The sequence below is a fragment of the Pseudomonas sp. NPDC087814 genome (genome assembly GCF_044742865.1).
In the GTDB taxonomy this organism is placed as follows: Bacteria; Pseudomonadota; Gammaproteobacteria; order Pseudomonadales; family Pseudomonadaceae; genus Aquipseudomonas.
In genome coordinates, this window is sequence record NZ_JBIUVK010000012.1 from 1 (window position 1) to 56,908 (window position 56,908).

Consider the following 56,908-nt stretch of genomic DNA (forward strand, 5'->3'; position numbering starts at 1 on the left):
AACGCAGGCTTTGGAGCGTGGGTAACCCGGCAGGACGCCGGGTTAGCCGTCCTGGGCCAGGGATGGCCCATGACGGCGGCCCACGGTCCAAAGCCTGCGTGAGGGCACACCGAGCCTAGGCGAGGTGCCGAGTGGTGGGGAAAGAGCGTTTTGCTTACTTTTGCGCTGTTCAAAAGTGAGCCGCTGTAAGAGCGGAACCAATGGCGGCCATCACCCAAATAACGGATATACACCCACAACCAAGCGTAAATACCAACCCCACAACGTCAAAGTTTGTAATCAGTATCCGTACGCTCCAATTGCCGAATCAACGCATTCCAGTGCCGCGCCACCCCCGGCCCATCCCCGCTCTTGAACACTTCTGCCTGCTTCTCCACCTTGGCCACCACCTCCGCCGGCGGAAAGATCAACTCGGCATTCCCCCCCGCCTGCGCCGCAATCTGGATATTGCACGCCCGCTCCAGCCCCTGCAGCTGCTGGAACGCATGCTCCACACTCACCCCCGCCGTCAGCAATCCATGGTTGCGCAAGATCATCACACTCTTGTCCCCCAGGTCCGCCACCAACCGCTCACGCTCATCCAGGTCAAGGGCCACACCTTCATACCCGTGGTACGCAACGCGCCCGGAAAACCCGATGGAATGCTGGGAGATCGGCAACAACCCGCCCTTCTGCGCCGACACCGCAATACCGTCGCGCGTATGCGTATGCAGCACGGCCTGCAAATCGTGGCGAGCCCCATGGATAGCGCTGTGGATCACATAGCCCGCATAGTTGATCCCCAGGCCCGTAGGGTCATCGACAATCGTGCCGTCGATATCCACCTTGACCAGATTCGAAGCGCTGATCTCATCGAACAACAGCCCGTAGGCATTGATCAGGAAATGCTCCTCAGGCCCCGGAACCCGGGCGGAGAAGTGCGTGTAGATGTGGTCGGTCCACTTGTACAAGGCCGCCAGCCGATAGGCCGCCGCAAGTTTAACGCGCACCTCCCACTCTTCCGGGGTAACCCGCTGGCGGACGTTGTTCGAGACACTGGAGATCGAGGTGACGCTGCTCATGGCAAAACTTCCTGGATGGCCTTAAGGACTTCCAGGCAAGCCTAGGGGATGACCAAAAATAATAAAAAGTACATTTTAATCTAAGCTAATTATTATTTTTTTTCATATCACGTCGCATTGCGCACCTTGTGCAACGACGCCGCCACCAGCTTGCCAAACGCGTCCACCGGCCCTTGCAGGTTGCCCAGGAAATGCGGGTAGATCAGCCACAGGTCCATCACCGGCTTGAAATCCTTCAGTGGCATGGCCGCCAGTTGATCGCGATGGGCACTGCGCTCCAGCAGCGGGCGTGGCACCAGGCCGAGGCCCAGGCCGTCAGCCACCAGGCCCAGTTGCAGCTCGGTGCCGAAGGTCTCCAGGTTGACCCGCAACGCCAGGCCCTGGTCCGACAGGGTGCGTTGCAACCCGGCACGGAAACCGCAGCCATCCGGGTTCAGGATCCAGCCATTCTGGTACACGTCCGCCAGCTTGCAGGGCTTCTTCGGCAGTTGGGCCTTGGCACACACCACCACCAGTTCCATCTTGCCGATGGACTCGCCGACGATGTTGTCCGGGAAGATCTTGCCCGCCGGAAACAGCGCCGCCGCCGCGTCCAGTTCGCCGCGCTCGATCTTGCCCACCAGTTGGCTGCCCCAGCCGGTAGCCACCTGGGCCCGCAGCTCGGGGAATTCACTGCGCAGGTGCTTGAGGGCGTCCAGCAACACCACGTCGCCAATGGTCTGCGGCACCCCCAGGCGCAGCAGGCCGGTGGGCGGCGCGTCGGTGGCCACCAGTTCACGCAGGGCGTCCATTTCCCGAAGGATCGAACGGCACTGTTCATACACCCGCGTTCCGATCAAAGTAGGCTTGAGCGGCTTGGTGTTGCGGTCGAACAACTCCACCCCCAGCGCCTGCTCGAAGTTCTGCACGCGACGGGTAATGGCCGGCTGGGTCAGTTGCAGCGACTCGGCGGCATGGCTGATGGACTGGCAACGAATCACTTCGACAAAGGCATCGATATCGTCAATTTTCATTTGGGCCGCACATAGAGAACAGTCATTAAGATGTGTGAAAAGCATAGTTCCATAAACGGTGGCTGGATAGCCCAACCCCCGGATCGATAACGTCTAACGCTATTCAAACCGGTTCTAAATTACTTTCCGCTATAACCTAATCATTAAAAAATAGCATATTAACTATAAACATTATGCTTAGATAAACCCATCACCACGAACCACCCACGATGGAATTGTCATGACCCAGGCCCGACACCCGGAGAGACTCAGAGCATTCATTGGCGCCCTGGCGGAATTGATCGACGGCAACCCTCGCGAAGGCGACCTGCTGCACCGCGGCGGCAAGCTACTGGCGCAACTGGTCAGCCACGATGACTGGCTGCCGGACGAGTTTGCCCAACCCGACCCCGAGCGTTATCAGCAATTCCTGCTGCACGCCGATTCGCGCCAGCGCTTCAGCATCGTCAGCTTTGTGTGGGGGCCGGGGCAGACCACGCCGATCCATGACCATCGCGTGTGGGGGCTGATCGGCATGCTGCGCGGTTCCGAGTATTCCCAGGGCTTTGAGCGTAACGCCGAGGGCGCACTGGTCGCCGACGGCAAGCGCATCCAGCTGGAACCCGGCCAGGTGGAAGCCGTGTCGCCGAAGATCGGTGACATCCATCAAGTCAGCAATGCCTTCAGTGACCAGGTGTCCATCAGCATTCATGTGTATGGCGCCAACATCGGTGCGGTGCGCCGCGCCGTGTACCAGCCGGACGGCAGCGAGAAACTGTTTATCTCCGGTTATTCCAACGCTTTTCTCCCGAACATCTGGGATTTGTCCAAAGACGCCCTGTCCAAAGAGAGCCCTGCCCCATGACTCTATCGAACCGCAGCTTCGCCCAGATTCGCCAGGCCCTCCTGGACCGTGAAGAAGTCGCCCTTGTGGATGTGCGCGAGGAAGCGCCTTTCGCCGAATCCCACCCGCTGTTCGCCGCGAATATCCCGCTGTCAAAACTGGAACTGGAAGTGTATTCACGCATCCCACGCCGGGATACACAGGTGACGGTGTACGACAACGGTGAAGGCCTGGCACAGATCGCCGCCCAGCGCTTGCAGGCGCTCGGCTATACCGAGGTCAGCCTGCTGGAAGGCGGCCTGGACGGTTGGCGCAGCGCCGGTGGCGAGCTGTTTATCGACGTCAACGTGCCAAGCAAATCCTTTGGCGAGCTGGTGGAAAGCCAGCGCCACACACCGTCGCTGGCGGCTGAAGAAGTGCAGGCGTTGCTCGACAGCAACGCCGACGTGGTGGTGCTCGACGCCCGCCGCTTCGATGAATACCAGACCATGAGCATTCCCACCGGCATCAGCGTGCCCGGCGCCGAACTGGTGCTGCGCGCCCGTGAGCTGGCACCGGACCCGGCCACGCGCATTATCGTCAACTGCGCCGGGCGTACCCGCAGCATCATCGGCACCCAGTCGCTGATCAATGCCGGCATCGCCAACCCGGTGTCTGCCCTGCGCAACGGCACCATCGGCTGGACCCTGGCCGGGCAGAAGCTGCAACACGGCCAGGCTCGACGCTTCGCGCCGACCTCGGAAGAACACCGCCAGATCGCCGCCAGGGACGCCCGCCAAGTCGCCGACAAGGCCCGCGTAGGCCGCGCCACCCTCGCCGACCTGCAACGCTGGCAGCAGGAAGCGACGCGCACCACTTACCTGTTCGACGTACGCACCCCGGAAGAATTCGAAGCCGGCCACCTGCCCGGCTCGCGCTCCACACCGGGCGGCCAACTGGTGCAGGAAACCGATCACGTCGCCAGCGTACGCGGCGCCCGGCTGGTACTGGTGGATGACGACGGCGTGCGGGCCAATATGTCTGCGTCCTGGCTCGCACAACTGGGTTGGGAAGTGCATGTGCTGGATGACCTGCAACCTGCGCACTTCAGCGAACCGGGGGCCTGGGTTGCCCCCGTCCCGGCGCCGCAACAGGCCGAACTCATCAGCCCGCACACCCTCGCCGAATGGCAGGTTCATGGCGACACCGCAGTACTGGATTTCACCGCCAGCGCCAACTACGTCAAGCGCCACATTCCCGGTGCCTGGTGGGCGTTGCGCGGGCAGTTGCCCGAAGCCTTGCGCAAGGTGCCTGCTGCCGAACGCTACGTGTTGACCTGTGGCAGCAGCCAGCTGGCGCGCCTCGCGGTGGCGCAAGTCGAAGCGCTGACCGGCAAGCCCGTGTTCCTGCTGCAGGACGGCACTGCCAGCTGGATCGCCGCGCAACTGCCGCTGGAGGAAGGCGAGACCCGCCTCGCTTCACCGCGCATCGACCGCTACCGCCGCCCGTACGAAGGCACCGACAATCCGAAGGAAGCCATGCAGGCCTACCTCGACTGGGAGTTCGGCCTGGTGGACCAGCTGGCCCGCGACGGCACCCACGGGTTTTATGTGATCTGAACACCCCCAGGAGCGAGCCCGCTCGCTCCTCTTCCCACTGCCAGCCGACCCCTTCTCCAGGCGGAGGCGACTGAACGCAAGACCTAGCCTGGAGCCCGCCTGATGCGCTTTACCCTTGCCCTTTTACTGGCCGCCCTCACCCTGGGTGCGACTTGCCAGGCCGCCGACCTGCAGCCCCTGCGAGTGGCCAACCAGAAATCCACCATCAAGGCGCTGCTGGAAGTCGCCGGCGAAACCCGGGATGTGCCCTACGAAATCCAGTGGTCCGAGTTCCCCGCCGCCGCACCGCTGGGCGAAGCCCTCAACGCCGGGGCCGTGGACATCGGCGCGCTGGGGGATGCGCCCTACGTGTTCGCCCTCGGTGCCGGAGCACCGCTGAAGGTGGTGAGCATCATCCACGCCGAAGGCCGCAACACCACCGCGCTGATTGTTCCGAAAGATTCCCCGATCCACGATCTTGCCGACCTCAAGGGCAAGCGCATCGTCACCACCCGCGGCTCCATCGGGCACTTCCTGGCGATCAAGGCGCTGCGCAGCGCCGGCCTTTCCACCCACGACGTGCAGTTCATCTTCCTGCTGCCCAGCGAGTCACGGCTGGTGCTGGATAACGGCACCGCCGATGCCTGGTCGACCTGGGACCCCTACACCACCGTGGTCACCAGCCAGAGCCAGGCAAGGGTCCTTGCCAGCGGCAACAACCTGCTGAGCAATCACCTGTACCTCGCCGCCACCAGCAAGGCGATTGCCGACAAGCGCGTGCAGCTGGACGACTTCGTGGCCCGGGTCGACCGCGCCTACCGCTGGAGCAACGATCACCCGCAGGCGTTCGCCGCCGCCATGGCCAAAATCACCGGCTTGCCGCTGGAGGTGCACGTAGCCGTGGCCAACGCCACCCATATGCAACCGGTGGCGATTGACGACTCGGTGATCAGCGGCCTGCAAACCACCGCCGACATCTATCAGGACGAAGGCCTGCTGACCAAACACATCGACGTCTCCCAAGGCTTCGACAAAAGCTTCAACGCCAAACGTGCCCCGCTTACCCAGGCTTCCCGCTAAAAGGAGAGAGAACATGAGCAAACGCCAACTGAAACTCGGTGCCATGGTGCACGGCGTCGGTCACGGCTGGGGCGAATGGCGCCACCCGCAGGCGCAACCCAATGCCAGCGTCAACTTCGGGTTCTACAAGCATCAGACGCAACTGGCCGAAGGCGCGAAGTTCGACTTCGTGTTCATCGCCGACAGCCTGCATATCCATGAAAAATCCAGCCCGCACTACCTCAACCGTTTTGAACCGCTGACCATTCTTTCGGCCCTGGCGGCCCTGACCTCGAACATCGGCCTGGTGGCGACCGTCACCGTGAGCTACACCGAACCGTTCCAGGTGGCGCGCCAGTTCGCCTCCCTGGACCACATCAGCGGCGGCCGCGCCGGCTGGAACGTGGTCACTTCGTGGCTCAGCGGCACCGCCGACAACTTCGGCAAGGCCGAGCACCCGCCCCACGCCGTGCGCTACCGCATCGCCAGGGAGCACGTGAATGTGGTCAAGGGCCTGTGGGATTCCTGGGAAGACGATGCCTTTGCGTACAACAAGCAAAGCGGCGAATTTTTCACCCCTGGCAAGCTGCATGCACTGGAACACAAAGGCGAGTTTTTCTCGGTCAAGGGCCCGCTGAATATCGCCCGCTCGCGCCAGGGCCAGCCGGTGATTTTCCAGGCGGGCACTTCCGAGGACGGGCGCAATTTTGCCGCCGAAAACAGCGACGCGATTTTTGTCCATGCCGAGACCTTCGACGAAGCCAAAGCCTACGCCCAGGACTTGAAGAAACGCGCCCGCAGTTTTGGCCGTGATGCTGATCAGTTGTCGATCCTGCCGGGCATCCGGCCGATTGTTGGCCGCGACGAAGCCGAGGTGGAAAGCCGCTATCAGCAAGCTGTGGAGCTGGTGACCGTCGAGGACGCAATCGTCGCCCTGGGCCGCCCGTTCAACGACCACGATTTCAGCAAGTACCCGCTGGACGAACCCTTCCCGGAACTCGGCGACCTGGGCTCCAACAGCCAGAAAGGCGGCTCCGACCGCATCAAGCAACTGGCCCGCGATGAACGCCTGACCCTGCGGGAAGTGGCCCTGCGGTTCTCCCGGCCCAAGCGCGATTTTGTCGGTACCCCGGAGCAGGTCGCCGACGCGATCCAGACCTGGTTCGAAGCCGGCGCGGCCGACGGCTTCATCATCAATTCACTGCTGCCGGACGGCTTGCAGTACTTCACCGAGCTGGTAGTGCCGGTGCTGCAACAACGCGGGCTGTTGCGCAGCGAATACAGCGGCGCCACCCTGCGGGAAAACCTTGGCCTGGACGTGCCGGCGAACCGCTACAGCACCCCGTTCGAAACTCAACCAACGCAGATCGCCATCTGACCAGGGCACGACCATGACGAACACGATCAAACACGGACAGTTCAATCGTCGCGGCTTCCTGGGTGCCAGTTCGATTGCCCTTGGCGCGCTGGGCCTCGCCTCGCTGGTGCCCCGGGCTTTCGCTGCACCTGCGAAGCTCTCGGACCTGACCCTGGCCGTCGCCACCTACCGTGGCCAGGACTCGTACTTCACCGACGACGCCGGCACTTCCAACACGCCCTATAAAGTCGACTACGCCGAGTTCGCCGGCGGCAACCTGATCGTCGAAGCGCTGGCCTCCGGCAGCCTGGACATTGGCGGCATGAGCGAGATCCCGCCGATCTTCTCGATCCAGAGCCACCGCGAGCCTAAGCTGATTGCGGTGCTGCAAGGTGACGTGAATAACCAGGTGATCCTGATTCCCAAGGAGTCGAAAATTGAATCCATCGCCCAGTTGAAAGGCAAGCGTGTGGGCTATGTGCGCTCCACCACCTCGCACTACTTCTTGATCAAGGCCTTGAAGGAGCAAGGGCTGACCTTCAACGACATCACCCCCGTGGCACTCACGCCACAGGACGGTTTCAGCGCGTTCCAGAGTGGCCAGCTGGACGCCTGGGTGATCTACGGGGTGTTTATCCAGCTGGCGAAATTCCGCAGCGGCGCCCGGGTATTGAAAACCGCCCTCGGCTACCTCTCCGGCAACTACCTGATCGGCGCCCGCCCCGCCGCCCTGGAAGACCCACTGCGCAAACAGGCGATCCAGGATTACTTGCAGCGCCAGGCGCGCACGCTGGAATGGATGAACAACAACCCTGAGCCGTGGGCTGAAAAATCGGCGAAGTTGCTCGGTGTAGACAAGGCAGTGTTCCTCGACGTGTACAACAACCGCAGCCAGCCCTACAGCGTGATCGAGGTGAACGACCAGGCCATCGCTTCGCAACAGGAAGTGGCGGACCTGTTCTTCAATGCCGGGGTATTGAACGAGCGGCTGGATGTCAGCCCGTTGTGGGACCGGCAGTTCAAGTTGCTGCCGATATAACCCGCCTTCGAAAACGCCGAATAACCCATGTGGGAGCGGGCTTGCTCGCGAAAGCGGTGGATCAGCCAACGGATGTGCAACCTGACACACCGCTTTCGCGAGCAAGCCCGCTCCCACATTTTGAACGAGTACACCCATCATGAGCCTTTCTTCTCAACCGTCACTGCGCTCCGTGGAAGTGGCCAATTTCGAAGCCTTGCTGGAACGCCTCAGCGCCCAGCTCGCCGCCACTGCACACAGCGTTGATGAAAGCGGCACCTTCCCCCACGACAACTTCAAGCTGCTGCACGAACACGGCCTCGTCGCCCTGACCGTGCCCAAGGCCCTCGGCGGTGGCGGTGCCAACCTGAGCCAGGCGCGCAAGGCCATCAGCGCGATTGCCAAGGGCGAGCCGTCCACCGCGTTGATCCTGGTGATGCAGTACCTGCAACACACGCGCCTGCAAGACAGCAAAACCTGGCCGCCCGCCCTGCGCATCCAGGTCGCCGAAGACGCTGTGCGCAATGGGGCGCTGATCAATGCCCTGCGCGTCGAACCCGATCTCGGCACCCCGGCCCGTGGCGGCCTGCCCGCGACCATCGCCCGGCGTACCGCCGCCGGCTGGCGCATCAGCGGGCGCAAGATCTACTCCACCGGCAGCCATGGCCTGAGCTGGTTCAGCGTGTGGGCCCGCAGCAGCGATGAAGACCCGTTGGTAGGCGCCTGGCTGGTGCCCAGGGACAGCCCCGGCATCAGCATCATCGACACCTGGGACCACCTCGGCATGCGCGCCACCTGCAGCCATGAAGTGGTGTTCGACAACGTGCTGGTGCCGCTGGACCACGCGGTCAGCGTCAGCCCCTGGAGTGCACCGCAGGCGGAACTGGACGGTGACGGGTTCCTGTGGATGTCGGTACTGCTCTCATCGGTGTACGACGCCGTGGCCCAGGCCGCGCGCGACTGGCTGGTGGACTGGCTGGAACAACGCAAGCCGTCCAACCTCGGCGCCGCGCTGTCGACCTTGCCGCGCTTTCAGGAGACCGTCGGGCATATCGACACTCTGCTGTTTGCCAACCGCAGCCTGCTGGACGCCGCCGCCGACGGGCACACCCCGGCAGCCCACGCCGCACAGATCAAATACCTGGTGACCGGCAACGCGATCCGTGCCGTCGAGTTGGCCATCGAGGCGTCCGGCAATCCCGGCCTGTCCCGACACAGCCCACTGCAGCGGCATTACCGCGACGTGCTGTGCAGCCGCGTGCATACCCCGCAGAACGACGCGGTGCTGCAAGGCGTCGGCAAGGCCGTCTTCGCTCAACGACATAAGGAACGCCCATGAGCCAGGTGATTATCGCCAGCCAGCTGGACGAAGATTTCAATCAAGTCATCCGCCAGCGCCTGGCCCTCACGCACCCCGGTGCCGAGGTGATCAGCGTGCCGGCCGGTGTGCCCAGCGACTTGCCGGCCCAGGCCAATATCCTGCTGGCCCGGCCGATCAATGTGCGCGGCTACACCGCGCCGGACACACCGCCACCGGGTTGGCCGTACGGCGTGCAGTGGATCCAGGTGGTGTCGTCGGGCATCGACTTCTATCCCAGGTGGCTGTTCAACGGGCCGCCGGTGAGCACCTCACGGGGCAGCGCCGCCGAAAACCTCGCCGAGTTCGCCCTCGCGGCAATCTTCGCGGCGGCCAAGCATTTGCCGGATATCTGGGTAAAGGATGCCCAGTGGCAGTTCACCCCGCTGCGCCCGCTCAAGGGCACCACCCTGGGGATTCTCGGGTTTGGCGCGATTGGCCGCAGCCTGGCGCAGAAGGCTCATGGGTTGGGGATCAAGGTGGTGGCATTACGCCAAAGTGACACGCCGTTTGACGTGGAGGGTGTGGACGCGGCGCGGGATATCCATGACCTGTTTGCGCGTTCCGATCACCTGGTGCTGGCAGCGCCACTGACGGAGGCCACACGGCATATCGTCGATCGGGAGGCGCTGGCGAATGCCAAGCCAGGGTTGCACCTGATCAATATTGCCCGGGGAGGATTGGTGGATCATGAGGCGCTGCTGGAGGCGCTGGACAGCGGCCATATCGGGCTGGCTTCGCTGGATGTGACCGAGCCCGAGCCATTGCCGGACGGGCATGCGTTGTATGGGCATCCGAGGGTCAGGGTGTCGCCGCATACGTCGGCGATTTCGACCAATAGCCGGCATGACATTGCGGACAGTTTCCTGGGCAATCTGGAAAGGTATCTGAGCGATCGGCCGCTGGAAAACCTCGCTGATACCCAACGCGGTTACTAAACCCAACAGAGATCAAAATGTGGGAGCGGGCTTGCTCGCGAATGCGGTGTTTCAGTCACTATCAATGTTGACTGAGCGACCGCATTCGCGAGCAAGCCCGCTCCCACATTTGTTTTTTGTAGGCTGAAAAATATCATCAGCCTTACGCATCACATTCAAACCAATACATACCTGTTTTTTATAATTAACTTATAGCTAATCGGACTTTTACGCCCGGCATTTATACAAATACTGTTACATCCAGTACCGACCCCTGACCAGGTGGAGGCCCAATTTTGCCTAAACCGTCAACCACCTCAGGGGTCCATCATGAGTCCTACCGCCGTACCCAATCGCCTGGCACTGGCCATCTCCCTCGCCCTGTTCGGCCTCGCCGTTCACGCCGACGACACCGCCCTGCCGGTGGTCAATGTCACCGCCGAGCACCGCAGCGAAGACCTGCAAAAAACCCCGCTGGCGATTTCCGCGTTTGATGAAAAGGCCCTGGAAGACAAGCAGATCAACAGCGTGCGCGACCTCTCGGGCCAGGTGCCGAACCTGACACTCAGCCGCCAGTCGATCTCCTACAGCGCGCAGACCTACGGCATTCGCGGTATCGGTGAAACCGACCCGATCCAGGAAGCCGCCGTCGCCGTGTATGCCGATGACCTGTACATCCCGCGTGCGATTTCGTCGATGCTCGACTTCAACGATGTGGAGCGTGTCGAAGTGCTGCGCGGGCCCCAGGGCACCCTGTACGGGCGCAACAGCAGCGCCGGTGCGATCCGCGTGATCACCCGCGATCCGACCCAGGAAACCCGTGGTTTTGTAGAGCTGGGCGCCGGCAACTACGACGCGCAGAACGCACGCCTGCTGATCAGCGGCCCGCTGGTGGACAACGCGCTGTTCGGCAGTTTCTCGGCGATCCGCCTGAGCCGCGACGGCACCGTCTCCGACCCCACCCGGGGCAAGGATGTAAACAACGTCGACATCCAGTCCTACCGCGGCAAGCTGCGCTACAATCCGGTGGATTCGCCGTGGGATGTGCAACTGACCCTGGCCGGTACCTTCGACCGGGGCGACACCACCAGCTACACGCCTTTCGACGCCAACGGGCATTTCGACAAATTCAAGAGCTACAGCAGCCTCGACCCGAAAAACCGCCTGGACCAGGGCAGCTCGGTACTGCGGGCGATTTACGCGATCAATGACAACCTGAACTTCAAATCGGTGACCGCCTACTCGGCGTTCCACCAACCGGTGGACTACGACAACTCAGGGCAAGCCGCGCTGATCCAGAACAACCTGATTCTCTACAAGCAGAACTATGCGACCCAGGAGTTCCAGCTCAACGGCGACTACGACGATTTCAGCTTCAGCACCGGGGTGTACCTGTACCGCGAGAAGTTCGACGCCGACCGCGACAACCTTACCTATTCCATCGCCCGCAATCGGGTGATCGGCCAGGGCCAATACAGCACCACCAACACCGAAAGCTATGCGCTGTATGGCCAGGGCACCTACAAGCTGACGCAACAACTGTCGCTGATCGCCGGCCTGCGCTTTACCCGCGAGCACAAGAATTTCGACTTCACCAACTACGCGATCAACACCGACCGGCAAATCACCGGCACCAACTTCACCGCCGAGTCGAGCAAATCCTGGCAGTCCACCAGCCCGAAGATCGGCTTCGAATACGCCTGGACCCCGCACCTGAACCAGTACGCCTACGTCGCCAAGGGCTTCAAGGCCGGTGGCTACGACAACCGCGCCCCCACCCAGGCCGCCGCCGAACAGGCGTTCTCCCCGGAAGACGTGACCACCTGGGAAACCGGGGTCAAGGGCGACTTCTTCGACCAGCGCCTGCGGGCCAACGTCGCGCTGTTCTACAACGACTACAAAGACCTGCAAACCAACGCCTATGACCCGGCGCTGGGGGTGAGCCTGCGCACCAACGTCGGCCGTGCCCACACCTACGGCGTGGAGCTGGAAACCCTCACCGCCCTGAGCCGCGACCTGCAACTGACCGCCAACGTCGGCTACCTGCAAAGCAAGTACGACGACTTCCAGAACGCCAGCGGTGCCGGGGTGGATGCCAACGGCAAGCAATTGGTGTTCTCGCCACGCTGGAACGCGAGCGTTGGCCTGAACTACACCATCCCGGCCGGGCTGCCGGGCACCTGGCTGGCAGGCACCGATGCGCAGTTCCAGACCAAGTCCTACGCCAACGCATTGAACGACGACATCCAGGAAATCCCGCAACAGACCTTCTGGAACGCCAACACCCGCTACATCAGTGGCGACGGCCACTGGACCACCACCCTGGCGGTGAAAAATCTGCTGGACCGCGCCTACCCGCAGTCGGTGGGCTACGTGCCCTCCAGCGGCGCCCGCTACTACTCGGTCAACGACCCGCGAACCCTGTTGCTGACCGTGCGCTACGACCTCTGACAAACCGCTATCTCAAGGAGCGAATCATGGCTTTTACCCGCAGGGAACTGATTTCCCGTATTGCCGCCGTGGGCGGTTATTCCGCCGCTGTCAGCGCATTGGGCGCGCTGGGGCTGACGCCTCAGGCGGTGGCATCGAGCTTTACCCCGCTGCAATTGGGCAGCACCGGCAAAGGCAAGCAGGTGGTGGTGGTCGGCGCCGGGATCTCCGGGCTGGTCAGCGCCTATGAGCTGCGCAAGGCCGGGTTCAACGTGACGATCCTGGAAGCCCGCGACCGGGTGGGTGGACGCAACTGGACCCTGCGCCGAGGCACCAAGGTCGATTTCGACGACGGCGTCAGCCAGACCGTCGACTTTGATGACGGGCAGTTTTTCAACGCCGGCCCCGCGCGTATTCCCAGCCACCACCAGACGATCCTCGGCTACTGCCGCGAGCTGGGTGTGGAGCTGCAAGTACTGGTCAACAGCAGCCGCAACGCCCTGGCCCGGCCGGATACGCAGCAACCGGCGTTCCAGTTGCGCCAGGCGGTCAATGACACCCGTGGCCAGCTCTCGGAACTGCTGGCCCGCACAGTCAGCCGCAAGGCGTTGGACCAGGACCTGAGCGTGGATGACCGCAAGGCGTTGCTGAGTTTCCTCAAAGTGTACGGCGACCTCAACGGCGACCTGCAATACAAGGGTTCGGTGCGCTCCGGCTACACCCGCGTGCCCGGCGCCGGCGACCAGACCGGCGTGACCCGCGCGCCGCTGGAGCTGCAGACCCTGCTTAATCCCAAGCTATGGGGCGCGCTGGTATTCGATGAAATCCCGGAGTTTTCCTCCACCATGTTCCAGCCGGTGGGCGGCATGGACCGCATTCCGTATGCCTTCTACGAGCATCTGAAAGATGCGGTGCGCTTCAACGCCGAAGTCAGCGATATCCAGACCTCGGAGCAAGGCAGCCGAATCACCTACCGCGACCGTATCAGCGGCAAGACCCAGGTGCTGAGTGCCGACTACGCGATTGTCACCGTGCCCTTGCCGCTGCTGGCCAAGCTGCCAACCAACTTCACGGCACGCTTCAAGCAGGCGATCCAGACCGCGCAAAGCGACCAGGCCAACAAGGTGGCCTGGCAGGCGCCGCGCTTCTGGGAAACCGACTTCAACATCTACGGCGGCCTGTCGTACCTCGACCATGAAGTCAAAGGCCTGTGGTACCCCAGCGACCGCCTCAACAGCGCCCAGGGGATTCTGGTGGCGGCCTACAACACCAGTGAATCGGCCCAGGCCTTCAGCCAGAAATCCCTGGCCGAACAGTTCGCCTCCTCACGCCAGGCGGTGGAGCTGTTGCACCCCGGCCACAGCGCCAAGCTGCAAAAACCGGTGGCGATCAACTGGTCGAAAGTCAGCTACAGCAAGGGCCCGTGGATCGTCAACGACGAGGTCGGCGAAAGCGCCTACCGCGTGCTCAACGAGCCCCAGGGCCGCACGTACCTGGCCAGCGACGCCCTCGCCCACGGCGGCGTCGGCATCTGGCAGAACAGCGCCGCCGATTCGGCGCGGCGCATCGTCTCGCTGATCGGCCGGCATGCCGAACGCCAGCAACCGGGCGTCGCTGCCTGACTTTTCTCTCTCAAGGAATGAACCGATGAAGACGCTTTTTGCAGGACTGCTGATGACCGCCACCACCCTTGCCGCCCACGCCGATGAGATCAAGCGCGTGCCGCTGCCGAACTCGAATTTCCCGATCTCATTGGCGGTGTCGGTGCCGCCGCAGACCGAGCTGCTGTTTGTGAGTGGGTTGCTGGCCGACCTGCATGACCCCAAGGCGCCGAAAGACTCGTTTGCCGCCTATGGCGACACGGCCATCCAGACCACGTCGATCCTCAACAAGCTCAAGGGTGTGCTGCAAGGCCAGGGCCTGGATTTGGGAGATGTGGTGCAGCTGCGGATATTCCTGGTGGGCGATCCAGCCAAGGGCGGCAAGCTCGACTTTGCCGGGTTGCAGGAAGGCTACACGCCGTTTTTCGGCAGTGCCGAGCAGCCGAAAAAACCGGCGCGCACCGCGGTGCAAGTCGTCGCGTTGCCATTGCCCGGCGGGCTGGTAGAAATCGAAGCGGTTGCCGCGCGCAAACGCTGACAGGGACATCACTCGAGACCAAGGAGCTCCACTCTCATGCGAAAATTCAACTGGCTGACGGCACCGTTGTGGCGAGGGAGCTTGCTCCCGCTGGGGCGCGCAGCGGCCCTGAAGCCTGACTCCGCAATTTCCTCGGAAGACTGTGGCGACGGTATTGGGGCTGCTACGCAGCCCAGCGGGAGCAAGCTCCCTCGCCACAGCAAGCTCCCTCACCACAGCAAGCTCCCTGGCCACAGCAAGCCCACTCGCCACAGCAAGCTCGCTCACCGTAAAAGGCTACACCGGTACAATCATCTGAAACTCCTGCCGCTCTCGCTGGCGTGCGGCCTGGCGTCCTTCGGCGTCGAATCTGCCGAAGACCGCTCCCCCACCCTCGACACCGTGGTGGTCACCGGCAACCGTGGCGCCGAACAACGTACCGTCACCACCAGCCCCACGCCGATTGATGTGATCAGCGGCGAACAACTGCGGGCCGTGGGCAAGCCAAGTTTGCTCGAAGCGTTGGGCAAGCTCATCCCCTCGTTCAACCTGCCCGACCGCGCCGGCTGGGATGCCAGCGGCGTGGTGCGTTCGGCCACCCTACGCGGCCTCACCGCCTCTCACGTACTGGTGCTGGTCAACGGCAAACGCCGCCATACCAGCGCCACCCTGAACATCAACGGCATCAACAGCGGCGCGGCCCCCAGCGACCTCGATCTGATCCCGGTGGCTGCCATCGACCATGTGGAGGTGCTGCGCGACGGTGCGGCGGCGCAGTACGGCTCGGATGCGATTTCCGGGGTGATCAATATCATCCTCAAGCAGACCACCGGCGGCAGTTCCGACACCACCCTGGGCCAGAACTACGACGGCAAGCGCGGCACCGGCCAGGAGGCGCTGAACTATGGCTTCCAGGTGGGGGAAGCCGGGGTGCTCAACGTGTCCCTCGACACCCGCTACCAGGAGCGCGACAACAAGGCCGGCAGCAACGGCTACAGCAGCCATTACTACCCGCTGGCGGACGGTTCCCCCGACCCGCGCGAAGCCACCTCCAGCCACCACACCTACAAAGGCTACGGCTCGCCCCGCAGCCAGTTGGGCGATGTGGCGTACAACCTCGACCTGCCGCTGAACGACAACCTGACGCTGTACTCGTTTTCCACCCTGGCCACCCGGGAGAACAACGACGGCCAGAACTTCCGCCTGCCCAACGGCCGCAACACCATCACCACCGGGCCCAATGGATACCCCGATGGCTACAGCCCGTACTGGCTGGTCAACGAGACCGACTTCCAATCGGCTTTCGGCGCCAAGGGCAATGACCTCGGCGGCGGCTGGGGTTGGGACCTGAGCAGCACCTACGGGCGCAACTACGCCAAGCAGCGCACCTACGACAACCAGAACCCGTCCCTGGGCGAAAGCACACCGAACAAGTTCACCTCCGGGATCTACATCGCCGACCAGCTCACCACCAACCTCGACCTGAAAAACACCTACGAGATCGGCCTGGCCAAGCCGCTGGACGTGGCGTTCGGCCTGGAGCACCGGCGCGAAAGCTACGAGACCCGCGCCGGCTCCGAGGCTTCCTATATCGATGGCGACTACGTGTTCCCGGCAGGCCATCCGCGTGCCGGGCAGCGTCCCGATCCGGGGGCTCAGGTCACCAACGGCATCCGTCCGGAAGACGCGCAGAAGGTCAGCCGCAACAGCGTCGCCAGCTATGTCGACCTCGGGTTCTACCCCACCGAGCAGTGGTACGTCGGCGTGGCCGGACGCTACGAACATTACAACGAAGGCGTCGGCGGTACCCGCAGCGGCAAGCTCAGCACGCGGTATGCGTTCAACCCGGTGTTCGCCCTGCGCGGCACCGTGAGCAACGGCTTTCGCGCACCGTCCCTGGCCAACGAGATCTTCACCGCACGCTCCACCGGGTTCGACACCATCAATGGCGTGTACCAGTCGTATAACTACGTGATCCTGCCGGTGGATTCCGCCGGCGCCCAGGCATTGGGTGCCAAGTCACTGAAGCCGGAGCGCTCGACCAACTTCAGCCTCGGTTTCGCCGTGACCCCAAGCGATGACTTGAGCCTCACGGTGGACGGCTACGTGATCAACCTGCGGGACCGCCTGGTGCTCAGCGAACGCTTCCAGGGCCCGGGCATTGCCTCCCTGCTGGACAGCATCGGCGTACCGGCCACGGCGGGCGCGCAGTACTTCACCAACGGCGCCAACACCCGCACCTCCGGGGTGGACGTGGTGGGCAACTACCGGCAGAACCTCGACCGCTACGGCTCGGTGAAATGGACGGCGGCGCTGAACTACAACCACACGCAGATCCTCAGCGTCAACGACACCCCGGCGCAGCTCGCCGCCCTGGGCAACTTCCAGTTGATGGGTCGCCAGTCACGGGCACTGATCACCAAGACTTCACCCAGCAGCAAGATGATCTTCTCCGCCGACTGGGCGATCCACGACTTCGACGTCAACCTGCGCCTGACTCGCTACGGCACCTACACCGAGGTCAACAGCTCCAGCGACGCGAGCCTGGACCGCACGTATTCGGCCCAGTGGATCACTGACCTCGACGTGGCCTACGCGATCACCAAACAGCTGACGGTGGCCGTAGGTGCGCAGAACCTGTTCGACAAATACCCGGATCACATCGGCGTGAAGAACTCGTCGTTCGGCGATAACTGGGGCAGCTATTCGCCGTTCGGGTTTACCGGCGGGTATTACTACAGCCGGGTGCAGTACGCGTTCTGATTCAACAACCGCCGGCCAGGCGTTCACGCAGGAACTCGATCAACGCCTGCACCGGGCGCGAGCTCTGGCGGTGCTGGGGGTAAACGGCGGAAAGGGTCAGGGGTTCGGGCGCGCAGTCATCCAGCAGCGTCACCAGGCGGCCGTCCTGCAAGGCTTGGGCAACGATAAAATGGGGTAGATAGGTGATGCCCAACCCGGCCACGGCGGCATCCCGCAGCAGCTCACCGTTGTTGACCCGCATGCGCCCGCTGACGTTGCGGGTGTGGGGTTTGCCATCGACCTTGAAGTGCCATTGCACCTGGCGACCATGGCCGTAAGGCAGGCATGCGTGATCGGCCAGGTCATCGGGACTCTGCGGCGTGCTGTGGCGGGCCAGGTAGTCGGGACTGGCGCAGTAGACGCGCTGCACACTGGCGATGCGTCGGGCGATCAGGGTCGAATCCTCGAGGGTGCCGATGCGCAGCACCAGGTCGTAGCCCTCGCTGATGAGGTCTACCGGGCGGTCGCTGAGGTCCACTTCCACGGTGACGTGAGGGTGGCGTTGCAGGAACAGCGGCAACAGGCAACCCAGGTGCGCCATGGCAAACGACAACGGCGCGCTCAGGCGAATGGTGCCTCGGGGCTCGGTGTTTTGCCCGGCGATGCCCTGCTCCACTTGCTCGACTTCACTGAGCAGGCGCAGGGCGGATTCGTAGTAACTCTGGCCCAGCGGCGTGACGTCCAGGCGGCGGGTGGAGCGGTTGAGCAGGCGTACGCCGAGGCGCTCTTCCAGCTGGATCAGGCGGCGGCTGACAAATTGCTTGGACAGGCCAAGATGCTCGGCGGCAGCGGTGAAACTGCCGGATTCCATGACCTGGCAAAACAGGCGCATGTCTTCGAAGGGGTTCATTGTCGCTTCTCGGTGGACGCTGGGCTGTTTTATAGCCGGTCAGTCGCCACACCACAAATCAAAATGTGGGAGCGGGCTTGCTCGCGAAGGCGGTGGGTCAGTCGGTACATGTATTGACTGGCACACCGCCTTCGCGAGCAAGCCCGCTCCCACATTGGATTACCTGCATATCAGAGAGCGGTTTATTTGGCCGTCAGCGCCGAGTAGCTGTTCATCAAATTGCGATAGTTGGGAATACGCGGCGACAGCAGATTCGCCAGGCCTTCCATGTCGTTGCGCCAGTCCACCTGCAGCTCGCAGGCCACCGAGAACCAGTTCACCAGCTGTGCACCGGCCGCCGTCATGCGTGCCCACGCCGCCTGTTGCACGGTCTCATTGAAGGTGCCCGAAGCATCGGTGACCACAAACACTTCAAACCCTTCAGCCAGGGCCGACAGCGTCGGGAAGGTCACGCACACGTCGGTCACCACCCCGGCAATGATCAGTTGCTTGCGGCCGGTGGCTTTCACTGCCTTGACGAAGTCTTCGTTGTCCCACGCGTTGATCTGGCCAGGGCGCGGGATGTACGGCGCGTCCGGGAACAGTTCTTTCAGCTCCGGCACCATCGGGCCGTTGGGGCCGCTTTCGAAACTGGTGGTGAGGATAGTCGGCAGCTTGAAGAACTTGGCCAGGTCCGCCAGGGCCAGCACGTTGTTCTTGAACTCGTTGGGCGAGAAGTCCTGCACCAGGGAAATCAGGCCGGTCTGGTGATCCACCAGCAGGACCACGGCGTCATCTTTGTTCAGGCGTTTGTAAGTCATGGGAATACTCTTTTGGGGTTAGATTCAGAAGGCAAAACACGAGCAGCCAAACGCGCCCCAGAAACCCTGGAAGTCGCTGACCGGCACGTTCGAGAGACGCGCCCGTTCATGGCTATGGGCATGCACGCCACAGGGGCCGCTGCATTGGTGCACCTGGGCTTGCAGCGCTGACGCCGGGCGCCAGTGGCCCGGTACCTTGACCACCGGCGACCAGTCCGGCAGCACCGGCACGCTGGGTGGTGCGAAATCTTCAAAGTCGCCGGCGCCGTACACCACCTTGCCGCCGACCACGGTGAGTACCGATTCGATCCACTTGATGGCTTCCTCTTCGACACTGAAGAAGTCCGCCGACAGTGCCGCCACGTCCGCCAGTTGGCCGACCTTGATCTGGCCCTTCTTGCCTTGCTCGGAGGAGAACCAGGCGCTGCCGTGGGTGAACAGTTCCAGGGCCGTCAGCCGGGGCAGCCCCTCGGCGTGCAGTTCCAGCCCGCCGACGGTGCGGCCGCTGACCATCCAGTACAGCGAGGTCCAGGGGTTGTAGCTCGACACCCGGGTGGCGTCGGTGCCAGCGCCCACCGGCACGCCTTCGGCGAGCATGCGTTTGATCGGCGGCGTGGCCTCGGCGGCCTTGGCGCCGTAGCGCTCCACAAAGTACTCACCCTGGAACGCCATGCGGTCCTGGATCGCGATGCCGCCGCCCAGCGCCCGCACGCGCTCGATGTTCTGCGGGGTGATGGTTTCGGCGTGGTCGAAGAACCATGGCAAGCCGTTGAACGGGATGTCGCGGTTGACCTTCTCGAACACGTCGAGCATCCGCGAGATCGACTCGTTGTAGGTGGCGTGCAGGCGGAACGGCCAGCGCTGTTCCACCAGGTGGCGCACCACCGGTTCCAGTTCCTGCTCCATGGTCAGCGGCAGGTCCGGGCGTGGCTCGAGGAAGTCTTCGAAGTCGGCCGCCGAGAACACCAGCATTTCGCCGGCGCCGTTGTGGCGCAGGTAGTCGTCGCCCTGATGCAGGGTCACGCTGCCGGTCCAGTTCTTGAAGTCGCTGAGTTCTTCTTTGGGCTTCTGGGTGAACAGGTTGTAGGCGATGCGCACGGTCAGTTGCTGGTCCTTGGCCAACTGTTCGATCACGGCGTAATCGTCGGGATAGTTCTGGAAACCACCGCCGGCGTCGATGGCACTGGTCAGGCCCAGGCGGTTGAGTTCGCGCATGAACTGGCGGGTGGAATTCACCTGGTATTCCAGGGGCAGTTTCGGGCCCTTGGCCAGGGTCGCGTAGAGAATCATCGCGTTGGGCCGCGCCACCAGCATGCCGGTGGGGTTGCCGTTATGGTCGCGCACGATCTCGCCGCCGGGCGGGTTCGGCGTGTCCTTGGTGTAGCCGGCCACCCGCAGGGCCGCGCGGTTGAGCAAGGCGCGGTCATACAGGTGCAGCACGAACACCGGCGTGTCGGGGGCGGCCTGGTTGAGTTCGTCGAGGGTGGGCATGCGCTTTTCAGCGAACTGGAATTCGTTCCAGCCGCCCACCACCCTCACCCACTGCGGCGTGGGCGTGCGGTCAGCCTGATCCTTGAGCATGCGCAGGGCATCGGCCAGTGACGGCACGCCTTCCCAGCGCAGTTCGAGGTTGTAGTTCAGGCCGCCACGGATCAGGTGCAGGTGCGAGTCGTTGAGGCCAGGGATGACAGTGCGACCCTTGAGGTCGATGACCTGGGTACCACTGCCGCGCAGGGCCATGGCTTCGCCGTCGGTGCCCACCGCGACGAAGCGTCCCTGGTGGATCGCTACTGCCGTGGCGCGGGGATTTTCACGGTCCACGGTGTGGAACTGGCCATTGAACAGAATCAGGTCGGCGTTCATAGGGTTTCCTTTACAGAGGCTTCAAGCCAGGGCGCGAACAGGCGGGTGGCCGCCGGCATCAGCAGGTAAACCACCAGTACAACGATGGTCAGGGTGACCAGGAAGGTGGCGACGATGTAGTTGGACAGGAACGGGTGCAGCCGCAGTACCGGGCCCCAGATGATCGGCACCAGCAACGTCAGCGGCAGGATCACCAGCAGCGTGACCACTGCCTGTTTCCAGCGCGGCGGCTTGGCGGCAGTATCGGCCAGGGGCGAGAACCAGAACTCGTTGACCGCGCCGACTTCGGTCTGGTCGCCGTCGGCCAGCATCGGTGCGGCTTGGTTGATCAGCTCCAGGCGCTGCGGCGAATCGAGCCAGCGCTCCAGGTCTTCGGTGGAGCGGTAACGCAGCACGCAGGTGAATAGCGCCAACCCGCCCTGTTTACTGCGCACCACATCGACGCCGAGGTGCCCGGGACGCTCACCGGCAATACGCACGATGCGTCGCAGCCAGGCTTCGTAGTCGGCTTCAAGCCCGGGTTTTATGCGGTGCTTGACCACCAGGGTCACGACCTCGTCCGGCCCGCCTTGTGCTGTTGAGTCCATCGTGCCCTTCCCCTGGATGCTTGAACGTTCGCGCTAGTGTGCGACGGCCCGATCCAGAAAAATTGCATGCATGTGCTCAGTTCAACAGATGCTTGCAGCGGTCTACACTGGGGATTCATTCACCGGTAAGGTGTGTGAAAACAAGCGCCCATCGACCACGGATAGCGATCATGGCTCAACCAGCAGCTGCAACCGGAACCTTGTGTTCAGAGCGGGAACAGAGGGTCAAGCAATTGATCCTCGCCAATCTTGCTGGCCCCCTGGAGGTGACGGAACTGGCTCGCGCCTGTGAGCTGTCCCGCAGCCATTTCTCCAGGGCCTTCAAGCGCACCACCGGTGTATCGCCCCAGGAATGGATTCGCCAGCAACGCATCAAGCAGGCCAAGGTGCTGATCACCGGCTCCGCCCTGAGCCTGACGCAGATCAGCCAGGAATGCGGGTTCTGCGACCAGGCGCACTTCTGTCACCTGTTCAGCCGCAGCGAAGGCGTGAACCCAATGGCCTGGCGCAAACTTCAGCTGCGCTACCGCCATCATCTGCGGACGGCACAGCTGGCGATCGTCAATCTAAAAGAGACAGTCATTCCGATTTCAGCTTCTTAATCAACCTATCGTTAACCAGTAATCTTCTCCTCACACCGAAGCCCTGCATCTCGCAGCCAAGCTTCCCTTGAGGAGAACACCCCATGCTGACCCTTCGCAAAGCCTCGGAACGCGGCGCCGCCAATCACGGTTGGTTGAAGTCGTTCCACACCTTCTCGTTCGCCAACTACTGGAACCCCAAGGAACAGGGTTTTTCCGACCTGCTGGTGATCAACGATGACCGGGTTGCCGCCGGCAAGGGCTTCGGCCAACACCCGCACCGCGACATGGAGATTTTCTCCTATGTGCTCGAAGGCGCCCTGGAACACAAGGACACCCTGGGCACCGGTTCGGTGATCCGCCCCGGCGATGTGCAACTGATGAGCGCCGGCAGCGGCGTGGCCCACAGCGAGTTCAACCACAGCCACACCCAGGGCGTGCACTTCCTGCAAATCTGGATCGTGCCGGATGTGGCGGGCGCCGAACCGCGCTATCAGCAGGAGCACTTCACCGAGGCGCAGAAACGCGGCCGGTTGCAGTTGATCATCTCGCCGGAAGGCACCGACGGCTCCCTCGGCGTGCGCCAGGACGCGCGGGTGTATGCCGGGCTGTTCAACGGCTTTGAAACCGCCAGCCTGCCGCTGGCCCCGGAACGCTACGCCTACATCCATGTGGCGCGGGGCAGCGTTGAAGTCAATGGCCAGCGCTTGCACGAAGGCGACGGTGCCCGAGTGCGCGATGAGCGGGAGATTCACCTGAGCCATGGGGAGGACGCCGAGGTGCTGGTGTTCGACCTGCGCCCTCGGGAACTGCCAGAAATGCCGTGATGAGCGACGCGATGGCCCGGGAAAACGGGCCATCGCTGGCGTCGATAGTCACCATCAGCCCAATGAAGTTCTCTTAAAAAATCTGCCGCGTAACATCGCATCCATACCAACCAACGACTTTCCCGGAGCACACCCTCATGAAACGCCAACTCTTGCTTAGCCTCGCTTTCTCGGTACTTGCTGTAAGCGCCTTTACCCAACCTGCCCTCGCTGAAGGCGGCGCGGATCGCCTGATGGACAGCCGCGTGGCTGAGGGTGGGTCTGACCGTATGCTGGAACGCCGCGTTGCTGAAGGCGGGTCTGATCGCCTGCTGGAACGTCGTGTTGCTGAAGGTGGTGCTGATCGCCTTCAAGAAAACCGTGTAGCTGAAGGTGGCGCTGAGCGTCTTCAAGGCAACCGTGTAGCTGAAGGTGGTGCTGAGCGTCTTCAAGGCAACCGTGTAGCTGAAGGTGGTGCTGACCGTCTTCAAGAAAACCGTGTAGCTGAAGGTGGCGCTGACCGCCTGATGGAAAACCGCGCGTAACCCCTGTCGTTCGCGGTTCACCCCCAGCCGGCCTGATCAGCCGGCTTTTTTTCGCCTGCTGTTAACTGATCCTCACAAGCGCCACGACCCCTGTGGCGAGGGAGCTTGCTCCCGCTGGGCTGCGCAGCAGCCCCAATGAACTCACCGCGTTTCTCCAGGAAGACCCCATTGGCAGGTGTTGGGGCCGCTTCGCAGCCCAGCGGGAGCAAGCTCCCTCGCCACACAAGCTCTCTGGCCATTAGTGAAGTTCACGGTCCAGCCACACCACCGCCTTGCCAATCTGCTGCCGTGCCTCAATCCTCGCGTGCACCTGCTGCACCTCTTCCAGCGTGTAATGCCCTTCGATATCCACCGTCAGCGAACCTTCGAGCACCGCCGCAAACACCGCATTGGCACGCCTCTGCACCGTAGGCCCGTCGGCCATGTGGTCGTTGAGCCGTGGGCGAGTAAGGAACAGTGAACCGGCCTCCCCCAACTCCATCGGATCGAGGTCAGTGATCGAACCGGAGACGTTGCCGTAATTGACGATCAACCCGCGCGTACGGCACGCCCTGAAACTCTCGCGTAAGGTGGCCTTGCCCACCGAGTCGAACACCACATCCACGCCCTGCCCCTGCGTTGCCTCCAACACTCGTTCGGCAAAACCGTCGTATTGCCAGGCTTGATCGGCACCACGCTCGAGGGCAATCGCGCACTTTTCGGCGCTGCTACCGGTAGTGAGCACCGTGGCACCGAGTCGCCGGGCCATTTGCACCAGCAACTGGCCGATGCTGCCGGACGCGGCATGGATCAGGCAGCTGTTGCCCGCCTGCAACCGCGCAACATCTTCAATCAGGTAGTGAGCCGTGCAGCCCTGGAACATCGCCGCAGCCGCCTGATCGAAGCTGATCGCATTGGGAATTTGCGCCACCCGCGCGGCGGGTACGCTGGCGTATTCGGCGAACGCGCCCCATGAAATGCACCAGGCCACTCGATCACCCGGCGCCAGATGGCTCACGCCCTCGCCCACCGCCACCACCACACCGGCCCCTTCCATGCCCAAGGTGCACGGCAGCCTAACCGGGTAGGTCACCGAGCTGGCGTATTTGCCCTGGCGGGTGTGCACATCCATGAAATTGATCCCGGCGCAGGCCACCTTGACCAGCACATGGGCGGATGTCACCTGAGGTGTAGGGACATCGTGGCGCAGTTGAACAACTTCCGGGCCGCCGTAGGTTTCAAGGGTGAGGGCTTTCATCGCGGGACAACTCCGTTTGCAGTGGGAATGCGCCATGGTAAAAGGCGCTACTCTGTACGAGAATTCCCCAATACCTCCCACCCTCCGTGCGGAAATAACCCGATGTTCGACTGGCAGGATCTGTATTTCTTCACCGTGCTGGCGCGCACCCAATCACTGTCGGCTGCCGCCCGCGAACTGCAGGTGGAACACGCCACCGTCGGCCGGCGCGTCGATGCCCTGGAAAAAGCCCTCGGCGTCAAACTGGTGGATCGCCTGCCCCGCAGCCGGCCGCTCACCGAGGAAGGCCTGGCATTGGCGAAGCTGGCGGCCGGCATGGGCGAGATGGCCACCGAAGTGATGCGCCTGTCCCGCGTGGCCTCGATCGAAGTGGCCGGCACCGTGCGGGTCAGTTGCCCGCCGTCGATTGCCATCCACTGCATCGCGCCCCATGTCGCACGCTTCAGGGCGCAGTATCCCAAGCTGAATATCGTGTTGATGTCCTCGACGACGCTGGCCGCCCTCGACAAAGGCGAAGCCGACATTGCCCTGCGCACGGTGCGTCCCGATGAAGAAGCGCTGGTACGCAGAAAGGTCGGCGCCGTACGCTTCGGCCTCTATGCCACGCCCGAGCTCAAACAACTGCCCGCTGAACAGTGGACGTTCATTGCCTATGACGCCACCCGCGACCATCTGCCCCAACAGGCGTGGATGCACCAGGTGCGCGGCAACCGCACGATTGCCTTCGCCGCCAGCGACCTGATCACCCAGCAAATGGCCGCCCGGGCCCAGGTGGGTGCAGTGGTGTTGCCCACGCTGGTGGGCGATCACGACGCGGCATTGGTGCGGTTGGCAACGAACACCGAAGGCCCGGTTCGCGATATCTGGCTGACGGTGTATCCGGATATGCGCCGCTCGCCTTCGGTGAAGGTGGTGATGGAGTTTCTGGTGAGCTGCATTGAAGGCGAGCCGCAGTTGCGGCGGTGAGACCGATTACTGCGCGGCGTACTGTTCGTCGCTGACCTGCTCCATCCAGTCCACCACCTTGCCGTCGAGCATTTCGTTGATCGCGATATGGGTCATGGCGGTGTTCGCCGTGGCGCCATGCCAATGCTTGACACCGGGTGCAATCCATACCGTGTCGCCGGGGCGAATGGCCCGCACGGCCTCCCCCGCATTTGCATTGTTGGTTGACGCGTTGCGTTATCGCGGCTGAAAGAAGTCCGTCAGGGCCGCGCCCAAGCCATCGAACACCACGGCGATGCGCGGGACCTTGCGCATGTCCTGATGCATGGCGATCCACACGTCAACCTTGAAATCCACCTGCGCGGGCAACACCCGCACCAGCCCGTGACGTTGTGCCACCTGGGCTGAACACACGCCGATCCCAAGCCCCGCACGCAGAGCGGCCAACTGCGCGAGGTGATCGTCGGTGCGAATCACCGTACTGGGCGCCGAACAGTCGAAACCGCGCTCACCCAGGAATTCGATCTCCAGCAAGTTGCGGTCCGGCCCGATCAGCGGGTAGCCGTGCAATTGCGCAACGGTGTCCGGCGTGCCCTGCTCTGCCAACAGTTCGGGTGCGGCGTACAACCCTACGTGAAGGTCGCCGACCTTGCGCGCGACCACCGTGGATTCGACCGGGCGACGGATGCGTACGGCGACGTCGGCCTCTTGCCGGGCAAGTGCCTGCAGCCGATTGGATACGCTCAGTTCGATGGCCAATTGCGGATGATCACGGCGCAGGCTGCGCAACATGGGCGGCAGCACTTCAACGCCCAGCAGCTTGCCGCTGGTGAGCCGCACCGTGCCGCCGGCGAGGGCCGTGTCGGCCGAGGCTGCGCGGCTGAAGGCGTTGGCGGCAACGGCCATCGCTTCAACGTGGCTGATCAGGTCCTTGGCCGTGTCGGTGGGCAACAGCCCGGCGGGTGAGCGGATAAACAGGCTGACCCCGACGCTCTGCTCCAGGGCCTCGATCCGTCGCCGCGCGGTGGCCTGGGCGATCCCCAGCAAACGGGCCGCGCCCGACAGGCTGCCGGTGCGCAACACGGCGAGGAAGGCGCGCTGGGTTTCCCATTGGAGTTGCGGGGCGTTCATACATTTCCTGTGAGCCGCTGGGCAGTTTTGGCGGATGTTCTTTTTTCGGGGGCTGCGGCATGCTGGCGAGCATAACCGATGGGGCTTTCGCCCTCACTTTGCACAGGATCGTTTTTGATGACACTCACCGGCCAATGTCGCTGCGCCCGCGTGACCTACACCCTCGATACCGACGCGCCGCTGGCGGTGTATGCCTGCCATTGCCGCCACTGCCAGACCTGGAGCGGCAGCGCGTTTGCCCTGCACGCGCTGTTGCCGGCGGATGCGCTGCGGGTTGAAGGTTCGCTGACGGAATATGCCTATGACGTTGATGGGCAGCGCTCGGAACATCGTTTGTGCGGGGTGTGCCATACGCGGATCTGCAACACCACGACGGCCGCGCCGGGGTTGGTTGTGCTGCGGGTCGGGACACTGGATGAGAGCCCGTCCGTGCAGCCGGTGGCGCATATCTGGCTGCGGCACAAGCAGCCGTGGGTAACGCTGGCGGAGGGTGTTCCGACCTGGCCGGAAAGCCCTACGCCCCAGGCGTTTGCGCAGGCGTTGAGCGTTCCCCTGTAGACATGACTCACACCCACACTGTGGCGAGGGAGCTTGCTCCCGCTGGGTTGCGCAGCAACCCCAAAAGCATTGACCGGCCCATCCTGAAAGACCGCAGCGGCCTACCAGGGGGCGCTTCGCACCCCAACGGGAGCAAGCTCCCTCGCCACATTGGGCTCTGCGTCGATGTTGAGGCTCAGCACTTCGCCATTGCGCAACTGCCAGGCGAAGAAGTCTGAGAAATCATCGCGAACCAATGCGCGAATCGCCTTGGCGACAACCCCATGGGCAACCAGCACCACCACCTGTTGCCCATGGTTCACCAGCAACTGATTCAATCCGCCCCGGATGCGCTCGACGAACTGCGAGATTGACTCACCGTCCGTGGGTGCCCGCTCCCATTGCCGGGTAATATTCTGCGCCCAAAGGTCGGGATAACGCTGCGCCGCCTCCGCCTGGGTCAGTCCCTCAAACACCCCCACGCCGCGCTCACGAAACGCATCCAGCGTAGGCAGTTGCAGCCCATCATCCGCAAACACAATGGCCGCCGTTTGCTGAGCCCTGCGCAGCGGCGAGACGATGACGGCGTCGATCTGCGCCGGCAATTTTTCCCGCAACTCCCGCGCCTGCAGCACGCCCCGTTCGTTGAGATCAATGTCCAGCGAGCCCTGGTAACGCCCCTCGGCATTGGCTTGAGTTTCGCCGTGACGAACAACATACAACTGCATACCGCCCTCCTTCATCCTGACGCTGAAAGGCCGCGAACGGCGCACCCGATAAAGGCCTAAGCTAAGATCGAAAAATTATTTATCGAATGTTTTTTAGAACAATAAGCTCACCTTAATCCATTAAGAGTCGAGCACGCCATGCCCCAGTTTTCGCTCCATCGCCTTTTCATCGCAGGCCTTGCCACACTGGGCCTCTGCACCACCCTGAGCACACAAGCCCAGGAAACCGTACGCATCGGCTACCAGAAATCCTCGACCCTGATCACCTTGCTGAAAACCCAGGGCACCCTGGAAAAAGCCCTCAAGGCCGACGGCATCGACGTCACCTGGCACGAGTTCCCCAGTGGCCTGCCGCTGCTGGAAGCACTCAACGTCGGTAACGTGGATATCAGCGCCGACGTGGCCGACACCGTGCCGATCTTCGCCCAGGCCGCCCAGGCCAAGCTCACCTACTTCGCCCAGGAAGCGCCCTCGCCCCAAGCCCAGGCGATCGTGGTGCGCAAGGACTCGCCGATCCAGCAACTGGCGGATTTGAAAGGCAAGAAAATCGCCGTGACCAAGGCCGCCGGCACTCACTATTTATTGATCGCTGCCTTGGACAAGGCGGGGCTGGCCTTCTCCGATATCGAGCCGGCGTACCTGACGCCCGCCGATGGCCGCGCTGCGTTTGAAAACAACAAGGTTGATGCCTGGGTCACGTGGGAACCGTTCCTCACCAGCGTGCAGCGCCAACTGCCCACCCGCACCCTTGCGGACGGTACCGGGCTGGCCAGTTACAAGCGCTATTACCTGACGGGTACGCCCTATGCCCAGGCGCATCCGGAAGTGCTGAAGCTGGTGTACGAGCAGTTGCACCAGGCTGGCGAGTGGGTGAAGAGCCACCCGCGTGATGCCGCGAAAGTGCTGGGGCCGTTGTGGGGCAACCTGGATGTGGAGACTGTCGAGGCCGTCAATGCTCATCGCAGCTATGAGGTGCAACCGGTGACGCTGGATCAGTTGGGGGAGCAGCAGAAGATTGCGGACGCGTTCTTCAAGGCGGGGTTGTTGCCCAAGGCGGTGGATGCGCAGGATGTGCAGGTGTGGAAACCCTGAGGCAGTCAATTGTGGGAGCCGGGCTTGTCCGCGATGCAGACAACTCGGTACTCCAGTCATACCGCGGTGATGCCATCGCAGCCTCGCCAAGGCTCGACAGCTCCCACAGTTGATGTTCAGGGCCTGGACTATCGGCGGTGTCAGCTTTTACGCGTCGCGTCATCCAGCGCAAGGATGGTGTGAGCATTGGTCACCGTGGTCGCCAGGGTATTGATCACTCCCGAACGCAACGCCCCCAGCGTTGCCGCCGCCTTGGTGTTTTCACTGGCAATCGCCACCACATCCGGAATCCGAAACAGCTCCTGCACCGTCAACCCGATCACCCGCCCCTGAATCGCGTTGACCGCCGGCTGGCCATGAATGTCGATGAAGTCATAACCCATCATGTCCCCCACCGTGCCGGACAACCGCGCCTGTGCAATTTCCTGGGGCGAAAACCACCCCATGCGCACCATGTTGCTGTTTTCACTCATGTCACCGATGCCGATCAACGCCATGTCCGCACGGCGGGCACGGTCAAGTGTGGAACGCACCGTATCGTTGCTGATCAACACCCCACGCAGTTCCGGGTTGGCCACCAGCGCCGGGGCGTACAGGCTTTCACTCTCGCCACCAAACCGCAGGGCCAGGCGCCGGCAAATATGGTCGGGGTTCATGTATTCACCCGCCTTGAGCGAACCGCCAATGGCGCACACAAACGTGCAGTTGCGGGTCACCGGCAAAAACACATTATCGGCCACCGCACCGACATTACGCCCCATGCCAACCGCGACGATCATGCCGTCGCTGAGGGTTTTGTTCAGGTAGTTGGCCACCAGGCTCGCCACCGCCGAGCGCTGGGTGTCCGGGTCGCTGTGGTCCACCGCAATCAAGGCGCGGTCCAGCTGGAAGCGCTCCACCAGCGCCTGTTCCAGCTCGTTGTTCATCGCCGGGTGCTGCAACACCCGCACCTCGACAATCCCTTCATCCCGTGCGCGTTTGAGCAGGCGGCTGACTTTTGCCCGGGACAGGTCGAAGCGCTTGGCGATGGCTTCCTGAGTGACGTTCTCAAGGTAATAGAGCATTGCCACTTCGGTCATCAGGTCGATGTCGCTGGCGATGCGCTGGGTACTGTCACTCATGGGCACGGGCTTCCGTTTCGGTGTCAAAGGCGCATTCTCCCGACTCTTGCCCCGTTCCGTCCACTACTGATGCCCGTCACGCTCGATCGCGTTGATGCGGTCGACCTTGGCCCCGGAACGCGCGGCTTCGAACTCCGACTCCAGGAACGACTTGACGATGCTCTTGGCCAGTTCCGCGCCGATCACCCGTGCACCGATGGACAGGATCTGCGCATCGTTGCTCTTGCGTGCCCGCTCCGCCGAATAAGTGTCATGGGCCTGGGCCGCACGAATCCCCAGGACTTTGTTGGCCGAGATGGCCATGCCGATGCCAGTGCCGCACACCAGCACGCCCAAGCGTTGCTCGCCGGCATTGATCGCCGTGGCCACCGCCAGGGCAATGTCCGGGTACAGCACCGGCGCCGTGGAATGGGTGCCGAAGTCCGTCACCGGGTAACCCAGCGCCTCGATATGGCGCTTCAACAGTTCTTTGAGCTCATAACCCGCTTCATCGCATCCGATAGCCACCGGGAAAGGTGTGTTCATGGCGTTTGGCTCCGCTGCCGTTTTGGGTGCTGGAGAGTGATCATATGATCACTCAGTGAAATTTAGCTCAGTCATTTCTCGGATATTCCAGTCGCCCTGTCAAGCAGGATTTAGCTGACCTTCCAGTCAAAGCCCTCTAAACCGGCTTACTTTGCGCAAATCCATCCATTTACAACTTTTCAGTGAAAGAGATTGACTGATCAGAATTTCATTTGATACACATATGCTCACAGCGAAACATGACTGTGCGACCTAATAAGAATTCACAGCACGAGGACACGCCGATGGCCACGCCATTACTGCTCCAGGCTGAACACGTCGCCAAGGCTTACGCCGGGATTCCTGCCCTGCGTGAGGGGCGCCTCTCTCTGCGGGCCGGCAGCGTCCACGCCCTGTGCGGCGGCAATGGCGCAGGCAAATCGACTTTCCTGAGTATCCTGATGGGCATCACCCAGCGTGACGCCGGGACCATCCTGCTCAACGGCTCCCCCGTTCAGTTCAACCGCCCCAGCGAAGCACTCGCGGCGGGGATCGCGATGATCACCCAGGAGCTGGAACCCATTCCCTACATGACCGTCGCCGAAAACATCTGGCTGGGCCGCGAACCGCGCCGCGCCGGCTGCATCGTCGACAGCAAGGAGCTCAACCGGCGCACTCGCGAACTGCTGGAAGGCCTGGAGTTCGACGTCGACGCCACCAGCCCCATGCATCGCCTGAGCGTGGCGCAGATCCAGCTGGTGGAGATCGCCAAGGCATTCAGCCACGACTGCCAGGTGATGATCATGGACGAGCCCACCTCGGCCATCGGCGAGCGCGAGGCCGAAACCCTGTTCAAGGCCATCCGCCGCCTCACCGCCCGTGGTGCCGGCATCATCTATGTGTCGCACCGCCTCAGTGAACTGGCGCAGATTGCCGACGACTACAGCATCTTTCGCGACGGCGCCTTCGTTGAGACCGGGCGCATGGCCGATATCGACCGCGCCCACCTGGTGCGCGGCATCGTCGGCCAGGAACTGACCCGCATCGACCACAAGGTCGGCCGCGAATGCGCCGCCGAATGCTGCCTGGACGTCGACAGCCTGAGCCGCGCCGGCGAGTTCCAGGACATCAGCCTGCAACTGCGCCAGGGCGAGATTCTCGGCATCTACGGGCTGATGGGCTCGGGCCGCAGCGAATTCCTCAACTGCATCTACGGCCTCACCACGCCGGACTCCGGCAGCGTGACCCTGCAAGGCAAACCGATGCCCATCGGCCTGCCCAAGGCAACGATCCAGGCCGGCATGTCACTGGTCACCGAAGACCGCAAGGACAGCGGCCTGGTGCTCAGCGGCAGCATCCTCTCGAACATTGCATTGTCGGCCTACAAGCAGCTGTCGAGCTGGTCGCTGATCAATGCCCGCAAGGAAAACCAACTGGCCCAGGACATGGTCAAGCGCCTGCAGATCAAGACCACTTCCCTGGACCTGCCGGTGGAATCCATGAGCGGCGGTAACCAGCAAAAAGTGGTGCTCGCCAAATGCCTGTCGACCCAGCCGATCTGCCTGCTGTGCGATGAGCCGACCCGGGGCATCGATGAAGGCGCCAAGCAGGAGATCTATCATTTGCTGGACCAGTTCGTGCGCGCCGGCGGCGCGGCAATTGTGGTGTCGTCCGAAGCCCCGGAATTGCTGCACCTGAGTGACCGTATTGCCGTGTTCAAAGGCGGAAGGCTGGTGACCATCAGCAGCGATACCGCCCTTTCCCAGGAAGCCTTGTTGAGTCTTGCCTCATGAATGCCAAATCACTTTCTACACCTGCAGCCGCCCCCGTCACGACCGCACCCCGCAGCCGCCTGCGCCTGTCCCTCGACCGCTTCGGCCTGCCGCTGGTGTTCATCCTCCTGTGCCTGGTGATGGCCTTCGCCAGCGAATACTTCATGACCTGGCGCAACTGGATGGACATCCTGCGCCAGACCTCGATCAACGGGATCCTCGCCGTGGGCATGACCTACGTGATCCTGACCAAGGGCATCGACCTGTCGGTGGGCTCGATCCTGGCCTTTGCCGGGCTGTGCAGCGCCATGGTCGCGACCCAGGGCTATGGCGTGCTCGCGGCAGTCAGCGCCGGGATGTTCGCCGGGGCGATGCTCGGGGTGGTGAACGGCTTTATGGTCGCCAACCTGTCGATCCCGCCCTTTGTCGCGACCCTGGGCATGTTGAGCATTGCCCGCGGCATGACCTTCATCTTGAACGACGGTAGCCCGATCACTGACCTGCCCGACGCCTACCTGGCGCTGGGTATCGGCAAGATCGGCCCGATCGGTGTGCCGATCGTGATCTTCGCCGTGGTCGCGCTGATCTTCTGGATGGTACTGCGCTACACCACCTACGGCCGCTATGTGTACGCGGTGGGTGGCAACGAGAAGAGCGCGCGCACCTCCGGGATCGGCGTGCGCAAGGTGATGTTTTCGGTGTACGTGGTCTCGGGCCTGCTCGCCGGGCTGGCCGGTGTGGTGCTGTCGGCGCGCACCACCTCTGCCCTGCCCCAGGCCGGCACCTCGTATGAGCTGGATGCGATTGCCGCCGTGGTAATCGGCGGCACCAGCCTGTCGGGCGGTACCGGCACGATTGTCGGCACGCTGTTTGGCGCATTGCTGATCGGCGTGATCAACAACGGCCTGAACCTGCTCGGCGTGTCCTCCTATTACCAGCAGGTCGCCAAGGGCCTGATCATCGTGTTCGCAGTGCTGATTGACGTGTGGCGCAAGAAGAAACGCTAGTTCTGAAAACTACCACTACAACAATAACGGAGTTCTCTCATGAAACCTGGTACGACTTTGGCCGCCGTCGCGGCACTCTCCCTGCTCGCCAGCAGTGTCACCCTGGCCGCCGATGGCAAGACCTACAAGATCGGCGCCGCCGTGTACGGGCTCAAGGGCCAGTTCATGCAGAACTGGGTGCGCGAGCTGAAGGAACACCCCGCAGTCAAGGACGGCACCGTGCAGTTGACCGTGTTCGACGGCAACTATGACGCACTGACCCAGAACAACCAGATTGAAAACATGGTGACCCAGCACTACGACGCGATCCTGTTTGTGCCGATCGACACCAAGGCCGGCGTCGGCACCGTGAAGGCCGCCATGAGCAATGACGTGGTGGTGATCGCCTCCAACACCAAGGTGGCCGACGCCAACGTGCCTTATGTCGGCAACGATGACGTGGAAGGCGGTCGCCTGCAGGCCCAGGCCATGGTCGACAAACTCAAGGGCCGCGGCAACGTGGTGATCATCCAGGGCCCGATTGGCCAGTCGGCGCAGATCGACCGCGAAAAGGGCGAGATGGAAGTACTGGGCAAGCACCCGGACATCAAGATCATCGAGAAGAAAACCGCCAACTGGGACCGCGCCCAGGCCCTGGCCCTGACCGAAGACTGGCTGAACGCACACCCCAAGGGCATCAACGGGGTGATCGCGCAGAACGACGACATGGCCCTCGGCGCGGTGCAGGCGTTGAAGTCCCATGGGCTGACGTCCAAGGATGTGCCGGTGACGTCCATCGACGGCATGCCGGATGCGATCCAGGCGGCGAAGAAAGATGAAGTGACCACCTTCCTGCAGGACGCCCAGGCCCAGTCCCAAGGCGCGTTAGATGTGGCGCTGCGGGCGCTTGCAGGCAAGGATTACAAGCCGCAGTCGGTGATCTGGGAACGTTATGGCAAGGACGTGAAATGGGGTGACGGCACCGCCAGGAACTACATCCTGCCGTGGGTGCCGGTGACCAATGCGAATGCGGATGCGCTGTATCAGCAGGTGAGCGGTACGAAGTAAGTTTTGACTTGAAACCCGGTCAAGTGTGGGAGCGGGCTTGCTTGCGAAAGCGGTGGATCATTCAACAGATGTGCCACCTGATACACCGCTTTCGCGAGCAAGCCCGCTCCCACATTGGATCTTCACCGATCTGAAAAATGGAGTCATGTTCATGTCTGGATTCTGGAATCAAGCCTTCGACCTCACCGGCCGCTGCGCCGTGATCACCGGCGGGGCCGCCGGGATCGGTCTGGCTTGTGCCAGCCTGCTGGTGGAACGCGGCGCGCGGGTGGCCCTGCTGGACCGCGACCCGGCCGTGGTCGAAGTCGCCGCCAGCCTCGGCGCCGGGAACATCGGCATCGCCGTGGACCTGCGCCAACTCGACCAGGTGCACAGCACCGTCGATTACGTATTCGATCACTTCAAACGCCTGGATTACCTGATCAACAGCGCCGGCGTCGCCCTGCTGGACAAGGCCCTGGACGTCAGCGAAAACGCCTGGGACACCACTCTCGACATCAACCTCAAGGCCAGTTTCTTCGTGGCCCAGGCCTGCGCCAGGCACATGCTTGCCCAGGGCAGCGGGCGCATCGTCAACCTCGCCTCCCAAGCGGCGGTGATCGGCCTGGACCGTCACGTCGCCTACTGCGCCAGCAAGGCCGCCGTGGTCGGCATGACCAAGGTGCTCGCCATGGAATGGGCGCCGCATATCAACGTCAACGCCATCTCCCCGACCATCGTCGAAACCGCCCTCGGCAAAAAGGCCTGGGCCGGCGAGCTGGGGGAACGGGCCAAATTGCAGATCCCGGCGGGCCGCTTTGCCCAGCCGGAAGAAATCGCCGGGCTGGCGTTGTACCTGCTCAGCGACGCCGCACAGATGATCACCGGGGAAAACGTGGTGATCGACGGTGGCTACAGCATCCAGTAATTGATCCTTTGTCGTGAGGTTTATCGTCATGTCTACCGTTACCGAACGCACTGCCGAACAACTGTCCCCCGTCATTCCGAAAACCATGCAGGCCGTGGTCTGTCACGGCCCCGAAGACTATCGCCTGGAGACCGTCGATGTGCCGACGCCCGGCCCCGACGAGATCCTCACCAAGGTCGAGCTGTGCGGCATCTGCATGGGCGACATCAAGACCTACCGCGGCGCGCCCTCGTTCTGGGGCGACGCCGAGCAGCCGCGCTACGTGAAGCCGCCGATGATTCCCGGCCACGAGTTTGTCTGCCGCGTGGTCGCCCTTGGCCCCGGCGCGGAAAAGCGCGGGGTGAAGGTCGGCGACCGGGTGATTTCCGAACAGATCGTGCCGTGCTGGGGCTGCCGCTTCTGCAACCACGGCCAGTACTGGATGTGCCAGAAACACGACCTGTACGGCTTCCAGAACAACGTCCAGGGCGCCATGGCCCAGTACATGATCTTCACCAAGGAAGGCATCATCCACAAAGTACCGGACTCGATTGCCCCGGACGAAGCCATCCTGATCGAACCCCTGGCCTGCTCGCTGCACGCGGCGGAACGGGCGAATGTGGATTTCGACGACATCGTGGTGGTGGCCGGCGCCGGCACCCTGGGCCTGGGGATCATCGGTGCGGTGCGCATGCGCAACCCGAAAAAACTCATCGTGCTCGACATGAAACCCGAACGCGCTGCCCTCGCCCTGCGCATGGGTGCGGATGAAGTGTGGAACCCGGCTGAAGTCGACGTGATGGCGAAGATTCGCGAGATCACCGACGGCTACGGTTGCGACATCTACATCGAAGCCACCGGGCACCACAAGGCGGTGAACCAGGGCCTGGCGATGTTGCGCAAGCTGGGGCGCTTCGTGGAATTCAGCGTGTTCAACGACGAGGCCACGGTGGACTGGTCAATCATCGGTGACCGCAAGGAACTGGACGTGCTGGGCTCGCACCTCGGCCCCTACATGTACCCGCGCGCCATCGACTTTATCGGCAACCGCAAGATCGACATGCGCGACGTGGTGACCCACAAGTTTGCCCTGGCGGACTTCAAGGAAGCGTTTGCGGTGATGGAGCGCGGGGACAAGTCGCTTAAAGTCGTCCTGGAACCCTGATTGGCCCAATAACCCAAAACCCTGCGGGCGCCGGGCTCTTTGTGGGAGCTGGCTCCCACACCAAGAACAAGAACACAGGAAACCGCGTTATGAATCGAGTGATAAACGATCCCGACCAGGTGGTCGAGGACATGCTGCGGGGTATTCTGGTCGCGCACCCCGAGCTGCGCCAATACGAAACCAATCCCCGGGTGATCGGCAAGGCCAAGCCGTCACCACAGGGCCGCGTGGGCATCGTGACCGGCGGCGGCTCCGGCCATGAACCGGCGTTCCTTGGCTATGTCGGCCCGGGCCTGGTGGACGCCGTGGCCGTCGGCGAAATCTTCTCCTCGCCCACCGCCAAAAGCTTCTTCGACGCCTTCCGTGCCGCCGACCACGGCGCCGGCGTGGCGTGCCTGTACGGCAACTATGCCGGCGACAACATGAACGTGAAGCTGGCGATGAAGATGGCCGCCAGCAAGGACATGCGCATCCGCACCGTGGTCGCCAACGACGACGTGGCCTCGGCGCCCAAGGCCGACATCGCCAAGCGTCGCGGCGTGGCAGGCGAGATCTTCATGTGGAAGGTCGGCGGTGCGGCCGCGGCCCAGCATTACGACCTGGACGGGGTGATTCGTGTCGCCCAGAAAGCGGTCGACAACTGCCGCTCCATCGGCATCGGCCTCACGCCCTGCACCATCGCAGCGGTGGGCAAGCCGAACTTCCAGATTCCCGACGGGCAGATGGAATTGGGCATCGGCCATCACGGCGAGCCGGGCATCGAAGTCATCGCCATCGAATCCGCCGAAGCCATGGCCGCGCGCATGCTCGCACCGATCCTCGCCGACCGCGACTTCAGCCAGGACGACAGCGTGGTGGTGCTGGTCTCGGGCCTGGGTGCGACGCCGGTGATGGAACTTTACATTTTCTACGCCGAGGTTGAACGTCAGCTGCAAGCCAGGGGCTTGAAGATTCACCGCTGCTACGTGGGCAACTACTTCACCTCCCTGGAAATGATGGGCGTGACCCTGACCTTGCTGGGCCTGGACGCCGAGCTGAAATCCCTGATCGACCAACCCTGCCGTTCCATCGGCATGACCCAGGCGGACTAAACCATGAGCCAGCATTTCTCCACCCACGACGGCAGCGCCATCGTCGCCGACCTGGTCAGCGTGATCGTTGCCAACCGCGAGTACCTGAGCGAAGTCGACGGCGCCATTGGCGATGGCGACCACGGCATCAACATGGCCAAGGGATTTGCCCATTGCGGGCGCACGATTGAAGGCCGCCAGCTGACCCTGGCCGAAGCCTTGGATGAGTTGACACTGAGCCTGATGGAAGGCATCGGCGGCTCCATGGGGCCGTTGTATGGCAGCCTGTTTATCGGCATGGCGGATGAGGTGCGCGGCAGCGAACAGATTGACGCGGCGACCTTTGCCCATTTGCTGCGGGGCGGGTTGACCTCGTTGCAGGACATCACCGAAGCCGGCGTGGGTGACAAGTGTTTGATGGATACCTTGATTCCGGCGGTGGAAGCGTTTGAACAGGCCAATGGGTCGGGGGCGTCATTCAGTGAGGCGTTGGAGGTGATGAAAAGTGCTGCTTCGCGGGGGCGGGATTCCACCAGGGATCTGGTGGCGAAGATTGGGCGTGCCAGCCGCCTGGGCGAGCGCTCGTTGGGCGTGCTGGATGCCGGGGCGGTATCGTGCTGCTTGATACTGACGCGATTGGCGGATTCGGTTCAACCGCGGTTGGTGTAGTGCTTGAAATGACCCCTTCGCGAGCAAGCCCGCTCCCACCTTCGACCGAATTCCATCTTTGGAATGCCGTCGAAGGTGGGAGCGGGCTTGCTCGCGAAGGCAGCAACACACTTAACCCGTGAAGCACCTAACCCGCCGCGATCAAACCTTCAACCTGGCTACCTGCTTCACCTGCTCTATATACCGCGCCACCGCCGGCGCCTTTTCAAAGCGCCGGTAAATCAGCGACAACCAGGACGACGCCTCGCTGCCTTCGATGCTGCGGTACACGACATTCGGCAAGCTCACATGCCCCACCACCGACTCCGGCACTACCGCCACGCCCTGCCCCAGTGACACCAACGCAATCACCGCCACCAAACCACCCGGCTGCGGCCCCAGTCGCGGCGCATAACCACCCTGCGCTGCCACGTGCAGCGTGCCACTGATCTGCTCGGGCAAGATGAAGGTCTCGTTCTGCAGGTGCTCGCAACTGATTGCCTTCAACCCCAGCAGCCACGAATCCTGGGGCAACGCCAGCACAAACCCTTCACTGCTCAACCGCACCGCTTCGACCCCATCAGGCAAGGTCATCGGCGAACGAATGTAGCCAATGTCGAAACGCCCCTCCGCCACCAGCCCCGGCAACGCCGCCATGGGGCTCTCACGCACGCTGAGGCTCACGTCCGGGCAGTTCGCGCAGAACGACTGCACCTGGCGCTGCAACAACCCCGAATACACCGCCGACGCCACATAACCCAGTTCGATATGACCGATTTCGCCGCGCCCGGCGCGCTGGGCATTGCGTTGGGCAAACTCGAACTGGCGCACGGTGGCCTCTGCCTCGATCAGCAAGGCCGCGCCCGCCTCGGTCAGGCTGACCTCGCGCTGGCGGCGGATAAACAAGCGCGTACCGAGGGTGGTTTCCATGTCCTGGATCTGCCGGCTCAGGGTCGGCGGCGCGATACCCAGCTGTTCGGCAGCACGGGTGAAATTGCGTTGCCGGGCAACCGCCAGGAAGTAGCGGAAATGACGTATTTCCATCACAGGATTAGCTCAAAGGTAATGAAGTTCTGTATGGCGCCTAACAAGGACGCCACCTGCCGGGGATAAGCTCGCGGTACGTTCACAGTAGAGAGGCTTTCCCATGTTCGTCAAATCATTGGTCCTGGTGCTTGCCGGTCTTTGCACCGTGCCCGCAGCGCTGGCCGCAGAAGCCCCCGCAAGCATTGCCCACAAGGCAATCCTGAGCCTGGCAACGGCCCAGCAGATCGCCGCACACGCGCGCAAGGTCGCCGCCGACAAGGGCTGGCCCTGCGCCGTAGCCATCGTCGATGACGGTGGCTGGCCGATCCTGACGCTGCGCATGGATGGCGCTCCCGTGGTGGCCGGTATTGAGCTGGCCCAGGGCAAGGCGCGCACTTCCGCGCTCTTCAAGCGGCCGTCCGGGGATCTGGAAAACGCCATCAACAATGGCCGCCCGGCAGCCATCACCGCCGGCCTGTTGATGATGAAGGGCGCCCAGCCAATCATCCTTGAAGGCCGGGTAGTAGGCGCCATCGGCATCAGCGCAGATACTCCGGCCCACGATGACGAGATCGCCCTCGCGGCGGTGGCTTCGGTGCAGCCATGAGCAAGGTCAGCCCGCGCCTGACGCTGCTGACCGCCTCCGGGGTCTGTTCGCTGATCGTGCTCGACACCAATATCGTCGCCGTGACCCTGCCGAGCATCGCCCGGGACCTGGGGGCGAATTTTGCCGATATCGAATGGGTGGTCAGCGCTTATATGCTGGCCTTCGCCGCCCTGTTATTGCCGGCCGGAAGCATTGCCGACCGCTTTGGCCGCAAGAAGACCCTGGTCTGGGGCCTGGGTATTTTCATCCTCGCCTCCCTCGGCTGCGGTGCGGCGCCGAATGCGTTGCTCCTGGATATCGCTCGCGCCGTCAAAGGTGTCGGCGCAGCGCTGCTGCTGACCTCGGCCCTGGCCTCCATCGGCCATACCTTCCATGACGAAGTGGAACGCGCCAAGGCCTGGGCCTTCTGGGGCGCGTGCATGGGCGTGGCGATGACCGCCGCACCGACCCTCGGCGGGTTGATTACCCAGTACCTGGGCTGGCGCTGGATTTTCTATCTGAATTTGCCGGTCGGCCTGGTGCTGATGGGACTGGTGCTGCGCGCGATTCCGGAATCCCGCGATGCCCAGGCTGCAAGGCTCGACCCTTGGGGCAGCCTGAGTTTCAGTGCCAGCCTGCTGTGCCTGATCTGGGGCTTGATCGAAGCCAACCGTATCGGCTGGGACAACCCGCTGACTTATGCGCGGCTGCTGGTAGGCGCTGCGTTGCTGGGTGTTTTTGTACTCGCCGAACGCCTGCAACAGCGGCCCATGGTCGACCTGCAACTGTTCAGGCACCCGCGCTTTATCGGCGCACTGCTGGGGATGTTCGCCTACGCCGGCTGTGCCCAGGTGATGATGACGCTGCTGCCGTTCTACCTGCAAAACGGCCTGGGGTTCTCCGCGATTGCCTCCGGGCTGGGCATGTTGCCGTTTGCCTTGACCATGTTGATTTGTCCGCGGATAGGCGCCCGACTGGCTAGCCGTTTTGCCCCGGCCACTCTGATGGCGACGGGGCTGGCGTTGGTGGGGTGCGGCAACCTGCTGAGTGCCTGGGCGGTCAATATCGGCGGCTATCTGCCGTTCGCCCTGGCGATTGCCGTCACGGGGGCCGGCGCGGGATTGCTCAATGGCGATACGCAGAAAAACATCATGGCTTGCGTGCCACGGGACCGCGCGGGGATGGCGTCGGGTATGAGCACCACCATGCGCTTCAGCGCGATCATGTTGGCGATCGGGGTGTATGGGGCGTTGTTGAGCAGCCATAGCGAACAGTTGCTGCACACGAGCATCGGCTCCCAGTGGCAGGAACAGGCGGCAGGGATTGCTTCACGGGTAGTGGCGGGCGATATGCCGGCGGCCATGGCGTTGCTGCCCGAGTCCGCGCGGGACACGGTGCAGCCACTGGCGCGGCAGGCGTTTGTCGGTGGGTTCAGCGTGGTGTTGTGGGTGGCGGGGTTGTTGGGTTTGCTGGGGGCGCTGGTGGTGGGCTCGTTGATGCGGCATCCCATACCGGCGGTGCCTCAGGCCTCGTTACTAGCTCGGTAATGTGACCAACACAAAACCAATGTGGGAGCGGGCTTGCTCGCGAAGGCGGTGTGTCAGTCACAGATGTATTGACTGACACACCGCCTTCGCGAGCAAGTCGAATCGTCGCACCGCCGCTCCCACATTTTGATCTTCGAACGTCAGCTGGAATTGTTACCAGAAACGCTGCTGGGTCAGGCGACTCCACCAAGTCAGCAGCACCCGGTCGACCGAACCGCTGGCCGCCAGGCCCACCCGCTCCTGCAGGCTTTTACGCTCGGCATAGTGCAGGTGGAACACCTCGGCGGTCTTGGCCTTGGTCGCCAGGTATTCGTCGCTGGTTTGCAGCTGGTCCACCAGTTGCTTGTCCAGCGCCGCGACACCCAGCCAGACTTCGCCGGTGGCCACATCATCAATCGCCAGCTGCGGGCGGTAGCGCGACACGAAGTTCTTGAACAGTTGATGGGTGATGTCCAGGTCTTCCTGGAACTTCTCGCGGCCCTTCTCGGTGTTTTCGCCAAACACGGTCAGGGTGCGTTTGTATTCACCGGCGGTCAGCACTTCGAAGTCGATGTCGTGCTTCTTCAGCAGGCGGTTGACGTTGGGCAACTGCGCCACCACGCCAATCGAGCCAAGGATGGCAAACGGTGCGCTGATGATCTTCTCGCCGATGCACGCCATCATGTAGCCGCCGCTGGCCGCGACCTTGTCGATGCACACGGTCAACGGCACGCCCGCCTCGCGGATACGCGCCAGTTGCGACGACGCCAGGCCGTAGCTGTGAACCATGCCGCCGCCGCTTTCAAGGCGCAGCACCACTTCGTCCTTGGGCGTGGCCAGGCTCAGCAGTGCCGTGATTTCATGGCGCAGGCTTTCGGTGGCCGAGGCCTTGATGTCGCCGTCGAAATCCAGCACGAACACCCGTGGCTTGGCTTCTGGCTTCTTCTTGCCCTTCTTCTTTTCGGCCTTGCCTTCAGACTTGCGCAGGGCCTTGAGCTGGTCCTTGTCGAGCAGGGTCTGCTCCAGGCGCTCACGCAAACCCTTGTAGAAGTCATTGAGCTTGCTGACCTGCAACTGGCCGGCAGCTTTGCGGCGGCCTTTGCTGCGCAGTGCGGCGAAACTGATCAGCACCACCAGGATGGCGACGACCAGGGTGACGGTTTTAGCCAGGAAAGTAGCGTACTCGGCCAGAAAATCCATGTGACTCCTTACAAGTGCAGTGCGCCAGGCGCGGATTGCCCAAGCATACCGACGCCACCGCCATGGGGCCAGTGATCAAACCGCCAGCAGCGGGCCTCTAACGACCTTTTAAAACAAGCGTATGTTTTTTCATTGACAGCTTCCCGGCATCCTCATAACCTCGCCAGACTTTCAACGTACCGGGAAAACGGACGTGGGCAGCATCTACCTGATTCGACATGGCCAGGCCTCCTTCGGTGCAGACGACTACGACGTGCTGTCGCCCATCGGTGTGCAACAGGCGCAAGTGCTTGGCCGCCACCTGGCGGAACTGGGCCTGGGCTTCGACCGCTGCCTGTCAGGCGACCTGCGCCGCCAGCAGCACACTGCTACCGCCGCCTTCGAACAATACAGCGCCCTCGGCCTGCCGGTACCCACGCTGGAAATCGACAGCGCGTTCAACGAGTTCGACGCCGAGGCGATCATCCGCGCCCTGCTCCCGGACTTGCTGCACAGCGAACCCGAAGCCCTGCATATCCTGCGCAACGCCGCGCAAAACCGTGGCGAATTCCAGCGCATCTTTTCCCTGATCATCGAACGCTGGCTGGCCGGCACCTACGACCCGCCGGGCCTGGAAAGCTGGCTGGGATTTGTCGAACGTGTCCAGGGTGGCCTGCAACGCCTCCTCGAAGCCGCCGACAACCGTGACAAGATCGCCGTGTTCACCTCCGGCGGCACCATCACTGCCCTGCTCCACCTGATTACCCGAATGCCTGCCGCACAGGCCTTCGAACTGAACTGGCAAATTGTTAACACCTCGCTCAACCAACTGAAATTCCGTGGTCGCGAGGTGGCACTGGCTTCCTTCAACAGCCATACCCACTTGCAACTGTTGAAGGCGCCGCAGCTCATCACTTTCCGATGAATTGCGGCCAACCGTGACCCCAAGGTCACTGGACTCACCATAAAAGGATCGAAACCATGACTGACGTAGCTAAAGCCGTAGAAGCAATGAAAGCCAAATTCAACCCAGCCGCTGCCGACGGCCTGGACCTGGTGTTCGGTTTCCGTATCGACGACACCCAGAACTTCTCGCTGGTCGTGAAAAACAAAACCTGCGAACTGCTGGAAGGTGAAAACCCGGACGCCCAAGTCACCCTGGTGATGGACGGCGACACCATGAAAGGCATCGTCAGCGGCGAAACCGACGGCATGCAGGCATTCATGGGCGGCAAACTGCGCACTGAAGGCGACATGATGCTGGCCATGAAATTGAGCGAGCTGTTCCCGGCCTGATCAGGGCAACCCTGGCAAGACCCGTGTGGGAGCGGGCTTGCTCGCGAAAGCGGTGTATCAGCGCAGGATTTGTTGGCTGACCCACCGCTTTCGCGAGCAAGCCCGCTCCCACATTTTGATTGTGCTGTTTTCAGGTTTTTTGCTGCAACAACAGCGCCACCAACGCACTCCACCCTGTCTGATGCGAAGCCCCCAACCCCCGCCCGGTCTCGCCATGAAAATACTCATGGAACAACACCAGGTCGCGGCTCGCCGGGTCCGCCTCCAACTGTGTATACCCCACCATCGACGGCCTTGAACCGTTCTCATCCCTCAGAAACAGGCTCGTCAACCGCTGGCTCAGCCCCTGCGCAACCTCCTCCAACGACGCCAGATACCCACTCCCCGCCGGATACTCCACCGAGAAATTATCCGCGTAGTAGCGGTGAAACTCCCGCAGCGACTCAATCAGCATGTAGTTGACCGGCATCCACAACGGCCCGCGCCAATTGGAGTTACCGCCGTACAGCCGCGAATCCGACTCCGCCGGCTCATAGCGGGCACACAGGGTATTGCCATTCATCTTCAGCGCCAGCGGTTCCTCGGCGAACGCTTTCGACAGCGACCGCACCCCAAAGGTGGAGAGAAACTCCGACTCATCCAGCATCCGCCGCAGCAAATCCTTGGTCCGCTCACCCCGCAACAGCGCCAGCAGCAGGCGATTACCCTGCCCCGGCTCGTTCCAGCGCGACACCAGCTTGGCCAGGTCCGGCCGGTGTTTCATAAAACCCAGCAATCGCTCGCGCAACCCCTCCAGCCCTTCATGCTCGCGCTGCTCCAGCACCAGCACCGCAAACAGCGGCATCAGGCCGACGATGGAGCGCAGGCGCACCGGTTCGCTTTCACCGCCAGGCCGATGCAGCACGTCATAGAAAAACTGGTCCTGCTCATCCCACAAGCCTTCATCGCCATTGTCGACGCGGTTGATCGCCCCGGCGATGTACAGGAAGTGCTCGAAGAATTTCACCGCAATATCCACATACACCACGTTACGCTTGGCCAGCTCCAGGCCGATGCGCATCAGGTCCAGGGCATAGGCGGCCACCCAGGCAGTGCCGTCCGCCTGGTCCAACTGATAACCCGGCGGCAAATCAGCCGAGCGATCAAACAGCGCAATGTTGTCCAGCCCGAGAAACCCACCCTGGAACAGGTTGCGGCCCTCGGCGTCCTTGCGGTTGACCCACCACGAGAAATTCAGCAGCAGCTTGTGGAAGATCCGCTCGAGGAAATCCATGTCGCCCACGCCATTCAGCGCCTTGTCCTGCTGATACACCCGCCAACTGGCCCAGGCATGCACCGGCGGGTTGGCGTCGTCAAAACGCCACTCGTAGGCCGGCAACTGACCGTTGGGGTGCATGAAGCGGTCTTTCACCAACAGCAACAGTTGCTGCTTGGCATAACCGGGGTCGATCAGGGCAACGGCCACCGCCTGGAACCCCTGGTCCCAGGAGGCATACCACGGATATTCCCAAGTGTCGGGCATCGAGAGAATGTCGAAATTCGACAAGTGCCGCCAATGGGTATTGCGGATATGCAAACGCTCGGGCGGCGGCGCGGGCTGGGCCGGGTCGCCGTCGAGCCATTGATTCACGTCGAAGTAGTACAGCTGTTTGGACCACAGCAACCCGGCCAGGGCCTGGCGCTGCACATTGCGTGCGTCTTCATCGGCGATGCCCTGTTGCAGCGCCGCGTAAAAGTCATCGGTCTCCTGGCGGCGCTCTTCGAATAGCTTGCGCGCATTGATCCACGGCGCCTCCACCGGGGCGAAGCGCAGGTACAGGGTTTTGCTTTCCTGGCCCGCCAGCTCGAGGATGAAACGCGCGGCCACTTTCGTGCCCGAATCCCGGCGAATCGCCGATTCCAGGCCCGTAGTCACATAGTCGTTGATCCCGTCCTTGAACGGCCCCGGCGCCGGTTGCCCGTCCAGCCTGGGGTAGTTGGTTTCGTTCTCGCAGAACAGCCATTCGACCCCGTCCTGGCCCCAGGCACTGAGGTGGCGATCGAACAGCTCATGGTGCCGCGCCACCACCTGTTCGCCCTCCAGGCGCAATTCAGGCTTGGGGGCATCGTGGGTCCAACTCCAGTCGTTGCGCGCCCACAGGTGCGGCAACACCTGCAGGCGTGTGGATTGGTCCGAACGGTTGTGCACGGTAATGCGCATGAACACATCATCGGGCTGGTGCTTGGCGTATTCGACGGTGACATCGCAATAGCGGTTGTCTTCGAAAACCCCGGTATCGAGGATCTCGTATTCGGCATCTCCAAGGCCACGGCGGGCGTTCTCGGTGATCAGGTCATCGTAGGGAAAGGCCGCGTGAGGGTATTTGTAGAGCATGCGCATGTAGGCATGGCTCGGCACGCCATCGACGAAAAAGTACAGTTCCTTGACGTCTTCGCCGTGGTTGCCCTCGGCGTTGTTCAGGCCGAACAGGCGCTCCTTGATGATCGCGTCGCGCTCGTTCCACAGCGCCAGGCCCAGGCACCAGCGCTGGGCCTTGTCGCTGAAGCCCGCCAGGCCATCCTCGCCCCAGCGGTAGGCGCGGCTGCGGGCATGTTCGTGGGGGAAGTAGCGCCAGGCATCGCCGTCGGCGCTGTAGTCTTCGCGCACCGTGCCCCATTGCCGCTCGCTCAGGTAGGGGCCCCAGTCACGCCAGCGCTCGCCGTCAGGCTTGGCCAGGCGCTGGCCTTCAATCGTTTCCAGAATGTTCGTCGCAGGCTGTGCCGTCATCGAGTCTTCCGTCGCGTTCAGAGGTGACGGCCAGTGTAGAGCCCTTCGACGGTGAGATGCACGTGAAGCTGACGTCATCCAGCTCATTCATTTGCAGAATGAAGTCCAGAGGAATCTTCGTTTGCAAGGCGTCGGCAGGCCCAACAAAATCAGGCAACCGTGCCTTTCCTCTCTATAGCCGCCAGGAATTTTTCTATGTCCACCGTCAGCCCTGACGAGATTCGCAAAGGCTTCTCCAAAGCCATGTCCGACATGTACCGCGATGAAGTGCCGCTGTACGGAGCGTTGATGGAACTGGTGGCCGAGACCAATGCCCACGTGCTCGACACCGACGCAGGCCTGGCTCATCAACTGCAACGCACCGGGGAAATCCAGCGCCTGGACAGGGAGCGCCACGGCGCCATCCGCCTGGGCACCGCTGAAGAACTGGCGACCATCAGCCGCCTGTTTGCGGTGATGGGCATGCAGCCGGTGGGCTATTACGACCTCACGCCGGCCGGGGTGCCGGTGCATTCCACAGCCTTTCGCGCCGTGCATGAAAGCGCCCTGCAAACCAGCCCCTTCCGGGTGTTCACTTCGCTGCTGCGCCTGGAGCTGATCGAAAACCCGGAACTGCGGGCCTTCGCCCAGTCAGCCCTGGCCAAGCGTTCGATCTTCACCCCACGCGCCCTTGAGTTGATCCAGCAAGCCGAAGCCGACGGCGGCCTCGATGCCGCCCATGCCGAAGAGTTTATCCAGCAAGCCCTGGAAACCTTCCGCTGGCACCACACCGCCACCGTCACGGCCGCGCAATACCAGCAACTAAGCGACCAGCACCGGCTGATCGCCGACGTGGTCGCCTTCAAGGGCCCGCACATCAACCACCTGACACCGCGCACCCTGGACATTGACCAGGTGCAGGCCGCAATGCCCGGCAAAGGCATCACCCCCAAGGCGGTGATCGAAGGCCCGCCCCGCCGCCAGTGCCCGATACTGCTGCGCCAGACCAGCTTCAAGGCCCTGGATGAAGCCATTGCCTTTACCGATGCCAAGGGCAGCCACAGCGCGCGCTTTGGTGAAATCGAACAACGCGGCGTGGCGCTGACCCCCAAGGGCCGCGCGCTGTACGACCAATTGCTGAATGCCGCACGGGATGAATTGAGCGCGTTTCCGAATGAGGCCAATGCCGGGCGCTACACCGAATTGATGGAGCAGCACTTCCAGGCGTTTCCCGATAATTACCAGCAGATGCGCGAACAGGAGCTGGCGTACTTCCGCTATTTCGTAACCGAGAAAGGCTTGGCCGCCCAGGACAAGTTTAAAACCCTGGACGAACTTATCGCCGCCGGCCACGTGGACGTGGAGCCGTTGGTGTACGAAGATTTTCTGCCGGTGAGTGCGGCGGGGATTTTCCAGTCGAACCTGGGGGATGCGGCGCAGAGTCACTACGCGGCCAACTCCAACCAGGCCGAGTTTGAAAAGGCCCTGGGTCGCCAGACTATCGACGAGTTGAAGTTGTACGGTGAAACCCAGCAGCGCTCGATTGACGAATGCAAGCGCGCGCTGCTGGCTTGAAAGAGAGAGTTCGCCCGGCCACAGCGCATTCCATGCGCCGTCTAAGAGCCCCAGTGCCGGGCGAACGGTTGGCATGATAGGCAGCGGCGGTGCTGCTGTCTTTCGGGCAATTCTGAACAAATCTTCTACTTGGCCGTCGCTTTCTCCAGTTGCTCGACGATCTTGTCTTTGATCAACAGGCGTTTCTTCTTCAGCTTCTCCAGCTCCTCGTCACCGCCGCTTGAGGACTCAAGCTCCAGCACCTCCTTGTCGGCGCTGTCGTATTGGTGGAGCAGCGAATCCAATCGGTTATCGCTCGCCCTGCGTTCATGAATAGCTTCCTTGCTCAAACCCAGGTCCTGATACAGGTCGTGTTTCACTGGCATGGAGTACCTCCGCAAGTTGATCATTGACTGAATGCCCCTTGAAGCTAGCCCATCCGGCGGGCTCTTGTCATGTTTGAGATCAACCTGTCGCGTTTGCGTCCCCGTTCGTCGCGGGGCAGACGATTTCATAAAACCTTTGGCGCACGCTGCCCTCCACTGTAGATCGTCACCCGATGGAGAACAGGTTCCATGAATCACGCTGCCAACGCTGTCGACACCCAGTGCATCAACACCATTCGTACCCTCGCCATGGACGCTGTGCAAAAGGCCAACTCCGGCCACCCCGGCACGCCCATGGGCCTGGCGCCCGTCGGTTACACCTTGTGGAGCCGCTTCCTGCGTTATCACCCCGAGCACCCCGACTGGCCCAACCGTGACCGTTTCGTATTGTCGGTGGGCCATGCCTCGATGCTGTTGTATTCGCTGTTGCACCTGGCGGGCGTGGTGGAGATTGACGCCCACGGCAAGCGCTCCGGCCAGCCGGCCATCAGCCTGGACGACATCAAGCAGTTCCGGCAGATGAGCTCCAAAACTCCCGGCCACCCCGAATACCGCATGACCACCGGCGTGGAAACCACCACCGGCCCACTCGGCCAGGGGTGCGCCAACAGCGTCGGCATGGCCATGGCCGAGCGTTGGCTGGCCAAGCGTTTCAACCGTGACGACCAGGTGCTGTTCGACTACAACGTCTACACCCTGTGCGGCGACGGCGACATGATGGAAGGCATCAGCAGCGAAGCCGCGTCCATCGCCGGGCACTTGAAGCTGGAGAACCTGTGCTGGATCTACGACAACAACACCATCAGCATTGAAGGCCACACTGAACTGGCCTTCAGCGAAGACGTGATCAAGCGTTTCCAGGCTTATGGCTGGCACACCTTGCACGTCACCGATGCGAACAACCTGCTGGCCCTGAGCGACGCGCTGAGCACGTTCCAGAAAAACACTGGGGCACCGACGCTGATCGTGGTCGACAGCGTGATCGGCTATGGCTCGCCCCACAAGCACAACACCGCGTCGGCCCATGGCGAGCCTTTGGGCGAAGAAGAAATCCGCCTGACCAAAGCCGCGTACGGCTGGCCCGAAGACTCAAGCTTCCTGGTGCCGGATGAAGCGCGCACGGTCCTGCGGGATGCACTGCTCAAGCGCAGCAAGCCGCTGTATGAGCAATGGACTGAGACCCTGTCCCACCTCGAACAGTACGAACCGGAACTGGCCGATGAACTGCGCCGCATGCGTGCCGGCGAGATGCCCGAGCATTGGCAGGAGCAACTGCCGAGCTTTGCCACTGATGCCAAAGGCGTCGCCAGCCGTGCCGCCGGTGGCGAGGTGTTGAATGCGTTTGCCAAGCAGATCCCATGGCTGCTGGGGGGCTCGGCCGACTTGTCGCCGTCCACCAAGACCAACCTGACGTTCGACGACGCCGGGCGCTTCAGCGCCGAGAACTACGGCGGGCGCAACCTGCACTTCGGCATTCGTGAACATGCCATGGGCGCGATTGCCAACGGCATGGCGCTGTCGTACCTGCGGCCGTATACCTCGACCTTCCTGGTGTTCAGCGACTACATGAAGCCGCCGATTCGCCTCGCGGCGATCATGGAGCTGCCGGTGGTGTTCGTGTTTACCCATGACTCGATTGGTGTCGGCGAAGACGGCCCCACTCACCAGCCCATCGAACACCTGACCCAGTTGCGGGCGACGCCGGGTTTGCTGACCCTGCGCCCAGGCGACGCTAATGAAACCCTGGAAGCCTGGAAGATCGCCCTGGCCCAGACCCATCGGCCAACCTGCGTGGTGCTGTCGCGGCAGAACCTGCCGACCCTGGACCGCACGAAATACGCAGCGGCGACGGGTACATCCCGTGGTGCTTATGTGCTGGCCGGCGCCGATAAGCCCCAGGTGATCCTGATGGCCACCGGCAGTGAAGTCAGCCTGGCGGTGGAAGCCTATGAGCAACTGAAGACTGAAGGCGTGGCGGCGCAAGTGGTGTCGATGCCGAGCTGGGAACTGTTCGAAGAACAGGACCAGGCCTACCGCGACAGCGTGCTGCCACCCGCAGTGAAGGCACGACTGGTGGTGGAACAGGCCGGCCCGTTGGGTTGGGATCGCTACGTGGGGCAAACCGGGGCCAAGGTGGTGATGAACAGCTTTGGCGCCTCGGCACCGCTGTCCAAGTTGCAGGCCAAGTTCGGCTTTACCCTGGACAATGTGGTGAAGCTGGCGAAGGAGCAAGTCAGGCTCAACAGCTGACCCAGTGCATGCATGCCGGGCGTGGCCTACCGAGGGAAACCTCGGTGCCATGCCCTGCTGCTCATTTCCCGCCGGTGACATCCAGGAACGTACCGGTGATGAAGGACGCCTCGGCGCCTGCCAGCCACAGGATCGCCCGAGCCACTTCTTCAGGCTGGCCGCCGCGGCCCATGGGGATCGAATCCTTCACGCGATCAACCCGCCCTGGCTCCCCGCCACTGGCGTGAATGTCGGTGTAGATATGCCCCGGGCGGATGCAGTTGACGCGTATTCCCTCCCTGGCCACTTCCTTGGCAAACCCGATGGTGAAGGTCTCGAGAGCCCCCTTTGATGCGGCGTAGTCGACATATTCGTTGGGGCTGCCCAGCCGGGCGGATGCCGACGAGATATTGATCACGGCACCACCCCGCCCCTGGTGACGAAACGACATGCGCTTCACCGCTTGCTGGGCACACAGCATCGGCCCGATCGCGTTGACCGCGAAAATCCGCTGCATCCGCTCGAACGGCAAGTCTTCGACCCGGGACTGCAACGCGTTGATCCCGGCGTTGTTAACCAGCACATCGATGCGCCCGAACGCCCGATCTATCGCCGCAAATAACTGGACGACCTGCTCCGGGTCTGCGCTGTCCGCGCGTACGGCCAACGCCCGGCGCCCTGCCGCTTCTACATCCGCCACCACCGCGAGGGCGGCAGACTCATCGGAAACGAAGCTGATCGCCACGTCATAACCTTGTGCGGCGGCCAGCCGCGCGGTGGCGGCGCCAACGCCACGACTTCCACCTGTTATCAGAATCAGCGGTGCCTGCGGGACGGTATCCATTGCGCGAACCTTCATGTGGTGGTGGAAAATGCTTTGCCTGCTGTCAGCCGATCAGGATGGTACCGGTGGCAATCACCACGCACGCCAGCACCTTGCGGACCGTCAGTGTCTCGCCCAGGAAGAAATAGCCGATCAGTGCCGCAAACAGCACGCTGGTCTCGCGCAAGGCCGAGACCGCGCCCATGGGCGCACCGGCCATGGCATAGATAATGATTCCGTAGGCCAGGAGCGACACCAGCCCACCGGCGAAGGCCGTGAAAAACCCGGGCCGCAGGCTGAACAGACTTTTCGGGCCCCGCAGGCCGATATACACCGCCGGCATCAACACGCCCCACAAGGCGCACATCCACACCGTATAGGCCATCGGCGCACCCGACAGGCGCGCGCCGATGCCGTCTGTCACGCTGTAGGCGGCAATGAAACAGCCGGTGCCCAGGGCGTATGGCAGGCTGGGAACGGCGAGCCGGCGCCCCCTGAACGCCAGGGAAATGATGCCGCCCGACACCAGGGCAATGCCCAGAAGCGAGCTGGCCGAGACACTCTCCCCGGCAAACACGGCGGCACCCAGGGTGATCAGCACCGGCGAGGAGCCGCGTGAAATCGGATAGGTCTGCCCCAGGTCTCCGACTTTGTAGCTGCGCACCAGGAACAGGTTGTAGCCCACGTGCAGCACCGCTGACAGCACCACATAAAACCAGCTGGCTGGCGCCGGAGGGTCCAGGAACACCGCAACGCCGCCACTGGCGATAGCGACCGCCAGGCACATCACCGTCATCGACCAGAGTCGGTCGGCGCCGCCACGCAGCAGCGCGTTCCAACTGGCGTGCAGTAAGGCAGCGAAGAGGACCAGGAGAATAATGGGATAAGGCATGCACCCATCCTAAGCAAACCGGCGCCTTAACTGAAGCGAAGTCTGCTCATTGAAGAATGAGCAAATCCTCATGCTTTATTCGTAAGCCAGTCCGGCGTTTACGGCTTCCTGCGTCAGCCATTCACGAAAGCTGACGATATGCGGCTGGGACTCGATGCCTTTGGGGCAGACAAAGTAATAAGCGACCGGTGACGGGAACGGCACATCGAACAGCCTCACCAGGCTGCCATCGCTCAGCTCTGACTCCACATGCCCACTGCGCGCCAATGCAATGCCCTGGCCGAGCAAGGCCGCCTCTATCGTCATGTTGGTATCCGCAAACCTGACACTTTCCTTGAGCGGCGCAATCGCGAGCCCTACGTGCTGGAACCAGACTTCCCACTTCGGCACCAGGTCGGCGCCGTCGCGCATCAGCAAGGGATAGCGCAGCAATTCGGCGGGTGTGTGTGGCCGGCCAAAGCGCTTCAACAGATCGGGACTGGCCACCGGAAAAATCTGCTCGCGGAACAGGAACTCCGAGTACAGCGCCGGGTAATTCCCGTTGCCCAGGCGGATCGCAACATCAGCCTCCGCACTGGAGAAGTTGATGATCTTGTCGCTGGAGTCCAGGGTGACCAATATTTCAGGGTGCCGTTGGGCCAGGCTCGGCAATCGGGGCAGCAGCCATTTCAGCGCGAAGGAATAGGTGGTACTGACCTTGAGCCGGACCCTGCCCTTTTGCTCGCGCAGGTCCGCGAGTGTCGCCTCAAGGTTCATGAAAAACTCGCGCACGATCGGCGCAAGGGCTGCTCCGGCAGGCGTCAGGCTGAGTGACTTGCCCCGCTGGAACAACTGCAACCCCCAGAGTTCTTCAAGGTGTTTGAGCTGATGGCTGACGGCACTCTGGGTGACATGCAACTCTTCTGAAGCCGAAGTGAAGGTTGCGTGGCGTGTGGCAACCTCAAAGGCGCGCAATGTCGAGGTGGGTGGCAGGTCTCTCATGGCATTGCTTCACCGTTTATGAATAGATGCTCATGATAGAACATCTATCCATTGCTCTGTAGGCCGCCCCTCAACCCAGCTGGAACCGCGCCGTGTTGTCGCTCAACGCCCGGCTGCCCTTGCTCAACCTATCCGCCGCCTGGTTCACCGCCCGCGCGCCGTCGAGCAAGCGCCCGGCGGCCTGGTCAACCTGCTGGATATTGCCGCTCACTTCATCCGCCGTCGCTGCCTGTTCCTCAACCGCCGTGGCGATCTGCGCCAGGGTGTCAGTGACGCTCTGCACCGCGCTGGCGATCTCCCCCAGGCGATGGCCCAGGCCCGTGACGGACTCGGCATCGGTCACCGCCTGCTCACAGGCCACGCCCATCAGGGTGACCGCCTGGCTCACCGTCGCGCGCAAACTGTCGACCGTGCCGGCGATCTGCGCCGTGGAGGCCTGGGTCCGTTGCGACAGGCTGCGCACTTCATCGGCTACCACCGCAAATCCCCGGCCCTGTTCACCGGCCCGCGCAGCCTCGATGGCAGCGTTCAGCGCCAGCAGGTTGGTCTGCTCGGCGATACCCCGAATGGTGTCAACCACCGACTGGATCTGCTGGCCCTGCTGGCTGACGCGCTCCAATGCATCGGAGGTGTCGGTCAAGCGCTGGTTGAGTTGCTGGATACTCGCGGTGGTGCGCTGGCTGTCGCGGCTGCTGTCCTCGGCAATCTGCCGGGTTTTCTGCGCGCTGCCGGAGGCCTGCTCGCAGCTCTTGGCGACGCCCATGGAGGTCGCGGCCAACTGTGTGGCGGCCGCTGCAATCTGGCTGATCTGCTGTTGCTGGTCTTCCACTTCGGTCAGCGTACTGCCCGATTGTGAATTGAGTGTCAGCACCGCAGAGCCCAACTGCTGCGTCTCGTGATTGACCCCCAGCAGGCTGGTGCGCAACTGCACCACCGCCACGTTGAGCGCCGTGCTGATGGCCGCCAGTTCATCGCGCCCTTCCACCGCCACTTCAACGCACAGATTACCGTCGCGCAGGGATTCGGCCAGGGTGGTGATGCCGCTGGCACTGCGGCGAATCGATGCCTGCAAGCACACGAACAGGTACAGGGCTGCCAGCGCCAGCACGCTGAACGTCACCGCCACCGGGATGAATTGCTTGAGCGAGCTGTCGCGGTAGTAACCCAGGCGCGCGTCCAGCGAGGTCAGCGACTGTTTACGCAACGCGCCGAGGGTACCAAGCATGCCATCCACACTGCGTTCGAAGCCGGTGGTATCGAGCTTGATGGTGCCGCCGAACACGCCTTCGTCCAGGGTCTTCAGCTCGTTGTCCAGCAGTTGCAAGCTGTCGTCGTATTGCGCGATCCAGGTTTGCAGCCCCGGGTATTGCTTGGCCTTGAGGGATGCGGCGGCCTTGACCAACTGGTCCCTTGCGTCGCCGATGCGACCGCGCAAATCACGCATCTGCAAACGGCTTTGCAGGGTGAACTGCCCCGATGCGATGGATGACTGCCCGACGCTCGCCATACGCCCGATACGCTCGATCAGGTCGGGGGTTTGCTGGGTGGAAATCTGCATCAGCAAATAGGTTTCAAGCCACGGATCGAGGATCAACCCGGTGTCCATGGTGATCTGTTCGCGCAGGGTTTGCATCGCGCTCAGCGCAGACGTGAAGCGGTCATAACCATCCGGCCACCAGCCCACGGTGCGCAGGGATTGGGAATCCATGCCCGTGACCGAGGCTTGCAATGCCTCAAAACGTGCAAGGGTATCCGGGCGGGCGTTCTGGGCTTTGAGGGCCTCGCCCAGGGCCTGCACGCTTTGCAGGATCAGCGGGAAATTGGTATCGACCGCAGTCATGGCCGCCTTGGCCGCGGGTGTCTGGTCGTGGAGGATGTCGGCAGCTTTCCAGCGCGCCGCCAGGTTGCGCTGGGCGGTCAGTTGGGCGTCCAGGGCATCCAGCGCCAGCAGTTCGCGCACCCCGGATTGCTCATTGGAAATCACCGTCAGCTTGGTGCGGTACTCCTGCGCGATCATCCACAGGCTGCCCGCCAGGGGCAGCATGAACAGGAAAAACAGGATCTGGAACTTGCGCGCGAATCCAAAACGTCCGAGCAGGCGGATACCTGGCGACAACACACTTTGCATGTCCGACTACTCCTAGAACCACTCGCCTCAACAGCGAATCAAGCTTTGAAATGATTGACGGCAAAATGCCATGTCATTGATTAAGCTGGCTCTAGCAAGAAACGGACCGCTGTTGTCGGGCCCGCTGGATAGGCGGGACGTCGTGCAAAACACGCTGTACCGTGCGCGAAAATGGGGCGAAAGCACTCAGCGCAGGTGGCAGAACGGTAACCGTCTGACCAATACCGCAAGCGTGAGGGCGGCCGACAACCTGTGGCGAGGGAGCTTGCTCCCGCTGGGCTGCGAAGCGGCCCCAAAGCAGGCACTGGTGTTCCGTCAGGTCGATATCGATTGCAGGGTTCAGGGCTGCTTTGCAGCCCAGCGGGAGCAAGCTCCCTCGCCACAGGGTGAGTGCTTGCTGAATCAGGAGTGCCAATGGACGGCGCGCCCGGAATTTCGGCGGAGAGCGGGATTTACTTTCTGGGTTTGCCGAACCTGGTGAACCTTTTGCTGTGGGGAAATTGATGCAGCTCGGACTCACATGGCAGACGTTGGCGACGGGTCCTCACAAAACGTGTTGAGAGGGTGCTTCGGGTCGACGCTCTTCGGAATGTACGTTCCAGAAAGGCATCGGAAACAAACTGCTGCGTAGCGTCCTGGCCTATGCGAAATCCCAGCCTCAGCTTTTGCTCGTTCAACTCACCCTCACCGAGGGTAATTTGCTTGTGGATCATGGCAGCACACGCACAGCTTGTTGCCATCAGTATCTCGAAAATACGCGCCGTAATAATCGGGGTGGTAGTGAGGCCTTAATCCAGGCTCTCCTTCACATATCCCGCCGAGCGCCAACGCCGCTGTATAACTTCTTCTAACCGCTTCCCGACTGGGTGCAAGTAGCCCCACCATCTGCCCATTCCCAGGTGCACTCGGTTTGCCATCAAATGGCGCCCCAATGACGAAGATCGGGCGAGGTGCGGTTTCAGCCACCCAACCGGCCCACGGTTTATCCGCATCGCAAAATTTCAACCTGAGGCCCAACTCAGCCATCACCTTCGAATAGAAAGCAAAAGCCCGATCAAAATCACCTGTACCTAAAAACACATGGGAAATCATGGTGGCTACC

Annotated in this window: 50 protein-coding genes and 1 pseudogene; 30 read left to right on the forward strand and 21 right to left on the reverse strand. The window is 62.5% G+C overall.

The window, feature by feature from the left end; genetic code table 11:
• Nucleotides 1–266: 266 nt before the first annotated feature.
• A complete protein-coding gene (locus ACIOMR_RS11975; RefSeq protein ID WP_401194250.1) occupies nt 267–1,061 on the reverse strand; it encodes a class II aldolase/adducin family protein in 795 nt (264 codons plus the stop codon).
• A 107-nt stretch (nt 1,062–1,168) separates the two neighbouring features.
• A complete protein-coding gene (locus tag ACIOMR_RS11980; RefSeq protein ID WP_401194253.1) occupies nt 1,169–2,074 on the reverse strand; it encodes a LysR family transcriptional regulator in 906 nt (301 codons plus the stop codon).
• Between the two features lie 220 nt (nt 2,075–2,294).
• On the opposite strand from ACIOMR_RS11980, the gene ACIOMR_RS11985 reads away from it, so the two are divergent.
• The 11 genes from ACIOMR_RS11985 to ACIOMR_RS12035 all read left to right on the forward strand — a co-directional run bounded on the left by ACIOMR_RS11985 (nt 2,295) and on the right by ACIOMR_RS12035 (nt 17,493).
• Nucleotides 2,295–2,918, forward strand: a complete 624-nt coding sequence (locus ACIOMR_RS11985; RefSeq protein WP_008434600.1) for a cysteine dioxygenase — start codon at nt 2,295–2,297, stop codon at nt 2,916–2,918.
• Entirely contained in the window at nt 2,915–4,495 is a 1,581-nt protein-coding gene (locus tag ACIOMR_RS11990; RefSeq protein ID WP_401194256.1) for a rhodanese-related sulfurtransferase, read from the forward strand. The genes ACIOMR_RS11985 and ACIOMR_RS11990 overlap by 4 nt, the downstream gene beginning before the upstream one ends.
• Before the next feature lie 102 nt (nt 4,496–4,597).
• Nucleotides 4,598–5,554, forward strand: a complete 957-nt coding sequence (locus ACIOMR_RS11995; RefSeq protein ID WP_003211301.1) for an ABC transporter substrate-binding protein — start codon at nt 4,598–4,600, stop codon at nt 5,552–5,554.
• Nucleotides 5,555–5,567: 13 nt separating this feature from the next.
• Nucleotides 5,568–6,911, forward strand: coding sequence for an LLM class flavin-dependent oxidoreductase (locus tag ACIOMR_RS12000; RefSeq protein ID WP_008434605.1), 1,344 nt, complete (start codon nt 5,568–5,570; stop codon nt 6,909–6,911).
• 13 nt (nt 6,912–6,924) lie between these two features.
• The gene (locus ACIOMR_RS12005) at nt 6,925–7,929 is read left to right on the forward strand and encodes an ABC transporter substrate-binding protein (RefSeq protein ID WP_003211303.1); all 1,005 of its coding nucleotides are present in this window, start codon (nt 6,925–6,927) and stop codon (nt 7,927–7,929) included.
• A gap of 139 nt (nt 7,930–8,068) precedes the next feature.
• Nucleotides 8,069–9,247: an acyl-CoA dehydrogenase family protein gene (locus ACIOMR_RS12010; protein WP_401194261.1), complete on the forward strand. Its 1,179-nt coding sequence runs from the start codon at nt 8,069–8,071 to the stop codon at nt 9,245–9,247.
• The gene (locus ACIOMR_RS12015) at nt 9,244–10,203 is read left to right on the forward strand and encodes a D-isomer specific 2-hydroxyacid dehydrogenase family protein (RefSeq protein WP_177008637.1); all 960 of its coding nucleotides are present in this window, start codon (nt 9,244–9,246) and stop codon (nt 10,201–10,203) included. Before ACIOMR_RS12010 ends, ACIOMR_RS12015 begins: the two co-directional genes overlap by 4 nt.
• A 309-nt stretch (nt 10,204–10,512) precedes the next feature.
• Nucleotides 10,513–12,633 carry a TonB-dependent receptor gene (locus ACIOMR_RS12020; protein ID WP_401194264.1) on the forward strand — a complete coding sequence of 707 codons (2,121 nt, stop codon included), beginning with the start codon at nt 10,513–10,515 and terminating at the stop codon, nt 12,631–12,633.
• 26 nt (nt 12,634–12,659) lie between these two features.
• Nucleotides 12,660–14,234 carry a flavin monoamine oxidase family protein gene (locus tag ACIOMR_RS12025; RefSeq protein WP_401194267.1) on the forward strand — a complete coding sequence of 525 codons (1,575 nt, stop codon included), beginning with the start codon at nt 12,660–12,662 and terminating at the stop codon, nt 14,232–14,234.
• 25 nt (nt 14,235–14,259) lie between these two features.
• Complete coding sequence (locus ACIOMR_RS12030; protein WP_003211308.1) at nt 14,260–14,751, forward strand: RidA family protein; 492 nt, start codon at nt 14,260–14,262, stop codon at nt 14,749–14,751.
• 36 nt (nt 14,752–14,787) lie between these two features.
• Entirely contained in the window at nt 14,788–17,493 is a 2,706-nt protein-coding gene (locus ACIOMR_RS12035) for a TonB-dependent receptor plug domain-containing protein (protein ID WP_401194270.1), read from the forward strand.
• 1 nt (nt 17,494) lies between these two features.
• Here ACIOMR_RS12035 and ACIOMR_RS12040 read toward each other — a convergent pair whose 3' ends face one another.
• From ACIOMR_RS12040 to ACIOMR_RS12055, 4 genes are all read right to left on the reverse strand, one after another.
• Entirely contained in the window at nt 17,495–18,382 is an 888-nt protein-coding gene (locus ACIOMR_RS12040; protein WP_401194273.1) for a LysR family transcriptional regulator, read from the reverse strand.
• Nucleotides 18,383–18,564: 182 nt separating this feature from the next.
• On the reverse strand, nt 18,565–19,188 hold the full coding sequence (gene ycaC / locus ACIOMR_RS12045; protein ID WP_161635723.1) for an isochorismate family cysteine hydrolase YcaC: 624 nt from the start codon (nt 19,186–19,188) through the stop codon (nt 18,565–18,567).
• A gap of 18 nt (nt 19,189–19,206) precedes the next feature.
• A complete protein-coding gene (locus tag ACIOMR_RS12050; protein WP_401194276.1) occupies nt 19,207–21,045 on the reverse strand; it encodes an amidohydrolase in 1,839 nt (612 codons plus the stop codon).
• The gene (locus ACIOMR_RS12055) at nt 21,042–21,632 is read right to left on the reverse strand and encodes an antibiotic biosynthesis monooxygenase (RefSeq protein ID WP_177028409.1); all 591 of its coding nucleotides are present in this window, start codon (nt 21,630–21,632) and stop codon (nt 21,042–21,044) included. The genes ACIOMR_RS12050 and ACIOMR_RS12055 overlap by 4 nt, the downstream gene beginning before the upstream one ends.
• Nucleotides 21,633–21,802: 170 nt before the next feature.
• On the opposite strand from ACIOMR_RS12055, the gene ACIOMR_RS12060 reads away from it, so the two are divergent.
• From ACIOMR_RS12060 to ACIOMR_RS12070, 3 genes are all read left to right on the forward strand, one after another.
• Nucleotides 21,803–22,234: an AraC family transcriptional regulator gene (locus tag ACIOMR_RS12060; protein ID WP_023658747.1), complete on the forward strand. Its 432-nt coding sequence runs from the start codon at nt 21,803–21,805 to the stop codon at nt 22,232–22,234.
• 83 nt (nt 22,235–22,317) lie between these two features.
• Complete coding sequence (locus tag ACIOMR_RS12065) at nt 22,318–23,040, forward strand: pirin family protein (protein ID WP_008434624.1); 723 nt, start codon at nt 22,318–22,320, stop codon at nt 23,038–23,040.
• Between the two features lie 137 nt (nt 23,041–23,177).
• Nucleotides 23,178–23,564, forward strand: a complete 387-nt coding sequence (locus tag ACIOMR_RS12070) for a phage infection protein (protein WP_401194281.1) — start codon at nt 23,178–23,180, stop codon at nt 23,562–23,564.
• A gap of 238 nt (nt 23,565–23,802) precedes the next feature.
• Here the strand turns inward: ACIOMR_RS12070 and ACIOMR_RS12075 are convergent, their stop codons facing one another.
• Nucleotides 23,803–24,801, reverse strand: coding sequence for a quinone oxidoreductase family protein (locus tag ACIOMR_RS12075; RefSeq protein ID WP_401194284.1), 999 nt, complete (start codon nt 24,799–24,801; stop codon nt 23,803–23,805).
• 102 nt (nt 24,802–24,903) lie between these two features.
• On the opposite strand from ACIOMR_RS12075, the gene ACIOMR_RS12080 reads away from it, so the two are divergent.
• A complete protein-coding gene (locus ACIOMR_RS12080) occupies nt 24,904–25,767 on the forward strand; it encodes a LysR family transcriptional regulator (protein WP_177008642.1) in 864 nt (287 codons plus the stop codon).
• Nucleotides 25,768–25,773: 6 nt separating this feature from the next.
• On the opposite strand, the pseudogene ACIOMR_RS12085 reads toward ACIOMR_RS12080, so the two are convergent.
• Nucleotides 25,774–25,953: pseudogene (locus tag ACIOMR_RS12085) on the reverse strand (cupin domain-containing protein); the annotation flags it as partial.
• Nucleotides 25,954–25,983: 30 nt separating this feature from the next.
• A complete protein-coding gene (locus ACIOMR_RS12090) occupies nt 25,984–26,877 on the reverse strand; it encodes a LysR family transcriptional regulator (protein ID WP_087694863.1) in 894 nt (297 codons plus the stop codon).
• 117 nt (nt 26,878–26,994) lie between these two features.
• Here ACIOMR_RS12090 and ACIOMR_RS12095 point away from each other — a divergent pair, with 117 nt between their 5' ends.
• On the forward strand, nt 26,995–27,435 hold the full coding sequence (locus ACIOMR_RS12095) for a GFA family protein (RefSeq protein WP_177039847.1): 441 nt from the start codon (nt 26,995–26,997) through the stop codon (nt 27,433–27,435).
• A gap of 101 nt (nt 27,436–27,536) precedes the next feature.
• Here ACIOMR_RS12095 and ACIOMR_RS12100 read toward each other — a convergent pair whose 3' ends face one another.
• Nucleotides 27,537–28,142 carry a histidine phosphatase family protein gene (locus ACIOMR_RS12100; RefSeq protein WP_003215723.1) on the reverse strand — a complete coding sequence of 202 codons (606 nt, stop codon included), beginning with the start codon at nt 28,140–28,142 and terminating at the stop codon, nt 27,537–27,539.
• Nucleotides 28,143–28,280: 138 nt separating this feature from the next.
• Between ACIOMR_RS12100 and ACIOMR_RS12105 the strand changes: the two genes are divergently transcribed.
• Complete coding sequence (locus ACIOMR_RS12105) at nt 28,281–29,234, forward strand: aliphatic sulfonate ABC transporter substrate-binding protein (RefSeq protein WP_401194289.1); 954 nt, start codon at nt 28,281–28,283, stop codon at nt 29,232–29,234.
• A gap of 140 nt (nt 29,235–29,374) precedes the next feature.
• Here the strand turns inward: ACIOMR_RS12105 and ACIOMR_RS12110 are convergent, their stop codons facing one another.
• Both ACIOMR_RS12110 and rpiB read right to left on the reverse strand, forming a co-directional pair.
• On the reverse strand, nt 29,375–30,355 hold the full coding sequence (locus tag ACIOMR_RS12110; RefSeq protein WP_003215718.1) for a sugar-binding transcriptional regulator: 981 nt from the start codon (nt 30,353–30,355) through the stop codon (nt 29,375–29,377).
• A 63-nt stretch (nt 30,356–30,418) separates the two neighbouring features.
• The gene (gene rpiB, locus ACIOMR_RS12115) at nt 30,419–30,880 is read right to left on the reverse strand and encodes a ribose 5-phosphate isomerase B (RefSeq protein WP_003215716.1); all 462 of its coding nucleotides are present in this window, start codon (nt 30,878–30,880) and stop codon (nt 30,419–30,421) included.
• A gap of 284 nt (nt 30,881–31,164) precedes the next feature.
• Between rpiB and ACIOMR_RS12120 the strand changes: the two genes are divergently transcribed.
• The 7 genes from ACIOMR_RS12120 (at nt 31,165) to dhaL (ending at nt 38,475) form a co-directional block, all read left to right on the forward strand.
• Nucleotides 31,165–32,652 (forward strand): sugar ABC transporter ATP-binding protein, encoded by a 1,488-nt coding sequence (locus ACIOMR_RS12120; RefSeq protein WP_003215714.1) that lies wholly within the window; start codon nt 31,165–31,167, stop codon nt 32,650–32,652.
• Nucleotides 32,649–33,638 carry an ABC transporter permease gene (locus tag ACIOMR_RS12125; RefSeq protein WP_003215711.1) on the forward strand — a complete coding sequence of 330 codons (990 nt, stop codon included), beginning with the start codon at nt 32,649–32,651 and terminating at the stop codon, nt 33,636–33,638. The genes ACIOMR_RS12120 and ACIOMR_RS12125 overlap by 4 nt, the downstream gene beginning before the upstream one ends.
• Before the next feature lie 39 nt (nt 33,639–33,677).
• On the forward strand, nt 33,678–34,685 hold the full coding sequence (locus tag ACIOMR_RS12130) for a substrate-binding domain-containing protein (protein ID WP_087694868.1): 1,008 nt from the start codon (nt 33,678–33,680) through the stop codon (nt 34,683–34,685).
• A 151-nt stretch (nt 34,686–34,836) separates the two neighbouring features.
• Nucleotides 34,837–35,592: an SDR family oxidoreductase gene (locus ACIOMR_RS12135; RefSeq protein WP_087694869.1), complete on the forward strand. Its 756-nt coding sequence runs from the start codon at nt 34,837–34,839 to the stop codon at nt 35,590–35,592.
• A 28-nt stretch (nt 35,593–35,620) separates the two neighbouring features.
• On the forward strand, nt 35,621–36,736 hold the full coding sequence (locus ACIOMR_RS12140) for an erythritol/L-threitol dehydrogenase (RefSeq protein ID WP_008434653.1): 1,116 nt from the start codon (nt 35,621–35,623) through the stop codon (nt 36,734–36,736).
• 89 nt (nt 36,737–36,825) lie between these two features.
• Nucleotides 36,826–37,827 carry a dihydroxyacetone kinase subunit DhaK gene (locus ACIOMR_RS12145; protein ID WP_178903700.1) on the forward strand — a complete coding sequence of 334 codons (1,002 nt, stop codon included), beginning with the start codon at nt 36,826–36,828 and terminating at the stop codon, nt 37,825–37,827.
• A 3-nt stretch (nt 37,828–37,830) separates the two neighbouring features.
• A complete protein-coding gene (gene dhaL, locus ACIOMR_RS12150; RefSeq protein WP_178912873.1) occupies nt 37,831–38,475 on the forward strand; it encodes a dihydroxyacetone kinase subunit DhaL in 645 nt (214 codons plus the stop codon).
• 141 nt (nt 38,476–38,616) lie between these two features.
• Here dhaL and ACIOMR_RS12155 read toward each other — a convergent pair whose 3' ends face one another.
• Nucleotides 38,617–39,498 (reverse strand): LysR family transcriptional regulator, encoded by an 882-nt coding sequence (locus ACIOMR_RS12155; RefSeq protein ID WP_177008646.1) that lies wholly within the window; start codon nt 39,496–39,498, stop codon nt 38,617–38,619.
• 103 nt (nt 39,499–39,601) lie between these two features.
• On the opposite strand from ACIOMR_RS12155, the gene ACIOMR_RS12160 reads away from it, so the two are divergent.
• Both ACIOMR_RS12160 and ACIOMR_RS12165 read left to right on the forward strand, forming a co-directional pair.
• A complete protein-coding gene (locus tag ACIOMR_RS12160) occupies nt 39,602–40,087 on the forward strand; it encodes a heme-binding protein (protein ID WP_219406965.1) in 486 nt (161 codons plus the stop codon).
• Nucleotides 40,084–41,613, forward strand: coding sequence for an MFS transporter (locus ACIOMR_RS12165; protein WP_401194298.1), 1,530 nt, complete (start codon nt 40,084–40,086; stop codon nt 41,611–41,613). Before ACIOMR_RS12160 ends, ACIOMR_RS12165 begins: the two co-directional genes overlap by 4 nt.
• Before the next feature lie 153 nt (nt 41,614–41,766).
• Here the strand turns inward: ACIOMR_RS12165 and sohB are convergent, their stop codons facing one another.
• Nucleotides 41,767–42,792, reverse strand: a complete 1,026-nt coding sequence (gene sohB / locus ACIOMR_RS12170) for a protease SohB (protein WP_008434663.1) — start codon at nt 42,790–42,792, stop codon at nt 41,767–41,769.
• Between the two features lie 193 nt (nt 42,793–42,985).
• Here sohB and ACIOMR_RS12175 point away from each other — a divergent pair, with 193 nt between their 5' ends.
• Together ACIOMR_RS12175 and ACIOMR_RS12180 are read left to right on the forward strand one after the other, a co-directional pair.
• Nucleotides 42,986–43,696, forward strand: coding sequence for a histidine phosphatase family protein (locus tag ACIOMR_RS12175; protein ID WP_401194301.1), 711 nt, complete (start codon nt 42,986–42,988; stop codon nt 43,694–43,696).
• Between the two features lie 56 nt (nt 43,697–43,752).
• The gene (locus tag ACIOMR_RS12180; protein WP_008434667.1) at nt 43,753–44,067 is read left to right on the forward strand and encodes an SCP2 sterol-binding domain-containing protein; all 315 of its coding nucleotides are present in this window, start codon (nt 43,753–43,755) and stop codon (nt 44,065–44,067) included.
• 130 nt (nt 44,068–44,197) lie between these two features.
• On the opposite strand, the gene ACIOMR_RS12185 is transcribed toward ACIOMR_RS12180, so the two are convergent.
• Nucleotides 44,198–46,834 carry an MGH1-like glycoside hydrolase domain-containing protein gene (locus tag ACIOMR_RS12185; RefSeq protein WP_401194305.1) on the reverse strand — a complete coding sequence of 879 codons (2,637 nt, stop codon included), beginning with the start codon at nt 46,832–46,834 and terminating at the stop codon, nt 44,198–44,200.
• A gap of 195 nt (nt 46,835–47,029) precedes the next feature.
• Between ACIOMR_RS12185 and ACIOMR_RS12190 the strand changes: the two genes are divergently transcribed.
• Nucleotides 47,030–48,388, forward strand: a complete 1,359-nt coding sequence (locus ACIOMR_RS12190) for a VOC family protein (protein ID WP_401194308.1) — start codon at nt 47,030–47,032, stop codon at nt 48,386–48,388.
• 125 nt (nt 48,389–48,513) lie between these two features.
• Here ACIOMR_RS12190 and ACIOMR_RS12195 read toward each other — a convergent pair whose 3' ends face one another.
• Nucleotides 48,514–48,753 carry a DUF465 domain-containing protein gene (locus tag ACIOMR_RS12195; protein ID WP_003215657.1) on the reverse strand — a complete coding sequence of 80 codons (240 nt, stop codon included), beginning with the start codon at nt 48,751–48,753 and terminating at the stop codon, nt 48,514–48,516.
• A 189-nt stretch (nt 48,754–48,942) separates the two neighbouring features.
• Between ACIOMR_RS12195 and tkt the strand changes: the two genes are divergently transcribed.
• Complete coding sequence (gene tkt, locus ACIOMR_RS12200) at nt 48,943–51,003, forward strand: transketolase (RefSeq protein WP_177028416.1); 2,061 nt, start codon at nt 48,943–48,945, stop codon at nt 51,001–51,003.
• 61 nt (nt 51,004–51,064) lie between these two features.
• Here the strand turns inward: tkt and ACIOMR_RS12205 are convergent, their stop codons facing one another.
• The 5 genes from ACIOMR_RS12205 to ACIOMR_RS12225 all read right to left on the reverse strand — a co-directional run bounded on the left by ACIOMR_RS12205 (nt 51,065) and on the right by ACIOMR_RS12225 (nt 56,898).
• A complete protein-coding gene (locus ACIOMR_RS12205) occupies nt 51,065–51,826 on the reverse strand; it encodes an SDR family oxidoreductase (RefSeq protein ID WP_102368785.1) in 762 nt (253 codons plus the stop codon).
• A 43-nt stretch (nt 51,827–51,869) separates the two neighbouring features.
• Nucleotides 51,870–52,697 carry a DMT family transporter gene (locus ACIOMR_RS12210; RefSeq protein WP_008434678.1) on the reverse strand — a complete coding sequence of 276 codons (828 nt, stop codon included), beginning with the start codon at nt 52,695–52,697 and terminating at the stop codon, nt 51,870–51,872.
• Between the two features lie 75 nt (nt 52,698–52,772).
• Nucleotides 52,773–53,678, reverse strand: coding sequence for a transcriptional regulator GcvA (gene gcvA, locus ACIOMR_RS12215; protein ID WP_214498929.1), 906 nt, complete (start codon nt 53,676–53,678; stop codon nt 52,773–52,775).
• Nucleotides 53,679–53,748: 70 nt separating this feature from the next.
• A complete protein-coding gene (locus tag ACIOMR_RS12220; RefSeq protein ID WP_177022107.1) occupies nt 53,749–55,806 on the reverse strand; it encodes a methyl-accepting chemotaxis protein in 2,058 nt (685 codons plus the stop codon).
• Nucleotides 55,807–56,490: 684 nt separating this feature from the next.
• Nucleotides 56,491–56,898, reverse strand: a complete 408-nt coding sequence (locus tag ACIOMR_RS12225) for a VOC family protein (protein ID WP_177022123.1) — start codon at nt 56,896–56,898, stop codon at nt 56,491–56,493.
• Nucleotides 56,899–56,908 lie beyond the last annotated feature (10 nt).

Bases quoted from the DNA above. Each gene is read 5' to 3' on its own strand.
- ACIOMR_RS11975 (WP_401194250.1), bottom strand. From the start codon at position 1,061: ATGAGCAGCGTCACCTCGATCTCCAGTGTCTCGAACAACGTCCGCCAG.
- ACIOMR_RS11980 (WP_401194253.1), bottom strand. From the start codon at position 2,074: ATGAAAATTGACGATATCGATGCCTTTGTCGAAGTGATTCGTTGCCAG.
- ACIOMR_RS11985 (WP_008434600.1), top strand. From the start codon at position 2,295: ATGACCCAGGCCCGACACCCGGAGAGACTCAGAGCATTCATTGGCGCC.
- ACIOMR_RS11990 (WP_401194256.1), top strand. From the start codon at position 2,915: ATGACTCTATCGAACCGCAGCTTCGCCCAGATTCGCCAGGCCCTCCTG.
- ACIOMR_RS11995 (WP_003211301.1), top strand. From the start codon at position 4,598: ATGCGCTTTACCCTTGCCCTTTTACTGGCCGCCCTCACCCTGGGTGCG.
- ACIOMR_RS12000 (WP_008434605.1), top strand. From the start codon at position 5,568: ATGAGCAAACGCCAACTGAAACTCGGTGCCATGGTGCACGGCGTCGGT.
- ACIOMR_RS12005 (WP_003211303.1), top strand. From the start codon at position 6,925: ATGACGAACACGATCAAACACGGACAGTTCAATCGTCGCGGCTTCCTG.
- ACIOMR_RS12010 (WP_401194261.1), top strand. From the start codon at position 8,069: ATGAGCCTTTCTTCTCAACCGTCACTGCGCTCCGTGGAAGTGGCCAAT.
- ACIOMR_RS12015 (WP_177008637.1), top strand. From the start codon at position 9,244: ATGAGCCAGGTGATTATCGCCAGCCAGCTGGACGAAGATTTCAATCAA.
- ACIOMR_RS12020 (WP_401194264.1), top strand. From the start codon at position 10,513: ATGAGTCCTACCGCCGTACCCAATCGCCTGGCACTGGCCATCTCCCTC.
- ACIOMR_RS12025 (WP_401194267.1), top strand. From the start codon at position 12,660: ATGGCTTTTACCCGCAGGGAACTGATTTCCCGTATTGCCGCCGTGGGC.
- ACIOMR_RS12030 (WP_003211308.1), top strand. From the start codon at position 14,260: ATGAAGACGCTTTTTGCAGGACTGCTGATGACCGCCACCACCCTTGCC.
- ACIOMR_RS12035 (WP_401194270.1), top strand. From the start codon at position 14,788: ATGCGAAAATTCAACTGGCTGACGGCACCGTTGTGGCGAGGGAGCTTG.
- ACIOMR_RS12040 (WP_401194273.1), bottom strand. From the start codon at position 18,382: ATGAACCCCTTCGAAGACATGCGCCTGTTTTGCCAGGTCATGGAATCC.
- ACIOMR_RS12050 (WP_401194276.1), bottom strand. From the start codon at position 21,045: ATGAACGCCGACCTGATTCTGTTCAATGGCCAGTTCCACACCGTGGAC.
- ACIOMR_RS12055 (WP_177028409.1), bottom strand. From the start codon at position 21,632: ATGGACTCAACAGCACAAGGCGGGCCGGACGAGGTCGTGACCCTGGTG.
- ACIOMR_RS12060 (WP_023658747.1), top strand. From the start codon at position 21,803: ATGGCTCAACCAGCAGCTGCAACCGGAACCTTGTGTTCAGAGCGGGAA.
- ACIOMR_RS12065 (WP_008434624.1), top strand. From the start codon at position 22,318: ATGCTGACCCTTCGCAAAGCCTCGGAACGCGGCGCCGCCAATCACGGT.
- ACIOMR_RS12070 (WP_401194281.1), top strand. From the start codon at position 23,178: ATGAAACGCCAACTCTTGCTTAGCCTCGCTTTCTCGGTACTTGCTGTA.
- ACIOMR_RS12075 (WP_401194284.1), bottom strand. From the start codon at position 24,801: ATGAAAGCCCTCACCCTTGAAACCTACGGCGGCCCGGAAGTTGTTCAA.
- ACIOMR_RS12080 (WP_177008642.1), top strand. From the start codon at position 24,904: ATGTTCGACTGGCAGGATCTGTATTTCTTCACCGTGCTGGCGCGCACC.
- ACIOMR_RS12090 (WP_087694863.1), bottom strand. From the start codon at position 26,877: ATGAACGCCCCGCAACTCCAATGGGAAACCCAGCGCGCCTTCCTCGCC.
- ACIOMR_RS12095 (WP_177039847.1), top strand. From the start codon at position 26,995: ATGACACTCACCGGCCAATGTCGCTGCGCCCGCGTGACCTACACCCTC.
- ACIOMR_RS12100 (WP_003215723.1), bottom strand. From the start codon at position 28,142: ATGCAGTTGTATGTTGTTCGTCACGGCGAAACTCAAGCCAATGCCGAG.
- ACIOMR_RS12105 (WP_401194289.1), top strand. From the start codon at position 28,281: ATGCCCCAGTTTTCGCTCCATCGCCTTTTCATCGCAGGCCTTGCCACA.
- ACIOMR_RS12110 (WP_003215718.1), bottom strand. From the start codon at position 30,355: ATGAGTGACAGTACCCAGCGCATCGCCAGCGACATCGACCTGATGACC.
- rpiB (WP_003215716.1), bottom strand. From the start codon at position 30,880: ATGAACACACCTTTCCCGGTGGCTATCGGATGCGATGAAGCGGGTTAT.
- ACIOMR_RS12120 (WP_003215714.1), top strand. From the start codon at position 31,165: ATGGCCACGCCATTACTGCTCCAGGCTGAACACGTCGCCAAGGCTTAC.
- ACIOMR_RS12125 (WP_003215711.1), top strand. From the start codon at position 32,649: ATGAATGCCAAATCACTTTCTACACCTGCAGCCGCCCCCGTCACGACC.
- ACIOMR_RS12130 (WP_087694868.1), top strand. From the start codon at position 33,678: ATGAAACCTGGTACGACTTTGGCCGCCGTCGCGGCACTCTCCCTGCTC.
- ACIOMR_RS12135 (WP_087694869.1), top strand. From the start codon at position 34,837: ATGTCTGGATTCTGGAATCAAGCCTTCGACCTCACCGGCCGCTGCGCC.
- ACIOMR_RS12140 (WP_008434653.1), top strand. From the start codon at position 35,621: ATGTCTACCGTTACCGAACGCACTGCCGAACAACTGTCCCCCGTCATT.
- ACIOMR_RS12145 (WP_178903700.1), top strand. From the start codon at position 36,826: ATGAATCGAGTGATAAACGATCCCGACCAGGTGGTCGAGGACATGCTG.
- dhaL (WP_178912873.1), top strand. From the start codon at position 37,831: ATGAGCCAGCATTTCTCCACCCACGACGGCAGCGCCATCGTCGCCGAC.
- ACIOMR_RS12155 (WP_177008646.1), bottom strand. From the start codon at position 39,498: ATGGAAATACGTCATTTCCGCTACTTCCTGGCGGTTGCCCGGCAACGC.
- ACIOMR_RS12160 (WP_219406965.1), top strand. From the start codon at position 39,602: ATGTTCGTCAAATCATTGGTCCTGGTGCTTGCCGGTCTTTGCACCGTG.
- ACIOMR_RS12165 (WP_401194298.1), top strand. From the start codon at position 40,084: ATGAGCAAGGTCAGCCCGCGCCTGACGCTGCTGACCGCCTCCGGGGTC.
- sohB (WP_008434663.1), bottom strand. From the start codon at position 42,792: ATGGATTTTCTGGCCGAGTACGCTACTTTCCTGGCTAAAACCGTCACC.
- ACIOMR_RS12180 (WP_008434667.1), top strand. From the start codon at position 43,753: ATGACTGACGTAGCTAAAGCCGTAGAAGCAATGAAAGCCAAATTCAAC.
- ACIOMR_RS12185 (WP_401194305.1), bottom strand. From the start codon at position 46,834: ATGACGGCACAGCCTGCGACGAACATTCTGGAAACGATTGAAGGCCAG.
- ACIOMR_RS12190 (WP_401194308.1), top strand. From the start codon at position 47,030: ATGTCCACCGTCAGCCCTGACGAGATTCGCAAAGGCTTCTCCAAAGCC.
- ACIOMR_RS12195 (WP_003215657.1), bottom strand. From the start codon at position 48,753: ATGCCAGTGAAACACGACCTGTATCAGGACCTGGGTTTGAGCAAGGAA.
- tkt (WP_177028416.1), top strand. From the start codon at position 48,943: ATGAATCACGCTGCCAACGCTGTCGACACCCAGTGCATCAACACCATT.
- ACIOMR_RS12205 (WP_102368785.1), bottom strand. From the start codon at position 51,826: ATGGATACCGTCCCGCAGGCACCGCTGATTCTGATAACAGGTGGAAGT.
- ACIOMR_RS12210 (WP_008434678.1), bottom strand. From the start codon at position 52,697: ATGCCTTATCCCATTATTCTCCTGGTCCTCTTCGCTGCCTTACTGCAC.
- gcvA (WP_214498929.1), bottom strand. From the start codon at position 53,678: ATGAGAGACCTGCCACCCACCTCGACATTGCGCGCCTTTGAGGTTGCC.
- ACIOMR_RS12220 (WP_177022107.1), bottom strand. From the start codon at position 55,806: ATGCAAAGTGTGTTGTCGCCAGGTATCCGCCTGCTCGGACGTTTTGGA.
- ACIOMR_RS12225 (WP_177022123.1), bottom strand. From the start codon at position 56,898: ATGATTTCCCATGTGTTTTTAGGTACAGGTGATTTTGATCGGGCTTTT.